This window comes from Pseudomonas sp. PGPR40 (assembly GCF_022014505.1).
Taxonomy (GTDB): Bacteria; Pseudomonadota; Gammaproteobacteria; order Pseudomonadales; family Pseudomonadaceae; genus Aquipseudomonas.
This window is the reverse complement of the sequence record NZ_JAKLSP010000002.1, coordinates 1-56,155: the sequence shown is the minus strand read 5'-3', so window position 1 is coordinate 56,155 and position 56,155 is coordinate 1. Positions and strand designations below refer to the sequence as shown.

The following is a 56,155-nucleotide window of genomic DNA, read 5'->3' as shown; positions in this document are numbered from 1 at the left end:
AAACCAAAAATGCAGATACAAGTACAAGCCCAGCCGCGAGCTTCAAAGAAACTAATTTAGGCTGCTCTTGCGATACAATGTCCATATTTGATCTTCCATTTATTCATTCAGTCAAAATACGAGCAATAGTATCGCTCGTGATGGCATTTTGACAAGACGGACAAATTTTCACTGATAAAAAATGTTCTATCGAGTCGCCCCGGAGTTCCTAGACACCTCCGAATGACTCCTTTTGGCTGTGTTGCTCTACACGAAGGGTAGCTATGGGTCGACTTCCGCCCGTCACGACCGGCAAAAAACGGCCAAAAGCGGCCTTCCGTGAGCGGCTACTTTCGGCCATGAGAGCATTGGTCGAAAAATGTTTGTAGCTGTCCAGACCACTGGGTTACAGCTTATGCCGCGCGGCATACAGGCAGATCATCTCCATCGCCAACGCGGCCCCGGAAAGCGCAGTAATCTCCGCGTGGTCATAGGGCGGTGCTACCTCGACCACGTCCATGCCGATCAGGTTGATACCGCGCAGACCTCGCAGAATCGCCAAGGCCTGATGGCTCGATAGTCCACCGCAGACCGGCGTCCCCGTGCCTGGGGCAAATGCCGGGTCGAGGCAGTCGATATCGAAGGTGAGATAGACTGGATGGTCGCCAACGCGCGCCCGGATAATCTCCGCCAGTTCCTTGATAGAGCGATCATGCACCTCGCTGGCATTCAGCACCTGAAAGCCCATGACGTCGTCATTGGTCGTGCGCTGGCCAATCTGGATGGACCGTGCAGGATCAACCAGCCCTTCGCGGACGGCGTGATAGAACATCGAACCGTGGTCGATGCGCTTGTCCTCGCCGTCGGACTCCAGGTCATGGTGCGCATCGAAATGGATCAAGGAAAGCGGACCATACTTGGCCGCGTGAGCTTGCAGCAGCGGATAGCTGATGAAGTGATCGCCGCCTAGGGTCAGCATCGCAGTACCCGCCGCCAGAATCCGCTCGGCATGGGCCCTGATCGCCGCTGGGGTCTGCTCCGGGGTACCGTAATCGAAATAGCAATCGCCATAATCGACACAAGCCAGTAGATCGAACGGGTCAAATTCCCAAGGCCAGTGACGCGCCCAGGCGGACTGTACCGATGCCTCGCGGATGGCCCTCGGTCCGAAGCGGCTGCCCGGTCGATTGCTGGTCGCGGTATCGAACGGGATGCCGCTGATGGCGATATCCACGCCACGCAAATCGCGGGTGTAGCGACGCCGCATAAAACTGGTGATACCGCCGTAGGTCGGTTCACCTTCGGTGCCATACAGGCTGTCACGCGTCATCGCCTGATCGATTATTGAATTGTCATTTAGCATGGGGTTCTCAATGCGGGTTACTGAATCTGCCCCAGACATGTGCACGCTCACGCAGTGCTTGCTGGGGTAAAGGTTGGTTTCTGTTGCTCGGGCTTGCCGTGAATGGGCAGGATTGGCGCTTTATCGCGCCAGACCCATTGCGGTTCTCAGCCGCCTGGCAAGGGTGGGGTTCGCACCGGGATCAAGCGCTTCGATCCGGTGGCCTCAAACGCCGACGCCAGGTGCAGCAGCGCTGAGTCGTCGTAGGCGCGACCAGCAAACGTCAGGCCGACGGGCATGCCGATGTCCGGCATCACGCCCATCGGCACGGTGACCGTTGGCACGCCGAGGTGACGGATGGCGAGATTGCCGTTAGCGACCCAGACGCCGTTGCTCCAGGCAATATCCGCCGATTGCGGATCGACATCGGCATTCGCCGGGCCCACGTCGGCGACCGCCGGGAAGATCACTGCGTCGAGCCCCAGTCGATCCATCCACTCCTCAAGATCGAAACGCCGGGTCTGCTCCAGCCCGCGCAAGCCATCGGGCAGTGTGGTGATCTGATCCCACGGGGTGATGCCACGCTCGGCCATGCGCACGTATTCGTCCATGCCAATGGCCGGGCCATCTTCGCGGTCAGGCAGAGCGCCTGGGTCATGCGGGAAAATCTGCGGGCCGTCGACGTCAGCCAGACGGTTCAGTCCGGGATCGTCATTGGCCTGCAGGAAGTCATCGAACGCCCAAGCGGTCAGGTCCCACAGTTCGTGATGGAGGAACTCCCTGGACACCAGGCCGCGGGTTAACACCGTCGGCGCCCCAAGTCGATCGCCCTCGCAATTGGATACCAGCGGGAAGTCCGTCTCGACCACTTCTGCGCCGGCCGCTTCCAGAGTCTTTCGCGCGTTTTCCCAGAGGGCGATCACCGAGGAACGGGTATTGATCCGCTGGCCTGTCGCCCACCCGATACCCGGCGCTTCGCTGGTGCCCGCGTCGGGGTCGGCGTTGATGTACATGCGCGGTACGCCCAAGCGCTTGCCGGCGAGTGCGGCGGGCCTGGCAAGCAGTTCCAGGTAGGAGGCGGGACGCACCGAAGCGACGCTGGGGATCGGCACCCAAGGCTGCAAGCGCCACAGGTCACCACGTTTGTCGACGTCTTCGGCCACCACCACGTCGAGCACTTCGAGCAGGTCGGCCATGGTCCTGGCATAGGGTACGACCACATCCATGGTTGGCGTCAGTGGCCAGTTGCCGCGCACCGAGATCACCCCGCGCGACGGTGTATAGGCGCACAGTCCATTGTTTGAGGCCGGCCCGCGACCGCTCGACCAGGTTTCCTCAGCAAGGCCGAAGGCGGCGAAACTGGTGGCGGTGGCCGTGCCTGCGCCGTTGGATGAACCCGACGCGAAGGGTGCAGTTAGGTAGTCCGCGTTGTACGGGCTCTCGGCACGGCCATACACGCCGCGCTGCATGCCGCCATTGGCCATGGGCGGCATATTGGTCTTGCCCAGGCAGATCGCACCGGCGCCGCGCAAGCGCTCGATGGTGAACGCATCGCGATAAGCGACCAGGTCCTTGAAGGCCGGGCTGCCGGACGCCGCGGTCAGGCCTTTGATCAGGTAGCTGTCCTTGGCTGTATAGGGAATACCATCGAGCGGGCCGAGGGTCTCGCCACGGGCACGACGGGCGTCGCAGGCCTGCGCTTCTTCAAGCGCATTCGGGTTGCGCACCACCACCGCGTTGAGGGCGGTGGGCGTGTTGGGGCCGTCGTAGGCATCGATCCGTGAGAGATAGGCCTGGACCAGCTCAACTGCCGTGGTTCGGCCAGCTTCGAGGGCTGCGCGCAGCTCGGCAATGGAAACTTCGGTTACTTCAATCATGCTGTTACCACTGGCTACTGGGTATGCAAGGTGACTTGATTGGCGCCGCGTGCCAGCGAAACCGCATTGGCCATGTGCCTGGTTCCGTTGGGTTTCACTGGCGCAGCGCAATTTACTGTCAGGTTCCCGACTTGAGCTTGGTCCATGCACGGGTGCGAGCGCGTTCTGCACTGGACGGCAGAGGCACCAGCGCGAATAGAGAAGTCTGGATGTCGGCGGCGGGGTAGAGATTGGGGTTGTTGCGGATTTCCGGGCTGACCAGGGCAGTGGCGTCCTTGTTCGGGTTGGGATAGCCGACGAAGTCGCTGATCGGGGCAATCACCTGCGGCTGTAGCAGGTAGTTGATAAAGGCATGGGCATCATCCGGGTTCTTCGCATCCTTGGGGATGGCCAGCACGTCAAACCAGACCGGTGCGCCTTCCTTGGGCAAGCGCATGTCCACCACCACGCCGTTGCCGGCCTCCTTGGCGCGATTGGCCGCTTGGGAGAAACTGCCGGAGTAACCCACGGCCACGCAGATGTCACCATTGGCGATATCGGTCATGTATTTTGAGGAGTGGAAGTAGGCGACGTTGGGGCGGATCTTTTTCAGCAGTTCTTCGGCCTTCTCGTAGTCCTTGGCCTGAGTGCTGTTGGGTGGCAGGCCCAGGTAGTGGAGGGCGATGGGGATCATATCCGTCGGCGAATCGAGAAGGGCCACGCCGCACTGCTTGAGCTTGGCAATGTTCTCTTCCTTGAAAATCAGATCCCAGCTGTCCACCGGCGCGTTCTCGCCGAGCGCAGCCTTGACCTTGGCCGGGTTGAAACCGATCAGCACGGTTCCGTATAAATAAGGCACGGCGAAACGGTTACCCGGATCATTGGCCTCGATCAGCTTCATCAGTTGCGGGTCCAGATGCTTCCAGTTGGGTAGCTTGCTGCGGTCAAGTGGCTGGAAAGCGTCGGCTTGAATCTGCTTGGCGAGGAAACTATCGGACGGCACCACCACGTCATAGCCGGAGTTGCCAGTGAGCAGTTTGGCCTCCAGGGTTTCGTTGCTGTCGAAGATGTCGTAGACCAGCTTTGCACCATTCTCTTTCTTGAAGTTGTCCAGGGTCTGCGGGGCGACGTAGTCGAACCAGTTGTAGACACGCAGGGTGCGCTCTTGCGCATTAGCGTTAGCGGTCAGCAGGCCGAGGCTGCAGATCGTAGCGAAGAGCGAACGGGGGAGTTGGTGCTTGATCCATTTCTCACAGCCTTGGGTGATGGTGCCCACTCGTTCGGCTGCCAGCGCCGGGCTAGAAAGCATCGTCAGAGCTTTCAGCAGGACGGCACGCAGGCTGCCGACTCCAACGCGGGCGGTGTGCCACGACACAGAGTCCGCTCCTTTATCGATTTTTTGCCACGGCTGTTGTTGCTTGTACTTCATAGAACCACCTTTTGAATTATTGTCTTTGGCCTAGCTCCAAATGAATTGTTGCGGTTGCTCGAATCACAATCAATCTATATAAACTATAAGCAATGCAAGCAGAAAAACTAAACGATAAGATCTCACGCCGATGTCTCCTACGCTTCGTGCAGGCGCTGACGGGATGCACCAGGCAGCGACATGCACAAACGCAGGCACGTCATCTTCTTGGAGTTGGGCAGTGATTCCCCGTAGCTACTGGACCAGCCGTGCTGGTCCAGCCCTGCGAGGGAAAGCACTCTGGCTATTGCTTACGCCTCATAGGGGCAATTCTTTTCAGCGCTAACCGACACCAGGAATGTGTTGGGTGATGCAATGCACACCACCGCCATTGTTGGCAAGGATGGTGCCATCGATACCCACGACTGGCCGTCCCGGAAAAATCTCACGGAAGAGATTCAAGGCAATCTCATCTGCAGGAGTGCTTGAAGTAGGAACCACGATGCCGACGTTGGATTTGTAGAAGTTGATGTAGCTGAAGTTCTCCACCGTCAGGCCTGACACCTTGAATGTTGGCTGAACGGGCATCTTGGTAATCTTGAAGGTGCGGCCCTTTGCATCGGTGCTTTGTTGCAGCACTGCCAGGTTTGCCGCCATCCTGGGCACGTTGGGGTTGTTTGGGTCCGACGGGTAATTCAATAGCAGATGGGCTGGCTCGATGTAGGCAGCAACCAGGTCGACATGCCCATCGGTAGCGGCAGCGCCGTCGTCGCCGTACACCCCATACGGCAGCCAGATCATTTTGGTCGCGTTATAGGCACGCAGCAGCGCGGTCTCGATCTGTGCCTTGGTCATGCTCGGATTACGATTGGGATTGAGCAGGCACTGTTCGGTGGTAATGAGCGTGCCCTGCCCATCGGTAATCACGGCACCACCTTCAAAGACCATATTGACTGTTGATTTAGGCACGTTAAGGGTGGCGCACACGCCAGTGGGCAATTGATCATCCAGGGTAGCCGACCACCTGTTACCCCAGCCGTTGAAAATGAAATCGCGTCCCAGCATGTCGCGTCCTGATGGGCTCAGCGCGAAAACTGGCGCGGTATCACGGGTCCAGCAATCGTTGTATGGATTCTCGATGACAGTAACGTTAGGGCCGCAGCGCTTGCGTACAACCTCGGTATAGCCGGTCATCGCCATCATCAAGACTGGCTCGAACTGCGCAATGGCATTCGCTACGTTGATGACAGAATCCTGCATGGGTTTCAGCTGGTCCTCGTAGCTCTTGTCATAGGGGTACGCCATCAAAACGCTCTGGTGTGGCTCCCACTCTGCGGGCACCCGATAGCCATTGGCGGCAGGGTTGGGCTCCGCCGCCCGGGCCAGGCGTCCAAGCCCTGATGTACCGATGGCAGTTGCAGTAACAGCCACCAAAGCGCCCATATTGAACCGGCGCCTTCCCGGATTCGCAGGCCCCTCCATCGCGACTTGATCTGCCATCAACGGCTCTGTTGCCAACTGAATGTCTTGTTCTTTATCCATGTAACGAGTCCCCCAGGTTATCCAGCCAGATATCTCTTTTACCAAGGCACACGAGCGAAACAGGTAGAGGTGCACCGAGCCCACCCCCTCAAAGCTTCCTTGCCACGCCTGTTGTTGCCTGTGCTTCGTAGGGCCAGCTATTGAATTGTTGTCTTTGGCCTCCCTCCGCTGAATCTTTGCGGTTGCTCAAGGCACAATCAACCTATATAAATTGCTGATAAAACAGGCAGAAAAACTAAATGGTAGACCCGCATGCCCTTACCTCCGCTCCATGCGTTTCGCGTATTTGAATGTGTCGCAAGGCTGGGCCATGTCGGTGCGGCCGCCGCTGAGCTGCATGTCACCGCCGGGGCTGTCAGCCAGCAGATAAGAGCGTTACAGGGCTCACTTGGCATCGATCTTTTCTACAAGCAGGGCCGCCACTTGGTGCTGACCGAACGAGGCCTGGCATTGCAACGCTCGGTAGCCCGCGGCATCGGCGAGATCACCGAAGGGGTGCGACAGATTTCCGAGGCGTACTTCCAGGAGCCGGCGACGAAAGTCCTGACCATTTCCACGGAACCGATTTTTGGCGCGGCCTGGCTGATGCCAAAGTTGTTCGCCTTTCGTGCAGAACATCCGCACATTCACCTGCGCGTCATTACTGCCGACGACATCAGCGAGGTGGACTGGCGCAGAGCCGATATCGCCGTGCTCTACGACGCTCCGACGTGGGAGGGTTTCTGGTGGCGGCCACTGCAAAGCCTGCATATGTTTCCCGTCTGCTGCCCACAATTGCTGCGCGGCCCGCGTGCGCTCAAGCAACCGTCCGACCTTGTTCACCATCGCCTCTTGCATGAGGATGACGGCGCTCAATGGCGGCGCTGGCTGCTTGAGGCGCGCTTGCCTTACCCAGGTGATGCCGATGTTCATCTGGAAGACTTCGGCATTGCCCTGCAGGCGGCGCGAGATGGCTATGGTGTTGCGCTCAGCGACGAGATCAATTCATTGCGCGATTTGGATGAGGGACGCCTAGTGCAGCCCTTTGCACTGAAGGTGCCGACGGGGATGGACTATTTCTGCATCTGCAACGAGGAGAGTCGCGATATCCCTGAGATAGCTTTGCTCATCGATTGGCTGATCGAGCAGGCAAAGATAGTCCCGGCCTACCCGTAAGTGTTGTTGGGGCGGTTTAACATTCACGTGGCTCAGCACAAAGCTGAATGACCTCTGGATTTTTAGGCGTCTTGAGCGGCTGCTTTTGGCCGATTTCTGCCGGTTATAGTTACAAAGCGTGTTGGCCAAATCCGATGCAATCGGTGGTCAGAGCGAATGCAAATGCCTGGTCAGGTCGAATGCAAACGGGTGGGCAAGGGGAGTGCAATTTCGCACAGACAGTCAGACCGAAAATACTGTCGCCTTTTGCGAGGCCTTTTTCCATTCATCATTGATGCAGATCATAGCTTCGGCCTTATTGATCTGGTTGCCTATACGATGAGGAAAGGTGGGCTCAGGAGGCTTGTGATACCTCAGTACAAGCCCCGAACGTCAAGTGCAAACTGCAATGGAATCATTCGGTATGCCCAGCAATTGAACCAGCCGAGGGAGGCCGTGTGGAACCGCATCTGAAGACTTCGAAGGCAGCTCGCTCCGACACCGCTCCACTTCGCCTCGACATAGTCTCGGGGTTCACGGCTGCCGCGGTCGTACTGCCCAAAGCAATGGCCTATGCGACTGTCGCGGGCCTACCTGTTGCCGTCGGTCTGTATACAGCCTTCGTCCCGATGTTGATCTACGCACTCCTGGGAACGTCGCGAGTACTCAGTGTCAGCTCCAGTGCCACGCTGGCGATTTTGGCCGGTGCGCAGATCGGCTTGGCCGTCCCGGACGGCGACCCAGGGAGGCTGATCACGGCAACTGCAACGCTAACCGCGTTGGTTGGCACGATGCTGCTTCTGGCGCGACTAATGCGCCTGGGATTTCTTGCGAACTTCATTTCCTCCCCTGTGTTGAGCGGCTTCAAAGCGGGGGTCGGTCTTGTCATCGTGTTGGACCAGTTGCCAAAACTCCTGGGCATCCACATCGCAAAAAAAAGTTTCTTTGTCGACTTCCTCAATATCGTGCATCACGTGCCGGAGAGTTCCCTGATTACGCTCGCGGTAGCGGCGGCGGCGTTCCTGATGCTCATCGCAATGGAGCACCTGTGGGCACATTCGCCTGCGCCATTGATTGTGGTCGGTGGCAGCATCGCCGTCTCATGGTACTTCGGCCTGCAGGCGCTGGGAGCTTCGACGGTTGGCGTGATTCCACAAGGGTTACCGTCATTTACGTTGCCTGATCTCGCGTTGATCAAGCAGATGGTTCCGGGTGCGCTCGGGATCGCGTTGATGAGTTTTACCGAAACGATTGCGGCGGGGCGCGCTTTTGTCCGGGCAGGCGATCCCCCCATCGATGCAAACCGCGAGTTGATCGCCACCGGTCTCGGTAACATTGGTGGTGCACTGCTCGGCGCAATGCCGGCCGGTGGCGGCACTTCACAGACAGCTGTTGTACGTGCCACCGGAGGGCAGTCTCAGAGAGTCTCGATTGTCACGGCGGGTGCGGCTTTTGCCACTATGTTGCTGCTCTCCGGGCTACTCGGGTTTCTTCCTCACGCCACATTGGCCGCTATTGTCATCTACTACTCGGTCGGGCTGATTCAGCCGCGAGAGTTCCTGGCTATTCGCAAGGTGCGTCCAATGGAGTTCCACTGGGCGCTCGTAGCCACGGTGGGTGTCCTTTTGTTTGGCACGCTTCAGGGGATCACTGTGGCGATCGTCGTATCGCTGGTCAGTCTGGCCTACCAGACTGCCCGTCCGCACGTGTATGTCCTTGGTCGCAAGTGTGGCACCGATGTGCTGCGCCCCTTGTCAGAGGAGCATCCAAATGACGAGACTTTTGAGGGGCTGCTGATCGTGCGACCGGAGGGACGCCTGTTTTTTCTCAACGCTGACTATGTGAAGGAACAGATCATCGCGTTGGAGAAACAGCATCAGCCGCGTGTGGTTGTCTGGGACATGAGTGCGGTGCCCGATATCGAATACTCGGCACTGCAGGCGTTGATAGAAGGCGAGAAAAACCTGACCGAACTGGGTACCAGTCTCTGGCTTGCGGGGTTGAATCCCGGTGTACTTGAGATGGTGCGACGTGCCGGGTTTGACGAGAAACTTGGGCGTGAACGTATGCTGTTCAACGCCCATGCAGCAATCGAGCGCTATCAGGCACAGAAGACAACCCTATTGGGCGCCGCGCAGTAGCTCATTCGCAATGCTGAACAACGTCATCAGGACTGGTGGTCATCGTCGTTTTTCGTGTGGATGAACTGATAAATATGATTGACCACAGCGAAGAAGACACCCGTGGATAACCCGCACATGAGGATGCCGGTCAAGCCCTCCATCAATCCGAACAGACGCCAGGGTTTCCCCAGCAGCACGTCACCGTAACCAATCGTCGCATAGGTCACTCCAGAAAAATAAAACGCCGTTTCGAAATCGGGCAGACACTCCTGCCACACATAGAATGTCCCCCAGATCGAGATCGCCAGCAAATGCAGCAGAACCATATAGCAGGCAACCCACACCAACCGCATGCTAATGGCCCCTAGTTGCCTCATGAGAACATTTCCCCTGTGATCCAGAAACCTGAGCATCAAGGCCAGACCGACCGCATGCACGACCACGGTAATGGCCGCCAGCCCCCATGCGAAGAAGATGCTTGAATACATAAGTGCTCCTTCAGGACGTCATGCCGACAGGCCGAGATCCTTCTTACGGTTGTATGTGCCGCACGCGGCCGCTGCGCAAAACAGATTTCACCGGGCACAACGATGGCGTAAAGCCGGTGATTCGCCGGTCAGCCCAGCTATACATCATTCTGATTTACTACGCATGGAGAGGGGGCGTGGCAAAAGGCAGCACCGACAACATGTTCGACGTCCCATCAGGACGAGAGGGAGACCGGCCTTGGCGCTGCAACGCCTGAGGCTCTTGAAATACAGGTTAATCTCGGTTCCCGCGCTAAACGCAAAAACGCCGCTCATTGAGCGGTGTTTTGGTTTTTGCCCCCGGTGTCGGGGTAGTTGTCGTAAGAGATCGCCAAGGTGCGCTAATTGATCTGCACAATGACTGGACCTTCCGTGATGACCGGCGGATTCGTGTGGATCTGCGAGGCGTTTTTCTCAATCCAGTCACGAGCGACTTGCATGCTCTCATCGGTGCCGGCCTTGTCCGCGCAAACAGTCACCGACATACCGCCATCATCCAGAGGTAGCAGTGTGTAGTTTGCGAGGCCAGTCACTTTCCGCAGGGCAGCTTCGACGTCGGCTTTTTGCTTTTCCAAAAGATCGAAAAGCTGCTTTGCGCCAGGACCCGAGTAGGTTCTTATAACCGCATACATGGTCGTCTCCTTTGTGAGTTACCTTTTGGATACCCAATCCGGATCCGCGATGGGGGCTTTCACTTGGGTTTCAGTTCGTACCGATTTGTTCAGCTTAGTCATACGCCGGTGACAAGCGAAATGCGACGACCACCGGCAGCTTCTGGCCGTTCTCAGCCCATCATGGTTACAACGCGTGCTGATCAAACCCGATGCAATCGGGCGGTCAGAACGAATGCAAATGAATGGTCAGGTCGAATGAAAACGAGTGGATAAGCGTGCCGAACATACTACTTGCGGCGAATCTGGCAGGTATCGGGCTTGTGGTCTTGAATCCATGGACCGCACCCAGGCCCATCGACCGAGGAACCCCCATGTTTGATGAACATCTGGACGTACTGATCATCGGTGCCGGCCTGTCCGGCGTCGGTGCTGCCTATCACTTGATGCAGCAGTGCCCCGGCAAGAGCTTCGCCGTCCTCGAAGGGCGTTCCGCCCTCGGCGGCACCTGGGACCTGTTCCGCTACCCGGGCATCCGCTCCGACTCGGACATGTACACCCTCGGCTACAACTTCAAGCCTTGGAGCGACCCGCAGGCCATCGCCGACGGCCCGTCGATCCGCAGCTATATTGAGCAAACGGCGCGGGAAAACGGCATCGACCGCAAAATCCGTTACCAGCACAAAGTACTCAAGGCCGACTGGTGCACCGATAGCGCGACCTGGACCCTGGAAGTGCAGCGTGGCGACGAGCCAGAGCCGCTGCGGCTCAGCTGCCAGCACCTGCTGATGTGTACCGGCTACTACCGCTACGAAGCCGGCTACACTCCCGAATTCCCCGGCCGCGAACAGTTCAAGGGCGAACTGATCCATCCCCAGCTGTGGCCCGAGAATTTCGATTACACCGGAAAAAAAGTGGTGGTGATCGGCAGCGGCGCCACCGCCGTCACCCTAGTGCCAGCGATGACGGACAAGGCCAGGCACGTCACTATGCTGCAACGCTCGCCCTCCTACGTGATCAACCTGCCCAAGGAAGACGTGCTCTCCAACGTCCTGCGGCGCTTCCTGCCGGAAAAATGGGTTTACCGCTTGGCGCGCGGGCGCAACGTGGCCCTGCAGATGGTCTTTTTCTACCTAGCCAAAGCCTTCCCCGACCAGGTACGCAAGGCGCTGCTGGGCAAGGCCCGGCGCCAACTCGGCCAGGGTTTCGACATGCGCCATTTCAGCCCGAGCTATAAACCGTGGGACGAACGCGTCTGCGCGGTGCCCGACGGCGACCTGTTCAAGGTACTGCGCCAAGGCAAGGCTTCGGTTGTTACCGACCATATTGACACCTTTACCGAAACCGGCATCCGCTTGAAGTCCGGCCAAATGCTCGAAGCCGACGTCATCATCACTGCCACCGGCCTGGACCTGATGTTGTTCGGCGGTATGCAAGTGGCGGTGGACGGCAAACCCTTCGACGCCGCGCAGAGCATGGGCTACCGCGGCATCATGCTGCGCGACCTACCCAACGCCGCAGTGGTGCTCGGCTACACCAACGCCAGCTGGACGCTCAAGGCCGACCTCTCCAGCGAATACTTCTGCCGCCTGATCAACCACATGGACGCCATCAGCATGCGCCAGTGCACGCCGTGCAACACCACCGGCGAGGTCAAGACAGCCCCCTTCCTCAACCTGAACTCCGGCTACATCCAGCGCGTAGCGGACAAGCTGCCCAGCCAAGGCGACCGCGCACCGTGGAAGCTGTACCAGAACTACGCCCTCGACCTCGTCCTGTTGCGTTTCGGCAAAGTCGAGGATGGCTACCTGGTATTTTCCTCGCCAAAGGGGCAGCCATAACCGCGAGCTGCGCTGATGGTTCCCACGCTCCGCGTGGTAACCCAGCGTTCTACGGCTATTACCCCATGTCTGCCTCAGGCTGCAGTTCTGCGACGGTATCTGCATCCTCACCTACTGCCTCATCCATAGGTTCACCTCTCCGCCCTGTCCCTGATCAGGCTTATCCATGCGTATTGCCAGAAGGTTGTAGCCTTCCGGGATGGGCATGCCTGTCCGGGCTTATGGCTCCAGTGCCATACATAGATATCCCCCAGTATGGCTGCGGGTAAGCGACCGGACTTTGTGCCGGCCGGGCAAGCCCGCCAAAAGACAGGGCTTGCCACGCTGATCGTGGGGAACAGATAGACGGGGAGGGCAAACATTTCATTTGACGACAACGCTTTTCACTTCATCCATGACCTTTGATCCAGGATTGTGCATAGCGTTGCTTAAGTGCGTAATTGCATAGCACTTATTGCCAAGCCATGATCTATGACTTGGAAGCTCCAATGAAACCTAGGTAGAGTCCGCGAGTTTCTCGCCCTGTCGTGATTTGAATACTCATTCATCTTCCTGCTCGTCGAAACATTGGATGAGGGCCATGTAATCTAGATGAGAGGTGTCCTGATCTAGCGTGAAGAACTGCCCCCCTTTAGCATCGTTGATCGGGCTTTCATGCGTGGCGCTGACGAGGCGCATGCCTATCACCACGGCGTCTAGGCTGGCAGCGAATTGTTTTACATGCATTTTTTGTTCTCCTCAGGACTGAAGACCATGGGTCGATAGTGCACCGTCGAATAATGGGGTTTGCTTGGAAAGTATTTTATTGACCGGTAGCTCTGAACCTTTCATTTGGCGACGCTTTTTCATTTCGTGACAATCCATTACCGTTGATCCGGTCCATTGGACATTGCAATAATTAATCCACTTTTAGCGTGATCCTCGCCCCTTACAGACATATGTGGATTTGGGGCTGAGGTTTGAAGGTGCAAAGAATGCGGCTTTCTTCCGTTCTCCTGCACCTGCACGGCAAATCCGGATGGATCGTTGATGATCAAAGTGTTTGATCCGTCGTCCGGACAGGTTGAATTGTTGGTTACTGCCATCACGACGGAGAAGCTGACATCCAGCCGAGCGATAGCGGAACTCATCGGTGAATTACGCCGTGAGATGGCCGTCAGACGCACGAAGTTTGCCTAGGGGACGCTTAGGCGCAACTCCCGAGAGCCAAGATGACTATTGAAAAATTCGAAGAAGACTTGGCTCTGGCTCGTATGGAACTGGCTGCCGCGACTGAAGACGTTATGGCTTTCGTGAGAGCGGGGAGGGCCTTCGGGGACCAGTGGGAGGCCGCCGTTGAGCGAGAGCGCGAGGCACTGAGCCGATTACTGTGACTGACCGGAATCGGCTGTAACTTCTTAAGAAGGCTGTATTTTTTATACATGCTTTAAAGGAATGAGGTTGTGGTTTCGCTAGAAATTGACCTTTATCCTTGGGTGTCATTTTCTAGGAGAAATTTTCGATGCAAGGAATGCTGAAAGTAAAACTGGTCTCGTTCTTTATCATTCCATTGATAGGGGCGTGCACGACACCTCAGTCAATAGACGTTTTGGGTCGATCCCAGCAAATCCAACCGGCACTGCCTTCAGCCGTCGATAACTGCTCAGTCGGATGTCCATCAGGCGGCAGTGCCTTGACGCTCAATCGTCAGGCTTACACCCTGAATAACAACGGCTCAACGAAATTCGCAAACTGGGTCGCCTACAAAATCACAAAGGAAACACCAGCCAGCGGACGCCCCCGAAACTGGAAAACCGATCCCGACGTGCCTGCAGGAGAAACACTAAATCCGGTCGATTACAATGGAGCCAGCATCGCCCTGAAAATAGACAGGGGTCATCAGGCAAACCTCGCCTCTATGGGCGGTGTAACTGATTGGCAGACGCTGAACTACCTTACCAACATCACACCACAGAAAACTGACCTGAACCAAGGCGCATGGGCTCGTCTAGAGGACCAGGAGCGCAGCCTAAGCAAGGCGCCAGATGTCGATGCAGTTTATGTGGTCACGGGCCCATTGTACGAAAAGAACATTGGTTCGCTCCCAGGCACAAATAAAGTCCATACGATTCCAAGCGGCTATTGGAAGGTCATCTTCACCGGCAGTACGCCAGCCAACGGGCTTTACGCTGCCTTCATCATGGAGCAAAGCACCCCGCGCTCAGCCAATTTTTGCGATCTTCAAGTGACTGTGAATGAGATTGAAAAACGCTCGAGGTTGATACTGTGGAGCGGTCTGCCCGAGGATGTTCAAGCCGATCTGAAATCTAAGCGCGGACAGCTGCCCCAGAAAATTGGATGCGCTTCAAACTCAGTTGCGGGTAACTAACAGGCATGAAAAAACCACCTGTCGTAGGACAGGTGGTTCTGGTTTAATTCAGCGTTTGCAGAATTTTAGTGAATAAATTTCATGGCAGCAATCAAAATGCCGACTGCCGCAGACAGCATCACTCCCATGCGAACAGTCAGTTTCACATCAAGATGTGCGATCTCAGAACGTACTTTAGCAATTTCAGCTGTTAGACGGTGTTCAAGAGTGATGAGATCACTCTTGGTTGCGAGAAGGGTTTGCATGTCTGACTCCATCGCTTCGATGACTGCATGGGCTTTCAGCTCGGGAACGTTAATTGAAGTTAACGCCGTATACAGAGCCAGTTCCATTTTCATAAGGCCTCCAAAAAAATTATAAAGGCCCACCCACAACGGGAAGGCCCGTCGTGGGTTAGAAAAAGTGTGCTTCCATCGACTCAGTCGACTGACCGCGCTACCGGAAGCTATGCGGTCATTGGATGGATCCTGCGGGATCCGCAGTACCGTCTCGAAGATCCTGACGGCTTGGCATGTAGCTGAGCATGTCAGCAAAACATGCATCTAAATTGCTTTCTTACCCGCTCCCTGTCAACCAACAATCCGGTTACCGAGTGTTACCTAAAGTACGTGGCCGCTTCTCAGTCGGCGTTATTATTCTCAGGTAGGGATTGTTGAGTGCCAATTCGTTCATGAGCCCACCGGGTGATTTAAGCAGGTAGCCGTTTAGACGCCGGGTCTTGCGTGGTCCGGTGACGTCGCAGGCCCAGATGTTGAGGCCATTGGGTTGCTTGCGATGTAACTTCATCTGCTCGAAGCGTTGCTGTATCCACTCCCAATCGGACAGGCTTTCCTGTTGTGCGATTCGAGCCAGGTGTGGGTGCTCCTGAGCGTAGCGCTGGAAGATCCCGGGTGTGACCAGGTAGAGCGTGTCTTTGACGCTATGAACGAGGGCTTTTGCGTCATTCATGATGATGCGGTGTGTTTGAATGCCTTGGGTAAACCACTGCATAAAATGGTCTCCAGAGGGAACTGTTGTCATCGATGATGACGGTATATCTACGGTGGGCAGCCCAACGTAATCGGTGTCAGCAGGTTGCTCCAGGTGGGGGGGCGAACTGCCGAACAGGTCCATCAGCAAATCAACAGAGTCTGGGGGTGATGGTGGTGATGGTGGGGAAGTCATCGAACGAACTGGGCCTGTTTTGTTTCCAGCCGCTGAGGGTGCGACTGAGGCTGTATCGGTTTTTCCCAGGGGGGTGGTCGGCAGATCGGTATCGTCTACGATGACGCTGCCGCTAAATGCTATCGGTCGTGCTTCTGCCTCCCAGATCAGAGCAGGAGACACCTTGAGGAAGGTGAAGGTGTGCGTCCAGCCATTCTCGCTGGTGACGGTGGCTATCCAGATGGCTTTGCCATCGGAGCTGGGCTGAGCGATTCCGTGCTCTTGCAGAACATTGAAGACGGCGGTGTTTTTTTCTGGAATGCCGTCGATGCCTTGGGACAGCAAATGAGCGCGCAATTTATCCGAGACAGTCTTACTGACTAGCCATAGAGCGTCATGCGTGAGCCAGCCATCAGAGGCTTGAGGTTGGTTGAGCTTGAGTTCTTCGTTGAGAAGGTAACGTAAACCTTCGAGCAACTTACGCTGTAGCGCGTGTTTTGGCGCTGTCAGGGCTTTGCCCGGATCGCCACCGAGCGCTTGGGCTACTGATGCTTGGTCGGCTTGCATGACGAGCGAGCCTAGCTCTCCAGCGTGCTCGTACTGGCCCGCCATATTGTAGAGAAGTGAAGCCCACAGTTCAGGGAATGTGCAAAGCCAATCCAGGATGTCACGATTCAGAAGCTGGCAGATGAGCATGCCTGCCGCTGCACCGTGTAAACGATATTGTCTGTCCTTTCGATAGCGTAGGCGGTAGGGACGAGAGAGTGGGCCATGCCATGGATGCCAGACTGTGCTGTCTGCATATTCGATGTGAAGATCGACGCCGATTTTCCCTAAGTCGTGGGCGAGAGCGCCATAGGCGATCCCGGCAGTCCAGGCCTCGGCTTGAGCAATCTGTGTTTCCGGTTGGGCACCGGAGGGTAATAGGTGTGACTGACGAAGCTTTAGGGCATAGGCGACGACCTCAAGGCCGTGGTCCAGCATTCCTCCGGAATATGCGTGGTGGTGACTCTCCGAGGCTGGGAGAAGCTGGACCAGTTCCGCATAGCGCTTGATGGGATCGAGGTACAGTTTGTTGAACTGCGGACGGGAGAGGGCTGTTCGCTGCCAGATGTGCTCAAGCAGTTTTTGTCGGCGGGGTGCTGCCAGCAGCGCTTCGGCTGACTGCGGAGCAGTCAAACCTTGCGATGGAGATTGCTCCTTGGCAGAGTTTTCAGTTTGAGTTGATCGTTGCTTGCGATGAAACAGCGAGAACATGATTTGTCCTGTGGGCTTGATCGATTTGAGAGCCTTTTCTTCTTTTTGGGTAGGGCCTTTCCCCTTGTGCTCCATTCCCTTGGCCCATTCCCTTTTTTCCGTTTACCTTTTTGAGGCTGCGGCAATTTGCTGTGTGACCGCGAGGTTGAATGGGCGAGCAAGTCGTCCCCTTTTATAGACAGGGAAGCGTATGAGATGAAGAGGGTAAGATCTACGAAGGCGTCGCGATTTGGTCAATGGGCTGGAAGGCAATGGCGCAGATACGTACGCCGAGAATCTGAGGCGATCCTTTGGCTTAAAAGTAAAGGATTACTTGATTGTCTTGCCAACGTCTTAGCATGGTCGGTGCGGATCAGCATCCTGTTACTAACAGTGCCATTGGTTGTTTTGGTCACTGCGATTATCGCGATCGTGTATGTGCCATCAAAATGTCTTGGCAATTCAATTGGAGAACCAAAGAGGTGGACCGTCGGTGATCAAGACGATCATAAAAAAAGTGTTTTCTACGATCCCATAAACTACAACGACCCAGATGATCCCCGGTTTGACGATTGATGAGTTTGAAAAATTACTCGATTTACTTAAGCATTCGATAGCCGATACTGACCCCCTTGGAACCAGCGTCTCCGGCTTGTTTTGTACTGTCACTGAGTCCTTGCAGTACACCGCCTGCACGGACTCCCACCCAAGCCAAACTTGCTATCCAGAAGCCCGGTAGCACAATGAACATGGCCGCCATCACGAAGTTCAGTAGCATGTCGCCGAACGAGTTGTTCAGGCCCATGAGCACGTTGAAATTGCTGTGCGGTGAGTTCCAGCCGTAGAGGGCTTCGAGGATGGTGCTGTCGATCCAACGAGCCAGTTGAAACCAGAAGTCCACGAAGAAGAGTGCGAATTGCACGCAGCTGATGGTCACCAAGGCCTTGAGTTCGTAGGTGCCGATGACCAGGATCAGTGGGATGCAAATGGTCAGCGCCATCTTCAGGAATGACAGCACCATGGGCAAGGCTTGGCGGACGACATCCATCGCTGGGAAGAAACCCAGGGAGCCGGCTGTAAGGCCCAGGTCGGAGGTTGCGCGTGCAGTGATGTTGGATGCTGACATGTCGATCTGACCACCGTAACTGGAATAGACCTGACCTTGGTTCAGTGTCTGTTGACGAGGGGATACGACGGAGCGAATGACAGCGTCATCAGACTCGGTTTTGCTCAGGAAGCGCGCCCAGTTGCTGAGGCGGGTTAGCAGGCTAGGGTCGATCTGTTGCACAAGCCTTGTTCGCAAACCTACGCCGGCATCTGACCACCATTGCCGGCACGTTGGGTAACCACCGCCACCGGGAACCTGAGTTAACCCAGCATCTCGTGCGGTGTTGAAGGGCCAACGATTGCGAGGTGTTTTTGAGTGATACCTATCGTAGTAACCACTGACATTGAGCAACTGCTTTGACCCAATCCAGTTGATGTCGTCCATTTGTTCGTCGCTCAAGTTGGGACGGTTCATGAACATTCGGGCGCGTGCGGGGCCATAGCAGTCTTGACTGAAGTCAGCCACTTCCTGAGCCAATATCGGGTCGTCGATTCGTGTTGCATCAATGTCCATACGCATCTGCCGCAGATCTGTCCCACACGGAATTGCCGCAATGGACCCGCCGGTGATGGCTTTGGAGAGTGAGTGCATGAAGAACCACCACACCGGCACCTTGGCGCTTTGGTTGTTGAGGGTGGTGAAGGTATTGGACCATCGAGTGTCTTGCGGTGTGGCCACACTCACTTGGCATTGTGTGGAGCGAGTGCTGTCGAACTCGATCGTATTCAGGTTCACCTCGAAGAAGGGGATGCCCGCAAACATGATCACAATTATGGCGGCCCATACCCGGTTCTCGATGCGCAATGAGGACAGCACGCCCTTGTTGCCCTCATCGGCGCCTTCGCTTCGTGCCCTGAGCCACTCTTGAACAATGATGGCAAGGAAGGGCAAGGCGAACACGCCGCTGGCGACCAGCAGCTCCCAGATGCCGTTGTTGACGATCCACCCGACCAGGGTCAGGTAATACTCCAGATAATCGTTGGTATAGAGCGTCATGGGATAGTCCGTGGTCGTCAGTTTGGGCGGATGGTGTGCAGTTCGAGCAGGGCTATGGCCACCACGGCTGCGATTTCGGCATACATCAAACGTTGATGTTGCTGTGAGGAGAGTCCTTCTGAAGTCAGACGCCGATGCATCCGGTACCAGCCATAAGCGGTGGCGCCATACAGGGCCAGGCGCCAGATCAGCAGTGCGGTAGTTTGAGATTTCAGCCAGTTGCTCCATCCGTTCATATCGTTGGCCACTTCAATGCCCAGCAGGCCAATGACGACGACTATCAGGGTGATCAGTACCGCCCAAAGCATGAGCTGACTTTTGGGTATTCGATGGGTTTGGGGTTGTTTCATGGTTACTGATCCTTGGGTGTTGCTTGCTGGATCAGGTCCAGACGATTGCGTACGGGATCTCCCTGATAAACACCACGAGAGCCAGCTGCGCGGTTGTTTTGGCGCTGGATCAACATCATTGGGGAGTTACCTGCCAGCGTGCGGCGAAGCTCAAGTTCGGTTTTTAGGCTGTTTATTTCCTGAGTCAGGGCTTCGCTTTCGGTGTTGATGGCTTGCTGAGCCAGTTGATTGGCAGCGACGTTGGGTTCCTTGCGCCCGGTCATTAGGGTGCGCTGCAACAGGAGCGCTTTTTCCAGGACGCTGGAGAGCGCCACTTCGGAAGCGAGACGTCTTGCCAGCAAGTCCTGATCGGGTTCATCGCGCAGTGCTTCGATCACGCCGCGGGTAATGGGCAGCGATTGGCTGCTGGCCGCCATCAAGTGTTCAGCGGAGGTTGGCTTGCTGCCTTTCACGAGCGCTTCAAGGATCTGTAGCTTGGCGTCGTACTCTTCCTGGATTATTGGTGTGAGGCCTACGCCAGGTTTGGTTTGAGTTTTGGTGCAGTTGTCACACGTCTGGTGTTCGCGCTCGCCCAGCACCCGAGTTGCCCAAGCCTCGGCCTCTTGTGGAGTAGACCAGGTCTGGCAGCTCAGGCGGTTGCCGCAGCTGTCTTTAGGGATGGGGGAACGGTTGCCGACGTCGCGGCCATTTAGCAAATTGAAACCAGCGCGGGTGACATCAGAAACCACTTTGATTGAGGGTTGGCTTTTGCCTCCGGCCGATCTGCCGCCAACCCAGGGCACGCCGTTGTTACCTCGATGCTTCTCAGCCTGTTCGACGGCTGCCACGGCATCGTGGTTTTTGACGGTATTACTGAGTGCCATGCCTTCGGCCAACTCGCCCCAAGCAAGCTGACCGCCTGCGACATTCGCCATGCGTTCCGCAACGGCGCGACAAGTAGATTTGGAACGATCGAAATCGAGTCGGGCTTGCAAGATGCCATTGGTGAGCAGGTTGTACAGGCCGGGGTCGGCTCGCTGGATGATCAGTGCGGGAAGGGAGGCCACAGCGCTGGTGGCGTTCTGGATCACGTTGCCCATGATCGACTTGAAGCCGCTAGTGGCACCGTTCAGTTGGTTTTGCAGCGTAGTGTTCAGGCTCATGTCGCCGCAGATCAGATTGGTGTCCCAGCCAGCACCAACCGTAATGCTGTCCATGGCGGCAGCACCACTCATGGACACAGCGCGTCCCCCGCCGATGCTGTAGAGCACGTCGTCACCGATCACTGAACCATTGTGATTAATGCCGTCCTTGTTCAGTTGGGTTTGTGCTGCATGTGCGGTGGTGGTCGAGAGAAGCAGAGCGGTGATTAGGAGTTTGGTGTTTGTGAATCGACGCAAAGTAGAAACGTGCAGGTGGGCAGCTTTCATTCGTTTGCTCCTGCGAAATCTGTACTCCCAAGGAAGATTTGTCCCTTGCGTTTGCAGCAGCTATAGGGGCGCCAGAGAGCCCAGGCATAGTCGCCTCGTGGGGATTGAACGTGGGGAAGGTTGTTTGGAAATACGGCGCAGGTTTGAGATTGATTGGGAGTTAGTTCCTGCCATTTCCCAGTGCTTGGATTGCTTTCCTTAAGAGGGCCTGCTGGCCAGTACCCATCCTGTTTGGTGCCCAGTAGCGGTTGATAAACATGGATCTGGCCGCGGCGGGTGACGATGTCGCCGGCTCTTTGAGCAACAACCGCCGCGCTTTTGTAGTCGTCGACGCCATGAAGGAATCCACCGCGGGGATATACCGCTCCCCATAGATTCGCACTGGTGCGACTGCCAATTTCTCGCACACCTGGAGTGAGTGCTTCGGGGAATACCCGTTCGGGGATGTTGTGGCGCCAAGCGATGCTGTCTAGTGTGCTTAGAAAATACGGCATGAAGATCTTGCCGGTACCTGGGCAGGCATAACCGGACTGGCCAGCGAATTGGCTGAATGCCGCGCCACCGGGATGGCCGATGACATCGGCGTTTTTGAATTTAGCGAGGTCATTTTCGTGGCTGATGCCAGCGCTACCATCGCCTCCACCGCGAGCGGTAGTATTGGTCGAACTCATGGCGCGGACTTCAGACCAGGGATTTTCTCCGGTATTGCTGTAGCTCGACACTACTGCATCAGGTACATAGTGATGCACCTTCGGGGAGGTTTTGACTTTGCAACCAAAATTGGTGCAGTAAAGCCAGTAACAGATGCCGACCACGCGATGAGCGAGGCAGTCGGGGGATAGGCTGGAGGATGTGATCGTAGCTGTATTGAGGGCCGATGCCGACAACGGCATTCCCATCGCTGTGGCAATGGTAATGAGACAGATAGCCTTTGAATGACGGTGGTTCATTGGTTTAATCCTGCGCGAGGCGATGTGCGCAGTGAACCAGTAGAAGGGGGCGTCTTCCCGTCAAAAACAGATACGACGCGGCTCCCTATTGATTGGGATTCTCCTGTACAGAAAAAAAGCGCCTGGGAGGGCGCTTTGGAGTCGAGTGGTACCTGATAGCTTAAGGCACTGTTCAGATAAAACCGGCTTCTGCGAAAGAGTAGGGCTCACCTTCTCCGATGATGAAGTGGTCCAAAAGACGCACGTCTATCTTTGACAGCAAATCTTTCAGCACCGTCGTGATTTCTTTGTCGCATTGACTCGGATTTGAATCTCCAGAAGGATGATTGTGGGCGATGATGATCGCTGCACAGTGATACTCCAGAGCGCGTTGAAGGATCCGTCTCGGATAGACTTTCACCGAATCGATTGTGCCGTAGAACAGCGGTTCGTAGGCCACGACCCGATGACGAGAATCTAGGAATATTGCAGAAAATACTTCTAGGGTTTCACCGGCGAGTTGGAGTCGTAAGTATTGAAGAACATCTTGCGGTCTTTCGAGGTAAGGTCCACGTTTGAACATGCGTTGCTCCAGAACCGAGATGGCCTGCATGATCAGCAGATCATCGTGATGTTTGGGGCTGTTCTCTTTGGTTGGGGACGTATTCGTTGGGAAAACTATTGTCATGGGAATCTCCAGTGAAGAAAAACGGAGGTTCCCATCCCGAGGGAAGAAACCCCAAGGAGTGGTGATGCTGGTTGGCTCGAGCAGCGTCAGAAGAAAAGTGCATCCACCATCGAGTGAACGATGGCCATCCGCTGAATAGATGCTAAGCGAATGTGGCATTGATCATCGCAGCTAGGCTGCGCCGTAGTCTTCAAGATCTGGACTACCTGGGCATGTCGCTGACGGGATCAGCAAGCAACAAATTGCTATGCGGCTGATTGTCGAGCACACGCATGCCGGAGTCGATATTCAAACGGTAACGCGATATCCCCACTTTGTTGGATCAACCTTTGGCCTCGTCTGTAATAGACTTCAACCATTGCTCAACGGGTAGTACCGCTCAGCAAACTGTTAGCATCATTTGGAGGAACAGTTGATGGCCGCCTCATGGATTTCGGTACCGAGTCAAACACCCATTTACGGCTGATCGTGCCTTCTGACTTCTGTATGACTCTCGCGTGTTCAGATAAACAATCGTAGCTGCGCCAGTCGATTCAATTTGAGTGCATGAGCTCCTCATGCACCCAAATGGTGTGTCACAACGCGGCTAATCATTGTTCTCAAACCGCAACGGTTCTATTCCTCTAGCTCGGTCTATGTCTTCTGCCATACGAATTGCTGCATCCAGCTCACTGATGCTCAGTTCCTGCATGAGCTTGAATCGCGCTGCTTTTTCCTCCGGCTCGGTCATCGCCATGGCGAGGTAAAGACTTGGAGGTACAGCGCGAAACAGCGCTTCCATCGATTTTGAAAGCACGACCCCCTCGCAGTACTTCCCAGATTCCTTACGCGCCGACATCATCAGGGCCTTCTGAGCAGGACTGAGCTCCCGAAATCTTGCGATTTTCTCCACTTCGTCCGGCGGCATGCTCAGGCAGATCCACCACTCGATCATGTTCAACATCGGTTCGGCGGCTTTGGGCAGATCATCGAGGTTTTGGGTGGCCAGCCAGAACCAGGCTCCTAATTTTCGCCACATCTTGGTGATCTTGACCACATAGGGAGCGAGCAGTGGGTTCTTGGTGATGATGTGTCCTTCATCGGTGACGTTGATGATCGGACGTCCCAGAAACTGGTCACGTTCAGCGATATTGTTAACGGTGTTGAGCAGTGACAAGTAAGCGATCGAGAGTTGAGCGTTGTAGCCTTCACGAGCAAAGGTGGCCAGATCGACAATGGTGATGTCGGCTTCCGGCCACGGAGTACCCGGACGATTGAACAACTCTCCATCCAATCCCTGGCAGAACAGATCCATCGCCTCGGCCATTTCCAGAAGGCGCGTACGGCGACTTTCCGGTAGGCCGTTGTCCGTACCTCGTTCACGCAGCGCATCACGAATATCCTGTGTCAGGACCGTTCGATGTTCACTGGCACAGCGCTGTGCCGCATCCAGAATGCTCTGACGAATCAGACTGCGATCCGCTCGGGTAAGGCGTGCTTCTTCTTTGTCTTCGCCACCGGTGATCATCAGGCGCGCGGTGATCTCCAGTTCGCCCAGGACATCACGCTGTTCATCGCCCTCGACCTGCGCAGCGGACTCGTCGAGCCGATCGGCATCCAAGGTCTCGATCTCATCGGGTGTTTCCACCAAACGGCGAGCATCTGCGAAGGGAGCCAGGCTAACGCCGGCGCCCGGCGACAGCTTGACGTGGTGCACAGTCAGGCCCAGGCGTTTGGCAAACTCGGCAAACAGGCCGAAGGAGTTACCGGCCTCGACGATGATCAATCGCGGCCGGTAGATGGCAGTGATCTGGTTCAGGATGTTGTTGAGAGTTGCGGATTTTCCGGAGCCTGTCGGGCCGAACAAAAATAGGTGTGCATTCATCTGCCGATCGAGTCGGTTCAGTGGATCGAAGGAGAGAGTGCCACCCCCTCGGTTGAAGAAAGTGATGCCCGGGTGTCCCGTGCCCCGACAGCGCCCCCAGACCGGGGCCAGATTGGCTGCGTGTTGCGCGAACATGAGTTGGCTGTACCACTGACGTTTGTCCTTGGCAGGATCAAAGACACAAGGCAACCAGCGCAGGTAGCTATTGAGCGGTGCAACTTCATCCTCTTCACGTACCGGTTGCAAGCCTGCGTTGAGCATCACGTTGGCCAATTGCATGCCGCGTGCGTCTAGTTCCGCGATGTTTTTACCGCGCAGGTAGAAAGCCAGTGATCCACGGTAGAGCTTATGGGAGCTGCCAATAATTGATCGGGCTTGATGGACATCCTGGCGTGTTTGCTCTGAGGCCAGGGTTTCGCCAACAGACTTTTTACTCAGATGGTTGAGGTGGGCCTCCAGAACGTCCTGAGGCGTGGCAACCAGCGTCAGACACATCATGGTGTCTTCGGGCATCTGGTCAAAGTAGGTGTTGATCGCGTCCCCTTTGCGTGTTTCGCCGGTCAGGTGGCCGGTGTGAGGAACGTTGCGTAGCCGATCCATCAGCATGACCCGGTGGGGCATGCCGTCGAAGTACCAAGCACCTTGAGCTGCATCAGAGCGCGGTTGGCTGAAGAACAAACGTTGGGAAAAGTCGGTGCCGCTGGCCAGTTCAATTTCGCCTGCTTCAGTCTCTTCGGGGTAAGCAGTCAATCGGTAGAACCGCTCTCGATCAGCGGCTGTGGAACCGAATAGCGTCGGGTGTGGGTTGAACCAGCGCAGTAACCAGTCATGGATGTCACCTGCACCAAGTCGTTGAGTCTTGATACCGGCACTGGTCAATCCCGCGGTCAGTCTCTCGCATACAATCCCCAAGGCCTGTTCTGCGGACTGGCCTCGTCTTGACGAAGCAGAGTTAAGGGCACGTCTGTACACCACCATGCGCACACGTCGGTTCTGTCCTCGCCAGGGCAAGCGGGTGAGGGTAGTGTCTTCGAAAAGTCCGCCGGGCTTGGCAATGGCATTGAGGTGGTGAGCAAAGAATCGCAGATAGAATTCGCTGAAGGCGCTGCCACGAGCACGCGGCTGGAGGTACTGACCCAGCGTATGCAAGTAAGCATCCCAGTTGATTTCATCCTGGGCGTAGAGCTGCACTACCCATGGGTTGTCGTCGAGTTCGTCGAAGCTGTCCTGCAAAACGTTCTCCAAGGTGTCGCGGGCTTGTAGCAACCAAGCACTTTCTCGACCCTCTGTTCCCAGTGGTGTCAGCTCGAAGAAGGCTGCGACAGACACACCGTCTTCCAGCAGCATGCACTGAGACAGTGGTATGTATTCGACCCACGGCAGGCGATCCACAAAGGACGATGCGATGTCATAGAACGCATGGTCGTCGGCTTCGGTCGCCGGTTTGCTGTGTTGCATACAAGGCTCGGGGATACCATTTTTGGCAAGTCTGGCGATGTATCGATCCCAGGCGTCCTGTTCTGCGGGTTCCTGTGAGTGTTGCTTACATTTCCACTGAGAAAACCAAGCCATTAATAGTCCTCCAGACGTTCGCCCGGCATGGCGTATTGCACACGCTGATGCAGCGAAAAGACGGTGCTGTAGCCAGGCACGGGTACCGCTTCTGACCCAGCCCGATGAGGAAAGACGTACATCACCAAATCCGGGTTAGGCAGGCGATGAAATTGGCGCTGAATTTCGTTTTGAGCGGTGCGGGTGTAAGGCGTCTTCGACGATGGGACCAGCGATTCCGTCAGAGGTCGTCTCAGTGCTTGCCGTGCGTCGAGCAGTTGTAGAGCGGCTTGTCCATTCTGTGTGCCGCTAGTTTGTTGGTTCCAGACATCCATCATTGTGCTGCCGTCATGGCTGAGCAGTTCTTCGGTGTTCGTCGCACAGCCAGTCATTGCGGCCGCGATCAGCGCGACCGTTATCGTTTCAATCCAGATCCGTAGTGACATGGCGACCTCCAAGGGTGTGATCGACCTTGCGCCCCTTGGCGTCGTAGTCGAGGGTGAGGGGTTGTTCGATATGCACAGCAACTTGGGCACCGGGCTCGACGTAGACGGCGGCAAAGGCTTGACCATAGAGTTTGTTAACCCATTGCGAGATGTCTTGCACGCCACTGGCGAGTAATCGGTTCATGGCTTCACTTCCAGAGATGCCGACAGTGCCCAATGAACTTCCGTTGTTGCCGGCATAGACGGTGCTACCGTCGGACTTGATCAAAGAGGCCGCGCCGACGCCTGCGGCAGTGATTAATGCCTGGGAGCCGAGGTACTGCTGCGCATTGCTTCGGCGTTTGCCGGCGACGCAGGGAATGCCGTGCCGATCGCTGATCCAGCCCAGGCCTTCTTGAGTGGCACCGCTGTTCGATGAGTTTTGGGAGTCGCCGCGGGATTCGTTGCCACTGTCTCCCGGCAAGGTTCGGATGGTGCCGTCCTGAAAGACAAAGGTAACGGAGCGGATCTGCCCCCTGACGCAAGACAGTGTCCAGTCCCCTGATGCAGTGCCACTGATCACCGCGCCAGCAACCTCAGGCAGATCAATGCCATTGGCCGTCAGGTTGTCGGCCCCGATCAGGATTTTGAATGGATAAGGATCATTGACGGTGCCATCGATGGGCACTCGGCCGATGAGCGCTGTCATGGCCACTGACCCCATCAGCGTTGCATTTGGCGGTATGGTGTAAGTCGGTTTTACCGCTGAGACGCCCAAGTCCCGGGAGGCGGTGGTTGCCATGGATTCTGCAACATCGCCCAGTGTTTTTTGCGCAGGGCCAAAACGTGCCGGAAAGGTAAGCTCCTGTTCGGCAGACGATCCGGTAGTGTCTTTAGGTTTTGCATCATCTGGTTCAATCCAGCGCATACCGCCATGGAAACCTTGGCTATCACCTTCCTGTAGGCCCAAGCCCACTGGCAGATCCAGGCTATTGTCCTTTTGATTCAGGCTATCCAATTGCCGTTGAAGATCCTGCAACAGACTTTGGGCATTTAGGTCGTCGCGGCTAGAAGCGACACGCTCTTCCTGCAGGCGCTGACGTTCTTTCTCCAAGGCGTGCTGAATACGTTGTTCGAGCGCGTCTTCAAACTGGCGCAGCTGTTCCGATCCTGCACCACGCTGATCGGTTTCGTTGAGTGACTTCTTCAGTTCGCCACGCAATTGCCTAACCTGCGCCACCAAAGTGGCAACGGTGTCGCTCGGCGTATCGCCCTCAAGGCCAAGCGCTTTCATCTCTTCGACAGTGAGTTGGTTTTCATTGTCGACTGGACCGGATGGCGAGACGCTGTTGTTGGGCAGCAGTTTCACCAAAACCAGCAACAGCAGTAGCACCATCGGGATCATCAACCATTTGAGCAACCCATTACTTTTCATGGTTTTGCTCCACGGTTGTCTCCGGTTCGGCACGGGGCAGGTTGAGGGCTGCGTCGACAGGACTGATGGTCGGCAGCAAAGACTGCGCAAGACCGCGTCCTCGGGTTGTCAGGTAAAGCACTGTGGTATCTAGCGACGTGCCCTTGGGGCCCAAATGGTGATGTTGGAAGGTGGCTGTCGTAAAATCCCCCAGTAACAAACGAGGATCCAGATCGACAGTCGCAACGGTTTGATTGGTCAATTGGATGGCTGTCACCCAATGATCATCAAGGCGCCACGCTGCAAGAGCCCTGGCGGCAATCGGCAGGCTCGGAAGCAGCAGGTCGAGCGAAAAGTCGGGTGGTAGGCTGACCCGTCGAACACCTGGCAAAGGTTCGACCGTGCGCAGCGGCGCGTACAGATTTTGAGCGGCGTAGCGTGTCAGAACCACCGGCACGGGTGTTCGTTGCGACTGCTCTTTGGACTGCCCAGCAGATGTTGAACTATCTGCCACCTTGTGCTGTTGCCCAGTGGGTTGTTCAACGATTCTGATGGGTTCTAACTGCTGCTGTCCGTTGTGGGCAGGTTCGGCGACGATGTCCAGCAGAATCAGCTCGCCAGTGACGGCGTCTTGTAGTTGCAGGCGCGTAGGTTCAATCGGTTCATTGGCTCGTAGGTAAACCGTCCCCGCTGCACTTTGCACACGCAACCTGTCACCCAGCGAGGCTGGTACCCCGATACGTACATTACGTTCGACAAACACCACGCGCTCCTGGCCAACCAGCAAGGGAACAGCCAATGGCAGACGTTCCCAGCGCATGACTTCCACGGCTTGGCTTGTTGCACTACTGAGGTTGAGGGCGAGTCCTAGGAAAACAGAAATCTGCAACGGCTTCATGAGGCATCTCCCAATGGACGATCCTGATTCCGAGAGGCAGGTGAGGAGCTTGCCGGCATTACGATGCGTTGGGGGGCACCGTCGTAGCAGTCAAGTGCGAGGCCGAATGGATTGAGTTCTGGGTCGATGTCCAGACGTACCACCTTGATGGGGTAGCGAACGAGTGCGCGTTTGATCTGTTCGGCACCGTAGTATTCGTCTGCATTGACGTCCAGGGTGACAATCCAATCTCGATCCGAAACCACTTTCACCCGCGTTTCTGGATCATCCCCATAACCGCGGCCGGGGATTTCGTATAACCCCCGCACTCGTTTTCGCAGCTCGCCTGATCGACGCCGTTGGTCGTAGTCATGTTGGAAAAATGAGCGACATTCTGGAGTGAGATACGCCTTCAGTGATTGCAGGTTTCGGCTGTAGTCTTCCTCGCCATCGGTGGGCCAGCGGTTGAGTTGCTGGAATATGTAGAAGGTGAATGCGTAAACGGACTCAGGTGGTACTTCCCACCACTTGCGAGTACTGCCGGATCGCAAATCGGGTGGCACATGGATTGTCAGATCACGTGGTGCACTCCACCAGCCCGCACCCAGCCCCAGAACTATGATGAATAAGGCTGCGGAGACTAGTCGCAGCGTCTTCACGTGGGATTGCAGGTGCAGAACCTCGTTTTTGAACCGGCTCATGCGCCACCTCGCCGTGTCGACCAGTGCCCGGAGTGGGTGATCAGTTCATGCATGCCCAACTGAGAGGCCAATCGAGGGTAGTGATTGGCCAACCACCATTGGATCTGTCGATACAGCCACGTCCCAGGGCGACCACGTTTTTTTCGACGTAACAAGCCGCCACCAATGAACAGACCTGCGGCAATCGACAGCACGATGGAGGTGGGTATCACTGCGATACTGTTTGCCAGCCAAGCCGCAGGAATCCCCAGTACGAGTCCTGCGCTTGCTGACAATCCGGTACATATCCAGAGTTCATCAGCGGTCAGTCCTCGAACGACGATGGGCTGTCGGTTCAGGCGATGGGGAAGGAAGGTGACGGTGCCCTCAGGCGTACTCTGATAAATGGATTCCATGATGTCGTCCTCACAGAATTCCGGTGGCTTTGGTCAGCAACCAAATACCGACCACCAACATGACAGCGCCTACAGCAATGCTCAGACCGAACTGCCCCCAAGTAGAACGCCCCGTATGAATTTCCGAGTATCGGGTGTAAGCGTGGTAACAGACGCCAATAAACATGGAGGCAACTACCAGCAAGGCCACCAGCATGACGATGTCGTATCCATAGTTTTGCATCGTCTCCATGATGCCTTTGCCGGCACCGCGGGAAGGGTCCTCCATGGTTGGCAACTTGCCTTTGGCCAAGGCGAGGGAGGGGAGCGTTGTACCGTAGGTCGCAATGGCTATGGCGGGTCGTTTGAAGTGCGGGGAATACCAGTTCATGGGAGGGAATTCCATTGGCTCATGAAAGGAGGACAAATGTCAGTACCAGGTACATCGCGGTGAAGCGGATCACCACGCCCAGGAACTGTCGTTGGTTCAGGCGTTGCTCAGCCCAGCCCGAATAAGCCGTGCGTATTGCCCAGGTGCCCCAGAGCAACATCGTGGCAAAGACAGCGCAGGTCAGCGCGGAAGCTGTGATCGAAGGGGTAAAACCACCGTTTGCCTGGAAAGCTGCAATCTGTGCGGCAGTCATCGGGTAGGCCCCGTTTCATCGAGGTAGCTACCATGCAGGGGAATTGAGTCGCGAGGCGTTGCGCGTTGGGGGGCCAGATAGTGTTGGATTCCGGTGCTAACGCGGTGGATGTCGGCGCGCAAGCGGGCATAGTTGAAGCGATAGCGTGATCCTTGATCACTCAGGATATCGCCTGGGATGGCAAGACGATCAATTGCGTTCAGCTCACGCAGCAGCGTTGCTAACCGGATGTGTTCGTCAGATACCTCGTTAGCTGCCGCTGTGGTTTCACCCAGAAGAGCGAAGAGCAATAAAGCAGTCTGTAAGGTTCTTGGGTATTGGCTGTTGATCATGGTTGAGCTCGTTCTGTCCAATCAGACGGCCCAATACTGCAAGCGGGTGAAATTCCACACTGCAATCAATCGGATTTTGGTAGATCCCGTATTGCGAAATTGCTCAGGGGGCTAGAAGGTACGACAATGCGCCATCATTGATGAGTGCAAGATGATTTGAAGATGGGACGATCGTTACCGATGGCTATAGATATTTCTTAAAGCTACCTGCTGTGATCGCAAGGGCTAGTCCCAAAAAAATCGCACTGGGGAGCAGGATCAGAACAGCATTCACGCTCATCGGTAATGCCAAATATAAAACCCAAGGCCATGTGATCAATGGCATCACGCAAGCTTTGGCTCGATGGTAGATGTAGCCCGACTCACGGCCTGCACCAAAACGACGAATGTCCCTGCGCACTAGTCCGTCCACCAGTCCGATGAAGGCTGCTATCACGAACAGTGGCAGCGTCAGAAACAGCACCAGCAGTCGAACAAAGAACACCAGCACGGTGTAAGCCGCAGCGATCAGGCCGTTCTCCAAATGTGTATAGAGCGTCCCGACGTAATATCGGGCGGTTCGCGCACTGTCATTTTGAGCTGCACGAGCATTCTGCGATGTGTTCTGCACCCACTTGGCGATACCGGTTTTGACCAACACCCCGTCATGCGCCATCTGGACGAGTGCTTGGGTGGTACGACCGGGTTCCTGCACCAGCGCGCTTCGGCTGAAGTCCTTGGACAGCTGGGCCAGTTCAAACTCGAACATTTGTTGTGAATGCCGCCAGCCTTCCTCGGGCCAGAAGAAGTACATACCTGCACACTCAATCACAATGCTCAGCATCAGCGATCCAAATAGCAGGCCCACAAACCGAAAGGGCAGCGTCAGCAGGCCAATCAATAGTCCTTGTTGTCGCTGCTGCTGACGTTGAGCCGTGGCCGCTGAATCACTCATTCATCTCTCGGTTCATGCTGTGTGATTTCTTCGAGAAGATCCGCGGGCAGTGGCGCATCTTGATCTTGATTCACTGTCGGACTCCACCAGTCATTCGCCGGGACATAGCGTTTGCGCATGTACCCGGCCATCGTTTGCAAATCCTTGGGCATGACTTCATCAGGATCCGGCGCAGGCAAGGGCATACGGATTTTCCAAAGCTGACCTCCCTCGATCAGCCCAAAGGCCTGTCCTTTGGGCAGGGCCACTACGTGCGCTGGTTCAATCATCGGAACGCTGGTCGTGGTGACCCGATCTTGAGTGTTGGAGGTGAAAGCGGTGTTGCCCTGCGGGTCTGAGCTGTCAGTGGCTGCGCTCATCACCGACGTCGTGTAGACCTCGACCTTGGGTAATTGCTTGGTAAGCAGTTCAGCTGTTGCGGTTTCACGTACTCGTAGCATGAACAGGTTGTTGAAGTTGCCGATGACTTGGCCAGCCTTGGCACGATTGCCGATCCGCGCCTCGATGTCGCTCAGGGTCTGAGTGTAGGCTGTCACCTGGATGCCAGCGCCGCCACCTTTGTTGATCATCGGGATGAACTCGTCGCCCATCAGTTCGTTGAATTCATCGGCATGGACATTGATGGGGATTTTCTTGTCCGCAGAGGCCCCGGGTAGTCCATCATCAACTCCAAACTTGTAGATGTGGCCTGCAACAGACACCAGATCCGAGAACATCGAATTGCCGACGGCAGACGCGACTTCAGAATCGGACAGCGCATCGAGGCCGACGTAAACCACAGCCCGTTTACGGATGACCTGCATCCAGTCAAAGATCGGCCGCGGATCCTCCAGATCCATGTAGTCCGGTGCCAACAGTTGCGCAATGTCGCCGGTGGTAAGTTTTTCCAACAGCGGCAGGAGCGAGGCTACGATCTTGTCGAAGTAGGTACGGTCATAGCGCACGGCTGAGCGCAGTCCATCGAGAACAGGATCATACAGCCGCGCCTGGGACAGGTATTGCTCGATCGCCACAACGCGTTTCTCGCGCCCCATCATGTTCCGTGGAATATTTTTCTCGTTGAGTTTGGCCTCGATCTGCACGATGACATCCCAAGCCTTGGGCTCATGTTCGGCGAAAAAATACGCGGCATATTCGATAAATAGGGCATCAATGTTGATGACGTGACGCTGGATCAGTAGGTAATCCGGTCGCTGCCCCAGTTCTACCAATGCCCGGGCAATGATGTTGACAAAGCGCCAGGCAAATTCCCTGAACGCTGCAGAGTTGCCTTCGCCTGACAGTTGTCCGGCAATTCGGGAGGCCACTTCGGTGATTCGCCCGAACCGGCCGATCGCGTTGTAGCGGGCCGAGATCGAAGGTTGCCCTAGGTGAAATACATAGAACTCACCGTCACGGCCCGCACGCTTGGCTTCGACGTACATGCGTTTGAGTAGCTCGGCATCGCCCTTGGGGTCAAAAACGACGCAGACCTCGCCACGGCGAATGTCCTGGGTAATAAATAGTTCGGCCAGTCGGGTCTTGCCGACACGTGTCGTGCCCAGCACCAGGGTATGGCCAACGCGTTCACCCAAGGGCAGGGTGACATCGACCTCTTGGGACTCAACAGCATGGAGCCTGGGCAATCCACCCACTGGCGGTAATGGTCTGACAGGGTTCAGCGGGTGATCCATGCCAGTGAGCCGAAGCAGTTGGCTCAGGGGGTGAGGTGCGAACTCCAGCCGTGCTTCTAACCGACGCGCCAACTGGTACAGCACAGAGGGCTCAACGTACTTTCGGAACTCAGGTCGGTAGGTCTGCATCAGCCTATGGGTGTGACGTTGATCCCAACGAAAACCCTTGCCGACAAACAAGCGTTGATGACTGACAGGGATCTCACGGCTGGTCATCACATAGCGCGGCAGGCGCCTCATTTGCCGGCGATAGCGCAAGACAGTGCAAGCCTGTTTCAGGCGAACCGCACCAAGGGCGGTGCAAGCGAGCGCGGCGCCCGTCCCAATGGATGGGGTGAGCGCCAGTGACCAAGGGGCTGCGAGGCATAAAGCAGCCGCTGAACCGCACACGGCAACGCTGTACAGTTCAACGGCCGGTCGCAGTAGCGTTTCAACGGCATGGGACTGCGTCATCCCTACTGCTCAATGCTGCTGGCTGTGATCAGCACAGGATAGTGCCGAAGATTCAAGCGCTGGGCCAGGTCATCTGCTGATACTGGGGAGAGCGTCAGTCCCGGGGCGGCCTGACGAAGGTCCAAAAGTGCCGCCTTGGACTCGATGTTGACCACTAGCCCTACAGCTTTCAATTTCCTCAGCAGCGGTAGTCGCTGCTTCAACCACGTCCGTGAGGATGCGTCCTCGCCGATCAGGAAAAACGCTGGTAACCCCGCGGCGTCCAATACGCGGCGTTGAACAGTGCCAGGTGACAAAGCCTTCGAACGGACCGGCAACATGTCGTCTTCACTGTAGCGTGCTTCCGCGTGCTTGGGTGTCATCACTTCAGCAACGCACCAGTTGCAGCTCATTGCCCAAAAAGCACATACCCATGCATAACGTATTTTCATGGCCGGTAGCTCCCTGTCCAAACCAACTGACTCAGATGCTTGCTGACACTGCGTCGATAACGCGCTGCCAAAGGGCCGCCAGCAGGTCGGTGGTAGCGACCCGCAGCAGCCAGCCAGTCTTCACCGTTACGGTATTGTTCGCGCAAAATGAGTGCTGCAATTGCAAGGTTTCTATGAGGATGTAGCAGTTCACACGGGTGTCGGTAGAACCGCCTCTGATGGCCCAGGTTGATTTGGGTCAGGCCGGCGTCAATCCGTGTAGCTGGGTGGTGTTTCAAGGCCTGCTGCAACGCTCTGCACGCGTCAGCCTGTTTTTCGAAATAGAGAGCGGTTCCTGAAATATTCAGTGTCCAAGGCCAAGGCAGGCGCCGACCTCGCAACGCAACGCCGCTCTCTTGCAACGCCACGGCAAACAGCACAGCCGAAGGAACCCCGGCTTGTCTGGCCGCAACACCATAGGCCGGTGGAGGAACCAAAACAGATTGGGCGATAGACTCGGGAGCAATGTCCAGCAGAGTGGCACAACTTAAAAGGCGCAGCAGTGTGCTGCGCGGGTTTATTGACGCAGCCATTGGCCATTCACCTCGTGCATCACCGCCGGCAACTCGCCTTGAGCGCCGATAGATACCCAACGCCCATTGTCGTGATTGATTGTGATGGATCCGTCACGGATTTTGATGGGCTTGATGCCGACTTTCTGGGCCCATTGGCGGATGCGTTTGTCGTTTGGTTGACTGCCAACAACGTAGAGATCGAACGCTGAGCCTGAGGCCTGCAACTGTTTGACCCGATGTTCACATTCAGGACAGTCGTATCGGACGAAAACCGCTTTTCTCTCGGGCGCCTTGATCGTCAAGGGACTTTCATGGGAGGAAGGTTGACCAGTGCCATCCCCGGGTACCGATCTTTCCAAGCCTGATCATAGGCTCGCTGGTAGGACAATAATTTCTCAACGCGCGCTGCTTCAGCGTCCACTTGAAGCAGTGCATAACGCTGGCGCTCAATATCCGTACGTGCCTCAATTCCTAACGCGCTCAAAGGATCCAGGTTTGGGGAGTAGGTGCCCAATGGGCCCTGCATCAGGGTTCGAAAGCGATCGAGCTCTTCTTCCCGCAAACCCCACTGCTGAGCCAGCAACGCTTTATCAATCGGCAAAGCATCAGATGAGTGGTGTTTGCTGTTGGTTTCTACCAAGATTTTTGTACTGGGTTCCTGCGCATGAGCACCGAATAGCAGCGACAGGAACATTGGAGGCAATAATAGAAAACGGGACATGATCACTCCTATCGAATATTCAGGCGATGTGTCACGCCATCGGCAACAAACACTGCGCACTGTTCGTCAAAGCCCTCAAGCCTCCAACCCGCGTAGGATTCCCCAATCCGCATGAGCCGACTTTGATCCAGTGCCTGGGTTCCCATCGGGACAATGGACAGGAAACGTTCACCGCCACGCAGCTCCCAACCGAGAATCTGGAAAGATGGCTCAGCAGGCTTTTTCGGTTTGCGGGGAAGGGAGGCGGGTTTATTTGGGGCCGGAAAGTGCATCAGTTGTTTCTGACCAGACTCGAGCTGCAGTACGCGCTGTAGCAGCGCTTGAAAGTCCGTTTGAGGCTGGTGGGTGACCGCCATTGCCTTCTCTATGTCGGTGATGCGTCCGTTGAGGGCTGCAGACAGATCGGTCATTTCTGTACGAGTCACAGCATTTGGAGACTGCTGTGCATTCAAGATGGACAGCTCCAGTCCCATGACTCGATCTTCAAGGTGTTGAAGGTCTGTCGAGTCAGCTTGCTCTACAAGACGCTGCGTTAGTTCCGATAGCGATATCTGATGAGAGATGAGCATGCAGCAGGCCACCGACAGCAGTAGGGGAGGCGTCCAGCGTAGAAACCGTGTGCGAAGTGTTGTGTTGGAGATGGTGGAGTAAATCATAGGGTTGCCTCCGGAGGGACAGAAGCGATCGCAGATATCCCGGCAGCTGCGCTGCCAGCCGACGGGATGAAACAGATCTGGCGAAGACGTTCGTTAGTCTGTAACGACCAAGCAGGGCCGGCGAGCATCTGCAAAGCATCGCGCAGTTCCATTGGGCCGAGCTTCAGGTGAGCTGCCGGAAGGGGGAGTGCGAACAGCATCGCGTTTTCAGGCGTGCTGTCACAGAGTCGATATCCCGATCGCAACAGGACATAGCTCAGAGCGTCACCGACCGAGATGAACCAGGTAGAGGGAAGATCGATATCGATGACTTGCAGCAGAAGGTTCTGCTGCGCGGCTTCTGGTGCCAGCTCAACCAGGGTGTAGCGACCGTAGCGTTGGACGGGAATGTAATGCTCTGAAGGTCGTGGTGCAGCCTTCTCCACCTCCGGCGCAGTGGGTAGTAATTCAATGGTTTGACAGCCCGCAAGCGTCAGACTGTTCAGCAAAATGAGTGGGATAAGGCGAGCATTTGGCAATGGCATACGCTGGGTTCCTGGATGTGATCCGAGGAACATCTCAAACGGGCGTCTCGGTGGCAGCGAACAATCTGGAATGAGAAGTCACCCGATTCAATGTCACATAAAAAAACGGCCCCCGAGGAGGCCGTTGAGATCAATACTTGAAGTTCTACTAATGCCTGACCGCAGGCTTCAGTATTCTTCAGGCAGAAGAATGGTGGTCACGCTGCGATCTGCTTCGGTGATGATCCACAGCTTCAGCCCAGGTTCGACGTCATAGACGGACATCAGTCGATAATCTGATATCAGCGCCTCTTCGTTGAGCTGACGATCTTCGTCGCAGATGTCCCCCCAGTCGCCTAGCATGTGACGGCCGAAGTAGTGAAACGGATCTAATCGCTTCGATCTCATCAGTGCGTCGACACCCGGTGTTATAACCAAAGCGCCGAGCTCGGACATGGGTTTGGCCGAATCACTAAACTTGAGAATAATCATGGTCTGTTGCCTTCTCAAAAATGAGCCATGACCCCCCTCGGGAGTCATGGGCTCACGAGGGTGGGTAGAAAGACTGAACGTCTTCTATGAGTTACTACATTGAGGAAAAACCAAGAACCGTTACCGGATCTGAAATCAAACTGCGGGTTGCGCTTCGGCCACTGGCTCAGGCAGGGAGTCCGCTATGTGCGTTGAATCTTCAGTGGCGGATTCACGTTTGTGCACCATAACGCCATCGATCTTGATCCAGTTCAACAGGAGTAGCCGGGCCTTGAAACTGACACCCAATTGCCCCTTGTTGATGCCTTTGGAGTAAGTGAAGGTATCCACCCAGGGATCTCCGAGGCGAAAACCGACCAGGACTTTGCGCTCTAGCTCAACGGCTTTGGCGCAACGCCGAATCAGATCTTGTGCTTCTTCGCCTGTGACACGTACATCGAAGCGCCGATACTCCGGACCGTCGGTTGGACCATTGAGTGCTGCGATGTCGCAAGCTAGAAACGATTCGCCTTTCTTGAGTTTCACCTCGCGTATGCGATTGAGATAACCCAGTCCAGTAATATGAAGATCGAAGTAAGTCACTTCGGAAAACGGTTTGTTCATGACGTGCCTCCAGGCTAGAGAAAGCAGGTGGAGGCTCGTCGCCCCAAGGGGACTGTTGCCCCCGTTAGGTGAGTGGATCAAATGCCCAAAGGGAAAACTTATGGTTTATCCCCATGAGTGAATGGCTGGGTTACCAACCGTGATAGTGCATGACCAAGGAAGCGATAACGTCGCGTCGCTCAAGGTCTAGAAGTCCCAAGTCAGCTAAACCTCTGATTCCCACCCTTTTGAGCAGAACGCTACGTTCATCGGTGTCGTAGAAGCTGACCAGAGCTACAAGGAATATCCGCTCATTGGTGCTCAGTACATCAATGGCGTTATTGATCATCAGCAGATTGGGACGTAGATCCCACCTGCATTTGCTCTTGTCGAAACCGGTTTTAGTTCCGTCACCAAAGTAGGTGGGACCGGCTAATGAAACACCTTGTTTCCAGGCAAAGAAAAAAGCTGCCGCTGTGCTGTCGAAATTGATGGGCGGCTGAATGATGGGCGTGTGCTGAGACAGTGAGGAAAGCTGAGAAATGGTTAAATTTTTCATGAGAGTAACTCCTAATGATCTGAGTAGCGCGAGTTCCAAAGGGATTTGCACGATGGATGACAGGCATCAACGCCTTTTAGGGCGCACGTCCGCAGAAACGATGCTGGGCGGACTGGCATGGTCAACGTGAGAGGATTCACGCCGCAGCCCTGAAGACCTCGGCTGCCTGGGCAGGTACTGATACGTGATCAGCGATGCGTAACGAAAGAATGTTCCTCGTGTGCTTACCTGTCAGCGATCAATACCTTCATGCGCTTGCCCTGATTCCGATAGCGTTGCCAAGAGTCGTTTGCCAAGCCAGACAAGGCAGGGCACCGCCATGGTGTTGCCAATGGCCGTGTAACGAGGCCCGTCAGCAGCCATCAGCATCCAGCCGCTTTCCGTGATCTCCCACAAGTCAAGCGGGCGGCTGCGGCTTACGCGCCTGATCGCGTAATGGCGTCGAGGGATCCTGGTATAACCACTGGGCAGACCTTGCAAGCGTTCGCACTCATTGGGGAGCAGGCGTCGGGCTCTGTGACGGATCGGAATGATCCGCTCTATTTCATTGTCACTGGCCTCAACGCACTCAGTGCTCAAGCATTGGCCCTCATCCCCAGTCGCGCAGACGACTATGGCAACGTCGTGATTGCAAGTCAGGGTGGGGCAGCACTCCAATGCGGCTTCAGCACCTCCTTGGCCGTTCGCCATGCCATAAGCGTTGTTGAAAGCCTGGGCGCGCACTAGTCCATTGTCCGTTTGAGTGCCAGCTCCAGAAGGCGAGGTAATATTCGTTTCCTGCGTTCGGTGCGGCGCAATATCCCGGCGCGGGCTTTCGGACTCAAAAAGTACCGCGGCGGGATCAAACCCTGTTCGAGCACTTGCGACAAGGAACACACGACAGCGTCGTTGGGCCACGCCGAAATATTGGGCATCCAGTACGCGCCAAGCGATTGTTCTTTGGGGGCCAAACACAATACCCGCGTGCGACCACGTCTTCCTTGGCGGCTGAAGTTCCCTTTCTTCACCAGCCAATGCTGCGAGAAAGCAGCCAAAGGCATTGCCTTTGTCGCTGAGCACACCGGGGACGTTCTCCCAGACAATGATGGATTGCGGTTCGTTTCGACAGATTCGGACTTGGTCGATGGCATTGGCTAACTCCACGTATTTGAGGCTGAGGATGCCTCGGGGATCCGCCAACCCTGCACGAAAGCCGGCGATGCTGAAGGCCTGGCAGGGTGTGCCCCCGATCAGGATGGGCGGAGCAGGTACGCTCTCATTGAGCACCTGACTAACCAGTTGTGTCATATCCCCCAGGTTCGGAACCTCAGGGTAGTGATGGGCCAGTACTGCACAGGGAAAGGGTTCGATCTCGGCAAACCAGGCCGGTGTCAATCCAAGCGGTTGCCAAGCGACGCTGACCGCTTCGATGCCGCTACAGACACTGGCGTACTGCAGGTGGATGGAGGGTTGATTCATGGGCTATGTCCTTTTCAGTGCGCCTAATCACCAAGGCAATGCAGTGCCTGGCGCGATAGTTGGGGAAAGGGACAGAGGTGCCGAAGGTTGGACCTTCGGCTGAAAACAGAGAAGCCACCGGTGGGCTGCGCGGGCGTGTGGCGGTCGTCATTACCAGACGCCGTGACAGCGTTCATCCCCGATCCTTAACGTGGCGTGGATCGATATCGTGAGGCACACATCCGCGTACAAAAGGAACCCGTTATTTGACCGGCGGGCGCCGGCACTGATTACGTCCACCCTGAAGGGTCTCCTGATCGCCTTGACTGAAAGGCGCTCAGGGGATCCTTCAAAATGGATCTTTTCAAAGACAGTAATGGGCAGTAATTGCAGCAGTGACGAACCGTTCCTTCACGTCGCCGATCAGATGATCGGGTTAAACGCGCACATGTTTCAGAAGGCGATAGGTGCTTGGGCAGGGTCGCTCAGTAGCTTTTAGGCTTTGAACGACGTGGCTTTCTGTGGCTTGACGTAGAACCTGTTTGGGCGACGACAGGTAGTACGCCTTTACACTCTGGATACCTTGAGCATGACCAAAACGCGCCATGCTTGCCATGACGTTGACGCATTGATGCACCGCACAATGGACAGGTTGGGCCGCCAGGCGTATGGATCGACAGCGTCGTCGTCCGATAATGCTCGACCAACTGTGTGATCCAGGTCGTTTGCTTGGCGATGAAACTGTCCAGAGTCATTTGACCGGTCTCGATCATATCGAAGGCCTGTTCCCAGATCGCGGTGGTTGCCGGGTCTGCGATGGCGGAGGGAACTGCATCGATCAAGGTGAATGCTGCCTCAGAGGCCCGGACGGATTGCCCCTTCTTGTACAGGTAACCTCGGCTCAACAACCCGCTGATGATGTTGGCCCGCGTTGCTTCTGTGCCGATACCCGACGTGTCCTTGAGTGTCTGCTTCAGCCGTGGGTCAGTGACAAGTTTGGCCACTCCCTTCATGGCTTTGATCAGTTCGCCCTGGGTGAGTGCTTTCGGTGCCTGCGTCTTGAGCGCCCTCAACTCCACCTGTTGCACACTGCAACAGCTACCGGAGGTCAATGGGGGCAGAATCTGGCTTCGTTGTGCGGATTCATCCTCACTCGTTGCAGGATCACTTTCTAAGACCCGACGCCAGCCCGACTCCACGATATGTTTACCGTTGGCTTGCAGTGTGTGTCCACCACAGGTGAACTGCACACAGGTGCGGTCGTATTCGTGGTGGGGCAGAAACTGGGCCAGGTAATGGGCACGGATCAGTTCGTAAACAGCCTGTTCGTTCTCACTCAGGGCTTCCATCCTGAATGGCTCCAGCGTCGGGATAATGCCATGGTGCGCGCTGACCTTATTGTCGTTCCAGGCGCGCGAGCGCTGCTGTCGATCAACTGAACGGGTCAGTGCCTCCACGCTCGGGTCGCTAATAATCAACGAGTCCAAAACCGTCGCTGCCTCAGCCAACATGTTTTCGGGCAGATAACCTGAATCAGAGCGCGGATAGGTGGTGGCCTTGTGGGTTTCATACAACGATTGCGCAATATCCAGCGTCTCCTGCACACCGAATCCGAATCGCCGCGAGCAGACCTCCTGGAGCGTGCTCAGATCAAAGGGCAGTGGCGGTACCTCTCGAACGCGCTGCGTCTGCACTTCGATCACCTGCGCGTCCTGAGCTTGACGAAGGTTTTGAAGTGTCTGGTGCGCCACAGCCTGTCGAATGCAGCGACCAGCATCGTCGGTGGCATTTTGTGGTGCCTCCCATTGTGCCAAAAATGGCTGTCCCAGCTGCGACAGACGAATGTCGATGACCCAGTAGGGCACCGACACAAAACGTTCGATCTCCCGATCGCGGTCAACCACCAGCCGTAACGTTGGTGTTTGCACGCGTCCCACCGACAGCACCCCTGGGTGGCCACTTTGGCGTCCGAGCAGCGTGAACAATCGGCTCATGTTCATGCCGATCAGCCAGTCGGCCCGTGAACGGGCGAGGGCGGAGTAATACAGCCGCTCGGTTTCATCTGCCGGTCGCAAGCTGACGAGCGCTTTACGAATCGACGCTTCGTTGAGCGCCGACAGCCACAATCGCTGAATTGAACCTTGGTAACGGCACAGGTCCAGTATCTCGCGGGCAATCATTTCGCCCTCTCGATCAGCATCGGTTGCGATCACCAGCTCGCTCGCCTTAGCCAGCAACTGTTTGACGATCTTGTATTGGGCAGCAGTGTCCGCCTTGACGTCCATACGCCACTTGACCGGAATGATGGGCAGTTGATCCAGAGACCAGCGCTTGAAGCGTTCGTCGTAGGCTTCGGGAGGTGCTGCTTCAACCAGATGCCCGATGCACCACGTCACGCTGATGCCTGAGCCGTTGTAGCAGCCGTTACCACGCTGAAGGGCGCCCAGTACCCGGGCAATGTCTTTGCCCTGGGAGGGTTTTTCACAAAGAAAAAGTCGCATGTCATGACCTTGAACAGGAACTGAGATGCGCTTGACGATGACTTAGGGATTGTGGGGGGTGCGAGTTTCAAAGCGATTCAGTCTGTGGCCTATTGAGCATCCACAGATACGATGGAGGTAGTTGGCAGTCAGTAGTTTTTGCCACAGAAGATTCGTTTTGTGCCGCGAGGCTGGAACAGGATGGACGTCAGTGGACACGTTCTAGAGTGAAGCATCTGCACTGGCGCAATGGAGCGGCAGACTGTTGAGTCAGCCGCTCACTTGAGTGATGGTTACGAGTGATGCTCGTCGCTAGCCGTCGAGGGCGGTTTGCCGCCAAGCGTCACGGCGTCGATTCGGTAAGGCAGGATCCCTACCCGACGGGCTTCGATTTTGAACGTCACCCGGGTGTTTTCATCGGCATCCTCCCATTCGTCCTTCACGCAACGTCCCTCCACCAATACCCGCATGCCTTTCTGGTACAAGGTGCTCCAACGTTCGACATCGCGGTGCCAGATTTCGACAGGTGCCCAGAAACCTCCACGGTCTTCATAACCATCTTTGACCGGTATCGGATTGTCGAAATACACATTGAGCCGCAGCAAGCGCCGCGGTTCATCATTACGGCTCGCAAATTCCCGATACTCAGGTGCAGAGCCGATGTTGCCTTCACCAAAAAAATGGGTGCTCATGATGTGCTCTCTTGGTTAATGGCGCGTCGTGTGACGCAGCGTTTATAGACTGCTTCGGCCTGCGCCAGTTTGCTGGCGCAGTCATTGCTTTGGCGGGCCAGGGTATGGCTCAGGCTGATCTGCATGTTCAGTACTATTCGATGCTGCTCCAGGGCAAACAGGTCGTTGATCAGCAGGTTGGGTGTGGCGTCGCTTTCCATACACCGCTCCCAGAGTGCTACGCCCATGGACGAGCGATCGGGGTTGCGCCAGCGCAGAAAGGTCGTCCCTGTGCCAGTCGCTTGCGGGGCCAGTTGGGCTGGAAGCAAATTGAAGGGATAGCGGCGGGTCTGTGTGAGTATTCGCTCTTGTGCCAGGCTGATTAGCTCGTTGCGAAGCGCAACGCATTGGCTGGCACAGAGCTCCAGACACCCCTTACCTTTAAAAGGCTTTAAAAGGCCTTTTAGGTAGGCGGCGTGTACCAGCTGCTCAAAGTTGTTTTGATCCAGCGGAGTAAAATAATGCAGGCCCATCAGCGTTCCTCCTCTTCTGTCGGAGTGAATCCGGGAGAGGCATCGTCATCTTCTGCTGCATCATTGCTGTCGATAGCCGCACCGACGGCGGCGTTCTCATCTACTTGTGGATCCTGGATTGGTGATCGTCGCGTCATGGGCGGAGCGAAACGTGAGCGACGAGTACCCTCCAGTACATCTTGCGGTACGTCACCAAACCTTTCCCTGGCCTTAAGTGCCGCGGCGTTATTGGCTGTGTAATCATCGCGCTGCACCCCTGAGTACTTGTATTGCTGGGCCAGGCTGAACAGGCTACGAAGGGCATGAGCCCCTTCGTTGAGCCAGCGTTCGAGGGTGTTACGGTCGATCAGGGCGGTGTGATGGGCCAGGATCAGTCGCCGCGCCAGGTCGTCGTAATCTGCTAACAGGTACACCGCCATAAAGCCCAGCTGGGCGTTGACGAACAGTGGAAGATTGACGGGCTGGATGTTGAGGTTTTCGCCGAGACTCAAGGCGGCTGGAACTTCTGAGAGCACCAGATCGACCTGTTCGCGCAGGACTGTGAGTGTTCCCTTGGTCTCGTTCAGTTTGTCTTCGATCCGAAGCATCCATGCGTCGGAGTAAGGATCATCCTGTTCTGCACCGCGCTTCATTTTGTTCATGACAGAGATGAAGCCGTTCAGGCCGATAATCGTCGCCCGTCCTTGGGATGAGTCTCGACCATGCCAGATGCGAGAGGCATGATGGGTGTGCAAGGTCAGTTGTATGCTGCTGCGTAACGCACCCAGGTTCAGTTGTAGATCGTTCGACATAGTGGGGCACTCATGGGTAGTGGAATGAGTGCTCAGCTTTGAGGCATAGGGAAAGGCTGTCAGTGAACAAAGCGCAGGTGGAGTGGGCCTGATTCTGGAAAGGCTTGACTGCCTGGGCATCTATCCCCTGGGGATAGTAGGTTGGGTGATCGGCAGTCAGCGCGAACGTAATAACCCTTTCAGTTCATCAAGGTAGGCATGAGCAAGGCTCGGGTCTCGATCCGCTTTGTTTTCAGATTTTGGATCTTTCTGCGGGCTGTTTGATCCAGTCGCATTGTTCTTGGCTGCCCACGCGGTGAAATGACCTTGCAGCGCTTTCTGCACGATGCCGAACAGATAGCCGGCGGGATTACGCACATGGGTATCTCGACAGCGGGCCGACCACTCATCCAGCACGGCCTGTCGCAATTCGAAGTTCAGTTGCATCAATGCGACCTTGGCACCTGCTTGTTGAGCCGGCGTCAGCGAGCCGAATCGGGCTGGAAATGTCAGTTCGAAGACGTCGTGCAGGTGCGTTTCAGTACGTAGTTCTTTTAATGCTTTTGTACTTAACGTACTCGCTGCCTTCGGATGCCGAAGACCGTTGTCGCTAGAGGCTTTGAGACTTGATTCGAATTTCGAAGACAGGCATTTTCCGTTCCGAAGAGTGGGTGAATGGCGCTCTTCGGATAGAGGTACTGTTTTGTCACCGGTTTGCTGCTCGTGTAAACGCAGCGCCAGCACATGAAGGTGGCTGGGTAGCAACTGAGTCTGAACACTTGGGTCCTTGCTGATCTCTTCGAGCACAAACAATCCGACCCTTTGAATCCCTTTGTTAGGGTGCTTGAGAGTTTGACTGACCAGACTCATGTATTCCGGATCAATCTGCATGGCCTCAAAGGGAGTCAGAGGTCGGTCATGAAGGACGTATAGGTTGCCGAGCACTCGCCCGGTTCGGGAATCACGTCGTCGACGCGCCAGGCTCAGCCAGCGCGTCAGACGCAACAGGGTCAGGGTCTTTGCTACGGTTTCATGGGAGGCCACCGCACCGCATGGAACGGACGCAAGATAGTGGCGCAGTTGATCGTAGGTAGGAAAGGCGGTTACCCCATCATCGTTCAGCAAAAGTCGAAAGACTTGCCAGGCGTTACGTTCAAGCGGAGTCAGGCGGGTATCGAGCAATAAAGACCTTGGGACGGTTTCATGCCTGTTACCACTGAAAAGGAATCCATCGCCGTTCGAATGCTCGCTCTGGGCGTGCAGTTTCATCAATGCAGCATCCAGCACCGAGGAGAGGGAAGCAGGGCCTGAGCGGTTCACGACACTAGACCAACCCTTGATCGATCCAGTTGTGCAACGCAGCCCAAATGACTGAAACCGGAAATGTGAGCTCTTCGGCCAGATCAAGTGTCAACGCCAACATGGCCATGTCATCGTCCACTGCGATATCACGTGCCTTGAGTTGCGGGTACCAGCGTTCCCATAGCAAGGTGTCCTGTTCTTCACTGAGTGCCGGATGCCGCCCCTTGCGCTTGGGGAGCCCGAGTATGCCCCGGCGCAGAGCGACTTCCTCATGCGTGAGACCATAGAACTTGCTGACCATCTCGGTGCTGGCGCCCAGGCGAAGCATTCGGTCGACCATGGCGATTTCCTGCTCCGCGTCCTCCACCTGATGGAGAATTCTGCGTAGCACTTGGCGATTGATCTGGATGGTGCACCAAGGCACACGTGCATTGAGCAGTACGCTGATCAATGCCGGCTCCTTGAGGGCTGCCAGATCTTCATCAGCAAACCCCATGGTTTTGCAACGGCGAAGTTGACCATTACGCAGATCATGCAGTGCTTGCGCAATTACGGCCTGGTTTAGCGGATGAGGTGTCGTCATGAGGCTTCCTGTTATTGCATTACAGTGTCTAGGTCGACATCTGATTTGAGGTCAATCAGGCGCCGTGCCAAACGAATCAACCGGAACAGCTTTACCAGGCTGGCGTCACTTAATCGGTTGGCGTGGGAGCACGGCTCGGTAGAGCCCAGCAACAGGGCTCCAATTTCCATGGGGATGGCTGTTTTAGGTGTGCTCGTGGTCAATGTTTCCAGCAGGGCTAGCAAGGTAGAGGGTGGTTGATGGTCAGGTGCCGCTTCGAGGCTGCAACGGAACCCGATACCTTCGTCGACTTCAGTGATGAAATCAGCCTGAGAGGCATCCTGAGCAATCTCGCGAGCGAACTGACCAATGTGAATCCGCAGACGCTCAGGCTCGTCCAGGCCGGGATCAATGTTCCAGATGTCCGAGATCGGGAAGAGGCTTCCCTGTGAAAACGGCAGGACGTCTGATTGCAGTTTTGGCTCATCCCCGGCGTGTCTGGCCACGAGTTCCTGAATTGACTGTAGGCGATCATTGGCAAGCGACCCAGGAGCGTCCTTGTCTTTGTTTTTGGTGTCTGAGGTATTGTTCTCGCTACTGGACGTTTTACTGGCCGGTGCGCCAGGTAGATTGAGTGAAAGGGCTGGTGTTGGCGTCTTGAATTGATCTGGCGTTGGAGTGCTGTCGGGCTCTTTTGCCAGTGCCTGTTGACGTTTTTCCCCTTCATTCAAAGCCAAGGCCAGCGTGTCGTAGTCAACGTCGAGCCAAACGGCCATCTGACCAATAAGTTCATCCTGCACTCGCGTTATGGAGAATTCGGCGGCTGCGCTATCAAACATCATCAAAGCTTCATGAAACAGGGACGGGAAATCGATACCCGAAGCTGTGCTTTTGGCATGCTGCTCCCAGATTCTTTCACTGGATCGACGCATCACTGCCAGACGTTCAACCTGGTGTCGCCCCAATCCTCCATATAGCAAATTGGGAATCGCTGGCAGCAGGTATTGGACGGCATCATGCATGCGGCTGATATGTGACTGTGGGATCGGGTAACCATCGGAGGTCAGACGCCGTGATAACTCTGATTGAGACAGAGGAAAACCACACTCCAACTCGTAAAGCTCTCTGGCTTTCTCAACACCCAGTGCGCGTTCAATAAAGGTCAGACCACCGCGAAGTTCATTTTCAGCCAAGTGACCGGTCAATGCGATAATCTCGCCTCGTTTTGGCCAAGGGCGAAACACACACGTCAAGTGAAAATACTGCTCGTTCTTCGTTTCCGACCACAGCTCGCGCAGGATCGATAAACGTGTATTGCCTCCGTTACGAATGCGATAAAACGATTCGCCTGGACGTCGGGTGATTGGAGGGGGAGCGTCCAGCCCTCGACGGCGAATAGACTCTCTGATCTCGTCGTATCTCGGATTGCGTGTCACCCGCGGATCAAGGTCATAGGGCCTCAGACGATCCAAGGTGATGATCATAGGCGTGTCAACCTCAGGATCGCTCAATAACGCTGATCCCGGCTCCGTCCGTTCAGTGTCCGAAGCGATTGGGTTAGCCTCATTTTGAAGGGGAAAAGTTGTTACCACGCTCATATTCCTCCTCACCCGCGATCCTTTAAACGATCGGCAATCCATTGATCAACTTCCATAGCATCCCAGCCGACGGCTCGGACGCCGAGCCGCACGGATCTCGGAAATTTTCCCTGGCTCATCAGATTGTAAATATGGGCACGTTTAAGCCCCGTCTTTTGCTCGACATCCGAGCGTCGCAAAATGCGGTGCTCCTTGTTGGTTATCGGTAGATCAGCTTGTAAAGACATCATGGACACTCCTTGACGCTCGGTAGCGTTTGGTCGGAAGTGAGTATTGGAAGGGAGCAGGCGTGGCAAATCACTGCAGTTGCAGAATTTGTGTCTGCAACAGCATCGCTATGACTGAGCGCAGAGATGGCGTTTGGCTTCGGCGAATTTGGCCCACAGCGTGCGCTCGGTAATGCCGGGACGGCCGTTGTGATGCGCAATCAAGGCGCTAATAACTGACTCGAGCGTGTTGAAGGCCGAATAGCGCACCCCGCTGGGTGATTGACCCAGTAGTAACGTCAACAGAGCGCCGATGATGTTCAGGTAAGTGGTTTCGGCTCTGCTGCTGAGGTTTGGTTTGCTAGCGCAAGCCTTGATGGGCAGGGTTTCACTCTGAACCGTCAATGGGGCTTTCAGTGATTGGATTTGCAGCAGCAACGCTTGAATCGTCCCCAGATCAATTGCCATGAGCTGCTCCAGCTCATCGAACAAAAACGCAGGTTTTTGATTCGGGTAGGCTGTTGTCATCCAGCGCTTTAGATCCACATGTCGGATCGTCAATTGAGGTGAATTCAGCAAGGCTGGATCGTCTTGGGTGACGCCTTCCTTTCCGTACGGCAGTTCTCGATGACACATCGCGTCGTACAGTCGCTCAATGTTCAGACCCAACAGCGGCCAATGCGCGAGCGCATCGGCTGTTGGACCTGACATCGGTGCTGTCAAAGTGAGAATGCTCGATTGCTGCTCAAGCAAGTTACTCCAGCGAATCGCCGCCTCCATCGGACTGTAGTAAACCTTGGTGCCATTTAGTTGATGGTATTGATTCATAAGCCGTTCCGTGGATTGCAATGTCCGTCTATGGAACCGTCGGACAGAGGCCAGGGAAAGACTAAATGCGTCAGGTGTGATGCTCGTTTTTCCAGTGGACAGGATCAGACTTTTTGGGTCTCGATTCATTTGCAAGGATGGGTTGCTGACGGACGAGTCTTCAGGGCCATGCGGGCCTTCTCAGGATCGACCATGCACTAGCACAGATGTGTTGTAGGTCTGGCTCCAGACTGAGGAAGTCACGCTGTTTGGGCGTCATCACCTTTGATCAACAGTATCCATCTCGGTGACTCGAGTAATAAATCGCTGTAACTGCTCACTAGGGACGCTGGAGGAACAGAGCAGATAGCTGGTCAGCAAGATCGGATCACCCGCCAAGGGTCGAGTGATAATCTCGGTACTCTGACAAAGCGCCATTTGCGCTTCACAGACAAGCCCGACTCCGTAACCGGCCGCCACCAGAGAAAGCATAACTTCCTGGCTAGACACTCGTTCGGCCACAATTGCAGTCGCTGGTGTCTGACGCAGGAGGTTTTCAATCTGTTGGTAGAGCCCGGTGTGAGTTTTTGGATGAAACAGCACCAACGGATAGTTCAACGCTTCTACCAACGGGATCTGTTTGAGGGCCAAGAGAGGATGACGTGCAGGTACGGCGACCATCAAAGGTGTCCGCCACATGGCTTGAGCTGCCAAACCCTGACCTACGTTGTTTGAACGCGCGAACCCAACATCGAACAAGTTCTCGCGCAGCCCCTTTAACTGCTGAGAGAGTGAGACTTCGTACAGGCGTATTTCTACCTCAGGTTCTTCTTCTCGACTTTGTGCAAGGATCGCTGACAAACGCTGGGGTAAGACGCCATCTGACAGGGCTAGGCGTAATGAACCGCGGTAACCGGCGACGGCTGCCTGTACATTGCAGCGAGCTTGTTCCACGGCCTGAAAGATTTTTTGTACGTCGCTTGCAAGTACTTCCCCAGGCCACGTTAACCGGGTGCCTCGCGAGTTTCTGTCAAACAGCTGAGCACCGATTTCTGATTCCAGTTCCTTGATCGTCCTGGATAGCGGTGACTGCTCGATGTGTAAACGTTCCGCAGCTCGCGCGAAGTGAAGCTCTTCCGCAACAGCCATGAAGCCGCGTAGATGGCGAAGTTCCAATATGGTTCCTTAGCGACCACCTCGGCTGTAGAAGCACATAGAGGTAGTAGCGCAATTGATGACTTGTATATCGACGAGGTTGCTACGGTTTTTTACGATTGTGATTGAAGCTGTTCGAGCAGATCCAACCCATCTTGCAGTGGCAGGTAGGCAGACAGGATCAGTCGATAAAAATCGGCTTTGTCTGAGTGTTCGAATGACACTGAGGTCAACGCTTCTAATAAGCCTGTTCCTGCCCGGATCCGCAGAAGTGCGTTTTCCAACAGTTGTGAGGAGCCAGCATTGGTGTCGAGCAGCATCACCGAAATGGCGGTTGCATTGGTTTTGAAGGGGCGGTAACGATCCATGTTTCAACAGCTCCTGAGTAGATATCCGAAATCCGTATTAGGCGATTGGGTACTTGCTGAGTTGAGGTGGCGATGTGTCAGAAGAGGAGGGCGAAAAATCTTAGCTCTCAGCTGTGTAGTACTTTTCAGCCATGGTTGTAGTACCAAGTCGCCTCTTGATGAATGAGTAATAAGCGTGCTGTTTCGTAGGTAATATTTGGTCATTGTCCAATGCTGTGCAATTGGGCAAGTTGTTCGAAATTGGCGCAGGTTGCTGCTACCTTGGCGCCATCCAGCACCATCGCGAGCAAGACTGATTGAATGAGTTTTTTTCTTCCAATTTGAAGCACCTTTGCGGTCATTGCCGCTCGATTTCCGAGGTTTGTCGAAAAATAAAAATTCATCGCGGTCAGTTCAACAAATACTTGAGAGGAAGCAATTTTCCAACACCGTTCAATCTCAAGCGGATTTGTGATTTTTTTGGTGTAGAGCAGTACGAAATTGTGTTGCCGACAGAGCAATTCAAGCGCCTTATCAGTGACCGGGAACGTCCAACGACGCTGTCCCTGGTAACGGCCCCTCATAGAGCAATCGAACACCTGCGGCAGTGGTCTTCACCTCAGCTTCAATCTCTGGTGGGCTATTACCATGAGTATGGTTACTCGATGTCTGAGCCAGGACACATCCTGTGTGCACTGGTGAACATCCATGAAGCAGACGGCCACTTTGTATACGAGCGCAATGAACACTTAAAGACCAACATCCTGGTCCGCGAGGATGAGCTCTACCAATACAAGGGGATCGCCTACTATCTGGGCGATCGACTGTTCCTGATCGACTACGAGTCTTCGGCCTCCAGTGAGATCAACCAAACCATTCTGATTCCCAGCTTCAAGAGCCGAAACACTCGTCTCAATGGGCTGAAAATGGGAGTGACCGCGTGTGACCATCGAACGCCGGTGTGTTCGCGTGTGGTGTGGGATTTTCTGGGTAAGGATGTCTGTCGTCTCACTGCCTATCGACGGGTTCGTCTGTACGGTGCTGACGATCAGGAAATAGATGCCGACATAAAGACGCGGTTGTCCCAGACGCAAATTATTGATGGATTGTTCCAGATTGTCTGAGGACCCGTTCCCGAACCCCAAACGCGTTACAGCAACATTACCTTCGATCCGTATCGCACCGGATACCCTGGAGAACTCGTCGGGTTTCTGCGCTTTTATGACCATTTTTCATAAGTCGGCGAATTCGACAGGCTAGAAGGGCGGGGGCGAAAGCGCTTTTCCGCGGCTGGCTCGAAGTACTCGGGATATAGATGTTAGGGCGGAGAGTACTCGGCGTTCGCCCTGTCGGTCCTTGCGCTCGTCTACCAATGCCAATCAACTCCAGTTGCCCAGTGGTGAGTTTTTTAAGCGTGCTCTTGATCGATGCTTGGGGAAGAACACTCAGGGGCGTCGGTTTCTTTCCTCAACGGGCATTGCTCGCCCAAGGAGCACTGCTGATCATGGCCGGTGTCTTGGCGCTGATGTGAGTCAGTAGCTTGATCCTGTTAAAAAAGGTCCTGGGCAAGGCCAAAGCCAAGCCAAGATTTCGCGACATCTTGTCCAGGAGCCGAGCCATCAATCTTCTGTCAGCGACCCGGATGTTTCTGTTCGGCGCGCGATGTGTCCGGTGTACTTGAGCAGCGTTTTTGGCTGGGACTCGAAGGTCAGTGGGCTCTTGCGGCCTGGGTGATCGGCTACGGCATCGTGCAATCGTTCGAGTCGCGGAGCACCGGCAAGCAACGGGGCAAATCGCTTTGGGGTTAACTCCGGGTTATCACAGCAGGAGGGCTGTCAGGTGGATTGATAGTTTTTGGCGCGCTGTTCGCGGTGAACCCTTCACGGTACAGCAACCTGATCGTGTCCTAGCCAAGGAATACGGCATCTGGACAGTGGGCTTCTACTACATGTCCAACGGGCCGTCAGATCGGCAACTGTGCTCTCTGGCTGGATTTATCAGACTTTCGGGTTATGGAGATCCAGCGCATTTGTTATTTTCGCAGCGCTTTCTGTGGCTTTTACCCAGGCATGCCAGAACAATTTAAACTGCCCTGAAAGCCGCTGTTTCATGGGCTTTACATCAAGTAAGAAAGTGTAATTTCCAGTGTGCTTATTGTGCGGGTGCCATTTTTCAGGCGTCAAATAGTTGAAGTTTCTTATATGGATCGAAAAGTAATTGGTCTTAGCACAATTTATTCATACGCATTTATTAAAACTTCAGCCATAAATAACCAACCAAGCCGGGCTGCGAGGAAAACTACAAGAACCTGACAACTAAAAGATTCGCCACAATAAAAATCAAATCCTCCTAATAAGTCGGTGATCATCATGATTAAATTCATGACCTGCTTTTTTATAGGAGCTGTTCTTGCAGGATGCAACGGTATGGTAAAGCCCGACTTGTCGGGGCCTGCCAATGATTCATATTTTTCAGTCTTCTCGGGTTTTCCTTTGCCTTATCTGTACATGGCCTCGGCCGTGCAATGGAATGAAGACTATGCCGTCACCACTCGCCACACCCCCCTCATCCGCAACGTGGAATACAGCTGCAGCACCGGCTGTGACCTTGTCTTCATCCAGCACAAGGCCGACGGGCGCTACCCGTCATGGCGCGCACCGCGTGTGGGTGAACACATCACTGCCGTGGGGGCGAGCCCCTACATGACCACCGTCTCCGGGCAAGGCAAGGTGTATCCGGCGCCTTTCATCAATAGCAATGAAGGCAGTGGCGAACGCTATGCCATTCATGATGCCCCGATAATAAAGGGGATGTCCGGTGGCCCCGTCATCGCCAATGACGGCAGCATTATCGGTATCAATGTCGGGTTTTTCTCCACTTCTTTTAACGATGTGAGTTCTCACCCTGGGTTAAAGGGGGCTCAGAGAGTCAGCGTCTTTATCCCTTACTCGATCATTCAGCGTGAATGGGAGTTGATGCAGGTGAAACTTAACGATCCGCACGGCGCGAAGTACGCGAAGAAGTAACGTTACATTGTCGTCAATCAATTGACCGTCGGGATGGGTTCATCGTAGTAGGTACTATGAGCCCATTGTGGCTGGTTAGTTGAATCCAGGCGTATATTGATTATGTCGATCCAGATCATTAAGGCGATAGCAGATCGCTGACGGTGCGACAGGCGAAAAGCTGGGGGGCTAGCAGATATCCCAGAACGTTTGGAGGTGTGACATGAGCCAATATCAACGACTCCTTCTAATAGCCGGTCCTACCATGCGTCATACGCCGGCTCTGCAGCGGGCCGTCGCCATTGCCGAAGCCACCGGTGCAGCGCTGCATATCACGGTGGTTATCGAAAACTTCAACCTCTTGGGTTTGATCCACGCCAGTGCGCGGTTTCGTGAGGCTTGTCAGCAAGAGAACGAAAAATGGCTCGAGGATGAAGCCGATCTCATTCGCGGTCGTGGAATCAACTTGAGCACCGAGGTGCTTTTCACTCGCGACGCGCTGCAAGAGATCCTTCAGCACGTGACAACCCTGCAGCCGGATCTGGTGATCAAGGATGTGCAGCATGAGTCCGCGCTCAAACGCGTGTTCGTCACACCTCTGGATTGGCATCTGCTGCGCGAATGTCCGGTGCCCGTCCATCTGGTCAGCGAAGTCGGTTGCCCACTTCCGCGCGTGATTGTGGCGGCAGTCGATCCGTCGCACCCAGAGACTCAGATCACTGGAATCAACGACCTGATCATCCAGGCTGCGAATGAATTGGCAACACAATGCCATGCAGAAATGCATCTGTTGTACGCCTACGATCTGGCGCAGACGCATATGTCCGATGCGGGCGCGGGTGCAGTGACAATGCCTGGCTTCAGCAGCGATGTGCGCAAGTCTTTGCACAAGTCATTTATCGCATTGGCCGATCACTACAGCATACCTACCGAGCGGCAACACTTCGTTGCAGGGCCGCCTGGTAAAGCGCTGGCCGACTTTGCAGCGCATCACCGGGCCGACGTGATCGTCATGGGAAATGCGCATCGCAAGGGGCTGGACTTGTGGGTGGGCAGTACCACAGAGCATGTTCTCTATCGAGTGCCCTGCAACATTCTCGCCGTCACCGGCCAAGCGGATCAATGAATGGACCCGTTAAATGATCTGGAAAGAGGATCTCGGCGGCCGGCTCGGGTTTTTTTCGGGGCGCGCGCCGAGATATCCCGATAGGTGTCACTGTCGGTCGCCGCGAGCAGCTTTGCACCGTCCTTCATGGTGGCCATAAAGGTGACCTCGGTGTTTTTGCCAGCAAGCAGATAGCCGGCGATAGCTCCGACGGGACCGAGTAGCAGGGCGCCCGCGAGACCCAAGCCTATGGCGGTCTTTATATTCTTGTTGGATTCGGTGTTCTGAACGATTAGCTCTTTAAACTCCGAGACCGGGAAGCTTGCTCCAAGCCTGGGTTTGAGGGACGTCTTGAGAGTGAGGGTTCCAAGGTGATATTCCCCGTCTCCCTGCGGGAAGTCACCGGCGAGTACTATGATCTTTGCCATATGGAGGGTTCTCTTGGGCGATCATTTTTGGGTAGAACATTGCGCGCGCCCGGAGCCGAAACGTCAACGACCCGACGATGAGTGGCATCCATGAATTCGCGATATACAAGTGCCAGTTCTGCAAAAGAATTTCATTACCAAGTGCTCCTCAGAGCGCAGCCTATTTGCAGGCAATCGGCCCCGGCGCTCCGACATGGACGTTTTATAACGTTTAGCTAAAGCGGGCAGAGAGTGCGCTTTAATCCTCCGCTGGTCCGACAGGTTTAATCGTGATCAGGATCAAATGTTCGGCATCATTAGCAGACCTTTCAGCCGAGAGGGTTTAACGGGGGATTAATGGATTTCTGGACCACCACACAGGTATCGATTCTAGGGTTGGTTGAAGGGCTCACAGAGTTTTTGCCCATCTCCAGCACGGGGCATCAGATCATTGCCGCGGATTTGCTCGACTTCGGCGGTGAGCGAGCGATGGCGTTCAATATCATCATTCAATTGGGGGCTATTCTGGCGGTCGTCTGGGAGTTTCGTCGTAAGATTCTGGAGATCACAACCGGCTTGACGACCCAGCGTAATGCGCAGCGCTTCACGCTAAATTTATTGATCGGTTTCTTGCCGGCCGTTGTTCTGGGTGTGATGTTCGCCGACAAGATCCATGAGTATCTTTTCAACCCGATCACCGTGGCCGTGGCGCTGGTGATTGGCGGAGTCATCATGTTGTGGGCCGAACAACGCGAGCATGTGGTAGTGATCGATCACGTTGACGAGATGCGCTGGACCGATGCCTTGAAAGTCGGTTGCGCACAGTGCCTGGCGATGATCCCCGGCACTTCGCGCTCGGGATCGACGATTATCGGCGGCTTGCTGTTTGGCCTGTCACGCAAGACGGCAACCGAGTTTTCGTTTTTCCTGGCAATGCCGACGATGGTGGGCGCCGCGGTGTACTCGGGCTATAAGTACCGCGACCTGTTCCAGTCCGCAGACTTGCCGGTGTTTGCCTTGGGGTTTGTCGCTGCATTTGTCTTTGCGATGATTGCCGTGCGCGGTTTGCTCAAGTTCATCGCCAACCACAGTTATGCAGTGTTTGCCTGGTACCGCATCGCGTTCGGTTTGCTGATTCTGGCGACATGGTTTTTGGGCTGGGTCGACTGGAATCATCTCTCGGAAGGGGCATAGGTTTGTAGGAGCGGGCTCGCCCGCGATAGGCATGGGGATCTACACATCTTCCTGACTTTGACGGGGGTGTACATATCCGTTTTTGCGGTCACGGCCACTGGCGGTTTCGCTTTTACAGCCAGCCCTTTCAAGGTGTTTTCCCTTTATGGGCCTTAAGCACCCGGTCGGTCGACACATGAGCATTGGCAGCCTTTCCCTCCAGCCATTCCTTGGGCTTGGCGATTTTGGGGCCGCGGATGCTTTTGG

The 56,155-nt window shown here is 55.3% G+C and carries 56 protein-coding genes and 3 pseudogenes (1 of these 59 cut by a window edge); 11 read left to right on the top strand and 48 right to left on the bottom strand.

The features are described from left to right. The 5 genes from MEB48_RS02120 to MEB48_RS02100 all read right to left on the bottom strand — a co-directional run. Positions 1 to 85: the 5' portion of a hypothetical protein gene (locus MEB48_RS02120; protein ID WP_237881427.1), read on the bottom strand. The gene continues 242 nt to the left of window position 1, outside the view; the window shows 85 of its 327 coding nt (coding positions 1-85); the start codon lies at positions 83 to 85; the stop codon falls past the left edge of the window. Positions 86 to 385: 300 nt separating this feature from the next. Then, positions 386 to 1,342, bottom strand: coding sequence for an agmatinase (gene speB, locus MEB48_RS02115; RefSeq protein WP_237881425.1), 957 nt, complete (start codon positions 1,340 to 1,342; stop codon positions 386 to 388). A 146-nt stretch (positions 1,343 to 1,488) separates the two neighbouring features. Next, a complete protein-coding gene (locus tag MEB48_RS02110) occupies positions 1,489 to 3,198 on the bottom strand; it encodes an amidase (protein WP_237881423.1) in 1,710 nt (569 codons plus the stop codon). 118 nt (positions 3,199 to 3,316) lie between these two features. Further along, positions 3,317 to 4,606: a polyamine ABC transporter substrate-binding protein gene (locus MEB48_RS02105; protein WP_237881421.1), complete on the bottom strand. Its 1,290-nt coding sequence runs from the start codon at positions 4,604 to 4,606 to the stop codon at positions 3,317 to 3,319. Positions 4,607 to 4,927: 321 nt separating this feature from the next. Then, complete coding sequence (locus MEB48_RS02100; protein WP_237881419.1) at positions 4,928 to 6,127, bottom strand: agmatine deiminase family protein; 1,200 nt, start codon at positions 6,125 to 6,127, stop codon at positions 4,928 to 4,930. A 252-nt stretch (positions 6,128 to 6,379) separates the two neighbouring features. Between MEB48_RS02100 and MEB48_RS02095 the strand changes: the two genes are divergently transcribed. After that, on the top strand, positions 6,380 to 7,282 hold the full coding sequence (locus MEB48_RS02095) for a LysR substrate-binding domain-containing protein (protein ID WP_237881417.1): 903 nt from the start codon (positions 6,380 to 6,382) through the stop codon (positions 7,280 to 7,282). Between the two features lie 437 nt (positions 7,283 to 7,719). Further along, on the top strand, positions 7,720 to 9,402 hold the full coding sequence (locus MEB48_RS02090) for a SulP family inorganic anion transporter (RefSeq protein WP_237881415.1): 1,683 nt from the start codon (positions 7,720 to 7,722) through the stop codon (positions 9,400 to 9,402). A 26-nt stretch (positions 9,403 to 9,428) separates the two neighbouring features. Here the strand turns inward: MEB48_RS02090 and MEB48_RS02085 are convergent, their stop codons facing one another. Continuing rightward, positions 9,429 to 9,872: a potassium channel family protein gene (locus MEB48_RS02085; protein WP_237881413.1), complete on the bottom strand. Its 444-nt coding sequence runs from the start codon at positions 9,870 to 9,872 to the stop codon at positions 9,429 to 9,431. A gap of 380 nt (positions 9,873 to 10,252) precedes the next feature. Next, a complete protein-coding gene (locus MEB48_RS02080; protein ID WP_237881412.1) occupies positions 10,253 to 10,543 on the bottom strand; it encodes a hypothetical protein in 291 nt (96 codons plus the stop codon). 353 nt (positions 10,544 to 10,896) lie between these two features. Between MEB48_RS02080 and MEB48_RS02075 the strand changes: the two genes are divergently transcribed. Next, a complete protein-coding gene (locus MEB48_RS02075) occupies positions 10,897 to 12,363 on the top strand; it encodes a flavin-containing monooxygenase (protein ID WP_237881409.1) in 1,467 nt (488 codons plus the stop codon). 540 nt (positions 12,364 to 12,903) lie between these two features. On the opposite strand, the gene MEB48_RS02070 is transcribed toward MEB48_RS02075, so the two are convergent. Beyond that, positions 12,904 to 13,089 carry a hypothetical protein gene (locus MEB48_RS02070; protein WP_237881407.1) on the bottom strand — a complete coding sequence of 62 codons (186 nt, stop codon included), beginning with the start codon at positions 13,087 to 13,089 and terminating at the stop codon, positions 12,904 to 12,906. 258 nt (positions 13,090 to 13,347) lie between these two features. Here MEB48_RS02070 and MEB48_RS02065 point away from each other — a divergent pair. Both MEB48_RS02065 and MEB48_RS02060 read left to right on the top strand, forming a co-directional pair. Continuing rightward, positions 13,348 to 13,542, top strand: a pseudogene (locus MEB48_RS02065) (DUF1652 domain-containing protein); the annotation flags it as partial. 322 nt (positions 13,543 to 13,864) lie between these two features. Continuing rightward, positions 13,865 to 14,731, top strand: coding sequence for a DNA/RNA non-specific endonuclease (locus MEB48_RS02060; protein ID WP_237881404.1), 867 nt, complete (start codon positions 13,865 to 13,867; stop codon positions 14,729 to 14,731). A 65-nt stretch (positions 14,732 to 14,796) separates the two neighbouring features. Here the strand turns inward: MEB48_RS02060 and MEB48_RS02055 are convergent, their stop codons facing one another. Continuing rightward, on the bottom strand, positions 14,797 to 15,069 hold the full coding sequence (locus MEB48_RS02055) for a hypothetical protein (protein WP_237881402.1): 273 nt from the start codon (positions 15,067 to 15,069) through the stop codon (positions 14,797 to 14,799). Between the two features lie 247 nt (positions 15,070 to 15,316). Next, positions 15,317 to 17,131: a MobH family relaxase gene (gene mobH / locus MEB48_RS02050; RefSeq protein ID WP_237881401.1), complete on the bottom strand. Its 1,815-nt coding sequence runs from the start codon at positions 17,129 to 17,131 to the stop codon at positions 15,317 to 15,319. A 195-nt stretch (positions 17,132 to 17,326) separates the two neighbouring features. On the opposite strand from mobH, the gene MEB48_RS29310 reads away from it, so the two are divergent. Continuing rightward, a complete protein-coding gene (locus MEB48_RS29310; RefSeq protein WP_442969050.1) occupies positions 17,327 to 17,686 on the top strand; it encodes a DUF3742 family protein in 360 nt (119 codons plus the stop codon). Between the two features lie 22 nt (positions 17,687 to 17,708). Here MEB48_RS29310 and MEB48_RS02045 read toward each other — a convergent pair whose 3' ends face one another. The 36 genes and pseudogenes from MEB48_RS02045 to MEB48_RS01870 all read right to left on the bottom strand — a co-directional run bounded on the left by MEB48_RS02045 (position 17,709) and on the right by MEB48_RS01870 (position 50,219). Beyond that, entirely contained in the window at positions 17,709 to 19,214 is a 1,506-nt protein-coding gene (locus MEB48_RS02045) for a conjugal transfer protein TraG N-terminal domain-containing protein (protein ID WP_237881399.1), read from the bottom strand. Between the two features lie 17 nt (positions 19,215 to 19,231). Then, the gene (locus MEB48_RS02040; RefSeq protein ID WP_237881396.1) at positions 19,232 to 19,564 is read right to left on the bottom strand and encodes a hypothetical protein; all 333 of its coding nucleotides are present in this window, start codon (positions 19,562 to 19,564) and stop codon (positions 19,232 to 19,234) included. A gap of 2 nt (positions 19,565 to 19,566) precedes the next feature. After that, positions 19,567 to 20,973, bottom strand: coding sequence for an integrating conjugative element protein (locus tag MEB48_RS02035; protein ID WP_237881394.1), 1,407 nt, complete (start codon positions 20,971 to 20,973; stop codon positions 19,567 to 19,569). Then, positions 20,970 to 21,872 (bottom strand): TIGR03756 family integrating conjugative element protein, encoded by a 903-nt coding sequence (locus MEB48_RS02030; RefSeq protein ID WP_237881983.1) that lies wholly within the window; start codon positions 21,870 to 21,872, stop codon positions 20,970 to 20,972. Before MEB48_RS02030 ends, MEB48_RS02035 begins: the two co-directional genes overlap by 4 nt. Positions 21,873 to 22,095: 223 nt before the next feature. After that, positions 22,096 to 22,590 (bottom strand): RadC family protein, encoded by a 495-nt coding sequence (radC, locus tag MEB48_RS02025; RefSeq protein ID WP_237881392.1) that lies wholly within the window; start codon positions 22,588 to 22,590, stop codon positions 22,096 to 22,098. 586 nt (positions 22,591 to 23,176) lie between these two features. Next, positions 23,177 to 26,026, bottom strand: a complete 2,850-nt coding sequence (locus MEB48_RS02020) for a conjugative transfer ATPase (protein ID WP_237881390.1) — start codon at positions 26,024 to 26,026, stop codon at positions 23,177 to 23,179. Then, positions 26,026 to 26,451 carry a TIGR03751 family conjugal transfer lipoprotein gene (locus MEB48_RS02015; RefSeq protein ID WP_237881388.1) on the bottom strand — a complete coding sequence of 142 codons (426 nt, stop codon included), beginning with the start codon at positions 26,449 to 26,451 and terminating at the stop codon, positions 26,026 to 26,028. Before MEB48_RS02015 ends, MEB48_RS02020 begins: the two co-directional genes overlap by 1 nt. Beyond that, positions 26,429 to 27,865: a TIGR03752 family integrating conjugative element protein gene (locus MEB48_RS02010; RefSeq protein WP_237881386.1), complete on the bottom strand. Its 1,437-nt coding sequence runs from the start codon at positions 27,863 to 27,865 to the stop codon at positions 26,429 to 26,431. The genes MEB48_RS02015 and MEB48_RS02010 overlap by 23 nt, the downstream gene beginning before the upstream one ends. Continuing rightward, positions 27,855 to 28,742: a TIGR03749 family integrating conjugative element protein gene (locus MEB48_RS02005; RefSeq protein ID WP_237881384.1), complete on the bottom strand. Its 888-nt coding sequence runs from the start codon at positions 28,740 to 28,742 to the stop codon at positions 27,855 to 27,857. The genes MEB48_RS02010 and MEB48_RS02005 overlap by 11 nt, the downstream gene beginning before the upstream one ends. After that, positions 28,739 to 29,422: a PFL_4703 family integrating conjugative element protein gene (locus tag MEB48_RS02000; protein WP_237881382.1), complete on the bottom strand. Its 684-nt coding sequence runs from the start codon at positions 29,420 to 29,422 to the stop codon at positions 28,739 to 28,741. Before MEB48_RS02000 ends, MEB48_RS02005 begins: the two co-directional genes overlap by 4 nt. Then, a complete protein-coding gene (locus tag MEB48_RS01995) occupies positions 29,419 to 29,817 on the bottom strand; it encodes a TIGR03750 family conjugal transfer protein (protein WP_237881380.1) in 399 nt (132 codons plus the stop codon). The genes MEB48_RS02000 and MEB48_RS01995 overlap by 4 nt, the downstream gene beginning before the upstream one ends. A gap of 10 nt (positions 29,818 to 29,827) precedes the next feature. Further along, positions 29,828 to 30,187 (bottom strand): TIGR03745 family integrating conjugative element membrane protein, encoded by a 360-nt coding sequence (locus tag MEB48_RS01990; RefSeq protein ID WP_237881378.1) that lies wholly within the window; start codon positions 30,185 to 30,187, stop codon positions 29,828 to 29,830. 19 nt (positions 30,188 to 30,206) lie between these two features. Next, positions 30,207 to 30,440, bottom strand: coding sequence for a TIGR03758 family integrating conjugative element protein (locus tag MEB48_RS01985; protein ID WP_030132238.1), 234 nt, complete (start codon positions 30,438 to 30,440; stop codon positions 30,207 to 30,209). Beyond that, positions 30,437 to 30,772, bottom strand: coding sequence for an integrative conjugative element protein, RAQPRD family (locus MEB48_RS01980; protein WP_237881376.1), 336 nt, complete (start codon positions 30,770 to 30,772; stop codon positions 30,437 to 30,439). The genes MEB48_RS01985 and MEB48_RS01980 overlap by 4 nt, the downstream gene beginning before the upstream one ends. 184 nt (positions 30,773 to 30,956) lie before the next feature. Next, the gene (locus tag MEB48_RS01975) at positions 30,957 to 31,706 is read right to left on the bottom strand and encodes a TIGR03747 family integrating conjugative element membrane protein (protein WP_237881374.1); all 750 of its coding nucleotides are present in this window, start codon (positions 31,704 to 31,706) and stop codon (positions 30,957 to 30,959) included. Further along, complete coding sequence (gene traD, locus MEB48_RS01970; protein ID WP_237881372.1) at positions 31,703 to 33,832, bottom strand: type IV conjugative transfer system coupling protein TraD; 2,130 nt, start codon at positions 33,830 to 33,832, stop codon at positions 31,703 to 31,705. Before traD ends, MEB48_RS01975 begins: the two co-directional genes overlap by 4 nt. Before the next feature lie 2 nt (positions 33,833 to 33,834). Further along, complete coding sequence (locus tag MEB48_RS01965; protein WP_442969049.1) at positions 33,835 to 34,263, bottom strand: integrating conjugative element protein; 429 nt, start codon at positions 34,261 to 34,263, stop codon at positions 33,835 to 33,837. Next, positions 34,260 to 34,835, bottom strand: coding sequence for a transglycosylase SLT domain-containing protein (locus MEB48_RS01960; RefSeq protein WP_237881370.1), 576 nt, complete (start codon positions 34,833 to 34,835; stop codon positions 34,260 to 34,262). The genes MEB48_RS01965 and MEB48_RS01960 overlap by 4 nt, the downstream gene beginning before the upstream one ends. After that, a pseudogene (locus MEB48_RS01955) lies at positions 34,820 to 35,538 on the bottom strand (TIGR03759 family integrating conjugative element protein). Before MEB48_RS01955 ends, MEB48_RS01960 begins: the two are co-directional and overlap by 16 nt. Positions 35,539 to 35,546: 8 nt before the next feature. Beyond that, positions 35,547 to 36,194: a hypothetical protein gene (locus MEB48_RS01950; RefSeq protein WP_237881368.1), complete on the bottom strand. Its 648-nt coding sequence runs from the start codon at positions 36,192 to 36,194 to the stop codon at positions 35,547 to 35,549. After that, the gene (gene pilL2, locus MEB48_RS01945) at positions 36,191 to 36,718 is read right to left on the bottom strand and encodes a PFGI-1 class ICE element type IV pilus protein PilL2 (protein ID WP_237881366.1); all 528 of its coding nucleotides are present in this window, start codon (positions 36,716 to 36,718) and stop codon (positions 36,191 to 36,193) included. Before pilL2 ends, MEB48_RS01950 begins: the two co-directional genes overlap by 4 nt. A 168-nt stretch (positions 36,719 to 36,886) precedes the next feature. After that, entirely contained in the window at positions 36,887 to 37,189 is a 303-nt protein-coding gene (locus MEB48_RS01940; protein ID WP_237881364.1) for a hypothetical protein, read from the bottom strand. 135 nt (positions 37,190 to 37,324) lie between these two features. After that, on the bottom strand, positions 37,325 to 37,792 hold the full coding sequence (locus tag MEB48_RS01935) for an STY4534 family ICE replication protein (RefSeq protein ID WP_237881361.1): 468 nt from the start codon (positions 37,790 to 37,792) through the stop codon (positions 37,325 to 37,327). A 130-nt stretch (positions 37,793 to 37,922) separates the two neighbouring features. Next, on the bottom strand, positions 37,923 to 38,330 hold the full coding sequence (locus tag MEB48_RS01930; protein ID WP_237881360.1) for a hypothetical protein: 408 nt from the start codon (positions 38,328 to 38,330) through the stop codon (positions 37,923 to 37,925). Between the two features lie 231 nt (positions 38,331 to 38,561). After that, positions 38,562 to 39,788, bottom strand: coding sequence for a DNA cytosine methyltransferase (locus MEB48_RS01925; RefSeq protein ID WP_237881358.1), 1,227 nt, complete (start codon positions 39,786 to 39,788; stop codon positions 38,562 to 38,564). Positions 39,789 to 40,252: 464 nt separating this feature from the next. Beyond that, positions 40,253 to 42,268, bottom strand: a complete 2,016-nt coding sequence (locus tag MEB48_RS01920; RefSeq protein ID WP_237881355.1) for a DNA topoisomerase III — start codon at positions 42,266 to 42,268, stop codon at positions 40,253 to 40,255. A 272-nt stretch (positions 42,269 to 42,540) separates the two neighbouring features. Then, positions 42,541 to 42,939 carry a single-stranded DNA-binding protein gene (locus MEB48_RS01915; protein ID WP_237881353.1) on the bottom strand — a complete coding sequence of 133 codons (399 nt, stop codon included), beginning with the start codon at positions 42,937 to 42,939 and terminating at the stop codon, positions 42,541 to 42,543. Further along, entirely contained in the window at positions 42,936 to 43,451 is a 516-nt protein-coding gene (locus MEB48_RS01910; RefSeq protein ID WP_237881351.1) for a DUF3158 family protein, read from the bottom strand. The genes MEB48_RS01915 and MEB48_RS01910 overlap by 4 nt, the downstream gene beginning before the upstream one ends. Further along, positions 43,451 to 44,242: a PFL_4669 family integrating conjugative element protein gene (locus tag MEB48_RS01905; protein ID WP_237881349.1), complete on the bottom strand. Its 792-nt coding sequence runs from the start codon at positions 44,240 to 44,242 to the stop codon at positions 43,451 to 43,453. The genes MEB48_RS01910 and MEB48_RS01905 overlap by 1 nt, the downstream gene beginning before the upstream one ends. Positions 44,243 to 44,398: 156 nt before the next feature. After that, positions 44,399 to 45,490, bottom strand: coding sequence for an STY4528 family pathogenicity island replication protein (locus MEB48_RS01900; protein WP_237881347.1), 1,092 nt, complete (start codon positions 45,488 to 45,490; stop codon positions 44,399 to 44,401). 55 nt (positions 45,491 to 45,545) lie between these two features. Then, a complete protein-coding gene (locus MEB48_RS01895) occupies positions 45,546 to 46,106 on the bottom strand; it encodes a DUF2857 domain-containing protein (protein WP_237881345.1) in 561 nt (186 codons plus the stop codon). An 11-nt stretch (positions 46,107 to 46,117) separates the two neighbouring features. Next, complete coding sequence (locus MEB48_RS01890; RefSeq protein WP_237881343.1) at positions 46,118 to 47,683, bottom strand: ParB family protein; 1,566 nt, start codon at positions 47,681 to 47,683, stop codon at positions 46,118 to 46,120. Positions 47,684 to 47,691: 8 nt separating this feature from the next. Continuing rightward, positions 47,692 to 47,910, bottom strand: coding sequence for an AlpA family transcriptional regulator (locus MEB48_RS01885; protein WP_237881979.1), 219 nt, complete (start codon positions 47,908 to 47,910; stop codon positions 47,692 to 47,694). Positions 47,911 to 48,018: 108 nt separating this feature from the next. Then, the gene (locus MEB48_RS01880) at positions 48,019 to 48,738 is read right to left on the bottom strand and encodes a hypothetical protein (protein ID WP_442969048.1); all 720 of its coding nucleotides are present in this window, start codon (positions 48,736 to 48,738) and stop codon (positions 48,019 to 48,021) included. Positions 48,739 to 48,975: 237 nt separating this feature from the next. Then, entirely contained in the window at positions 48,976 to 49,872 is an 897-nt protein-coding gene (locus MEB48_RS01875; protein WP_237881341.1) for a LysR family transcriptional regulator, read from the bottom strand. A 92-nt stretch (positions 49,873 to 49,964) separates the two neighbouring features. Further along, positions 49,965 to 50,219 (bottom strand): hypothetical protein, encoded by a 255-nt coding sequence (locus MEB48_RS01870; protein WP_237881339.1) that lies wholly within the window; start codon positions 50,217 to 50,219, stop codon positions 49,965 to 49,967. A gap of 296 nt (positions 50,220 to 50,515) precedes the next feature. On the opposite strand from MEB48_RS01870, the gene MEB48_RS01865 reads away from it, so the two are divergent. After that, positions 50,516 to 51,322: a helix-turn-helix domain-containing protein gene (locus MEB48_RS01865; protein ID WP_237881337.1), complete on the top strand. Its 807-nt coding sequence runs from the start codon at positions 50,516 to 50,518 to the stop codon at positions 51,320 to 51,322. A 320-nt stretch (positions 51,323 to 51,642) separates the two neighbouring features. Beyond that, positions 51,643 to 52,284 (top strand): annotated as a pseudogene (locus tag MEB48_RS01860) (organoarsenical effux MFS transporter ArsJ); the annotation flags it as partial. A gap of 147 nt (positions 52,285 to 52,431) precedes the next feature. On the opposite strand, the gene MEB48_RS01855 reads toward MEB48_RS01860, so the two are convergent. Then, positions 52,432 to 52,569, bottom strand: a complete 138-nt coding sequence (locus tag MEB48_RS01855; protein WP_237881335.1) for a hypothetical protein — start codon at positions 52,567 to 52,569, stop codon at positions 52,432 to 52,434. Between the two features lie 55 nt (positions 52,570 to 52,624). On the opposite strand from MEB48_RS01855, the gene MEB48_RS01850 reads away from it, so the two are divergent. Beyond that, the gene (locus MEB48_RS01850; RefSeq protein WP_237881976.1) at positions 52,625 to 53,224 is read left to right on the top strand and encodes a serine protease; all 600 of its coding nucleotides are present in this window, start codon (positions 52,625 to 52,627) and stop codon (positions 53,222 to 53,224) included. Between the two features lie 202 nt (positions 53,225 to 53,426). Then, positions 53,427 to 54,329 carry a universal stress protein gene (locus MEB48_RS01845; protein ID WP_237881333.1) on the top strand — a complete coding sequence of 301 codons (903 nt, stop codon included), beginning with the start codon at positions 53,427 to 53,429 and terminating at the stop codon, positions 54,327 to 54,329. Here MEB48_RS01845 and MEB48_RS01840 read toward each other — a convergent pair. Beyond that, the gene (locus MEB48_RS01840) at positions 54,323 to 54,736 is read right to left on the bottom strand and encodes a hypothetical protein (RefSeq protein WP_237881331.1); all 414 of its coding nucleotides are present in this window, start codon (positions 54,734 to 54,736) and stop codon (positions 54,323 to 54,325) included. The genes MEB48_RS01845 and MEB48_RS01840 overlap by 7 nt on opposite strands. A 336-nt stretch (positions 54,737 to 55,072) precedes the next feature. On the opposite strand from MEB48_RS01840, the gene MEB48_RS01835 reads away from it, so the two are divergent. Further along, complete coding sequence (locus MEB48_RS01835) at positions 55,073 to 55,909, top strand: undecaprenyl-diphosphate phosphatase (RefSeq protein WP_237881329.1); 837 nt, start codon at positions 55,073 to 55,075, stop codon at positions 55,907 to 55,909. Positions 55,910 to 56,155: the final 246 nt, after the last annotated feature.

Excerpts from the sequence above, each read along its gene's own strand:
- speB (WP_237881425.1), bottom strand. The coding sequence starts at position 1,342 with ATGCTAAATGACAATTCAATAATCGATCAGGCGATGACGCGTGACAGC.
- MEB48_RS02110 (WP_237881423.1), bottom strand. The coding sequence starts at position 3,198 with ATGATTGAAGTAACCGAAGTTTCCATTGCCGAGCTGCGCGCAGCCCTC.
- MEB48_RS02105 (WP_237881421.1), bottom strand. The coding sequence starts at position 4,606 with ATGAAGTACAAGCAACAACAGCCGTGGCAAAAAATCGATAAAGGAGCG.
- MEB48_RS02100 (WP_237881419.1), bottom strand. The coding sequence starts at position 6,127 with ATGGATAAAGAACAAGACATTCAGTTGGCAACAGAGCCGTTGATGGCA.
- MEB48_RS02095 (WP_237881417.1), top strand. The coding sequence starts at position 6,380 with ATGCCCTTACCTCCGCTCCATGCGTTTCGCGTATTTGAATGTGTCGCA.
- MEB48_RS02085 (WP_237881413.1), bottom strand. The coding sequence starts at position 9,872 with ATGTATTCAAGCATCTTCTTCGCATGGGGGCTGGCGGCCATTACCGTG.
- MEB48_RS02080 (WP_237881412.1), bottom strand. The coding sequence starts at position 10,543 with ATGTATGCGGTTATAAGAACCTACTCGGGTCCTGGCGCAAAGCAGCTT.
- MEB48_RS02075 (WP_237881409.1), top strand. The coding sequence starts at position 10,897 with ATGTTTGATGAACATCTGGACGTACTGATCATCGGTGCCGGCCTGTCC.
- MEB48_RS02070 (WP_237881407.1), bottom strand. The coding sequence starts at position 13,089 with ATGCATGTAAAACAATTCGCTGCCAGCCTAGACGCCGTGGTGATAGGC.
- MEB48_RS02060 (WP_237881404.1), top strand. The coding sequence starts at position 13,865 with ATGCAAGGAATGCTGAAAGTAAAACTGGTCTCGTTCTTTATCATTCCA.
- MEB48_RS02055 (WP_237881402.1), bottom strand. The coding sequence starts at position 15,069 with ATGAAAATGGAACTGGCTCTGTATACGGCGTTAACTTCAATTAACGTT.
- mobH (WP_237881401.1), bottom strand. The coding sequence starts at position 17,131 with ATGTTCTCGCTGTTTCATCGCAAGCAACGATCAACTCAAACTGAAAAC.
- MEB48_RS29310 (WP_442969050.1), top strand. The coding sequence starts at position 17,327 with ATGAAGAGGGTAAGATCTACGAAGGCGTCGCGATTTGGTCAATGGGCT.
- MEB48_RS02045 (WP_237881399.1), bottom strand. The coding sequence starts at position 19,214 with ATGACGCTCTATACCAACGATTATCTGGAGTATTACCTGACCCTGGTC.
- MEB48_RS02040 (WP_237881396.1), bottom strand. The coding sequence starts at position 19,564 with ATGAAACAACCCCAAACCCATCGAATACCCAAAAGTCAGCTCATGCTT.
- MEB48_RS02035 (WP_237881394.1), bottom strand. The coding sequence starts at position 20,973 with ATGAAAGCTGCCCACCTGCACGTTTCTACTTTGCGTCGATTCACAAAC.
- MEB48_RS02030 (WP_237881983.1), bottom strand. The coding sequence starts at position 21,872 with ATGGGAATGCCGTTGTCGGCATCGGCCCTCAATACAGCTACGATCACA.
- radC (WP_237881392.1), bottom strand. The coding sequence starts at position 22,590 with ATGACAATAGTTTTCCCAACGAATACGTCCCCAACCAAAGAGAACAGC.
- MEB48_RS02020 (WP_237881390.1), bottom strand. The coding sequence starts at position 26,026 with ATGGCTTGGTTTTCTCAGTGGAAATGTAAGCAACACTCACAGGAACCC.
- MEB48_RS02015 (WP_237881388.1), bottom strand. The coding sequence starts at position 26,451 with ATGTCACTACGGATCTGGATTGAAACGATAACGGTCGCGCTGATCGCG.
- MEB48_RS02010 (WP_237881386.1), bottom strand. The coding sequence starts at position 27,865 with ATGAAAAGTAATGGGTTGCTCAAATGGTTGATGATCCCGATGGTGCTA.
- MEB48_RS02005 (WP_237881384.1), bottom strand. The coding sequence starts at position 28,742 with ATGAAGCCGTTGCAGATTTCTGTTTTCCTAGGACTCGCCCTCAACCTC.
- MEB48_RS02000 (WP_237881382.1), bottom strand. The coding sequence starts at position 29,422 with ATGAGCCGGTTCAAAAACGAGGTTCTGCACCTGCAATCCCACGTGAAG.
- MEB48_RS01995 (WP_237881380.1), bottom strand. The coding sequence starts at position 29,817 with ATGGAATCCATTTATCAGAGTACGCCTGAGGGCACCGTCACCTTCCTT.
- MEB48_RS01990 (WP_237881378.1), bottom strand. The coding sequence starts at position 30,187 with ATGAACTGGTATTCCCCGCACTTCAAACGACCCGCCATAGCCATTGCG.
- MEB48_RS01985 (WP_030132238.1), bottom strand. The coding sequence starts at position 30,440 with ATGACTGCCGCACAGATTGCAGCTTTCCAGGCAAACGGTGGTTTTACC.
- MEB48_RS01980 (WP_237881376.1), bottom strand. The coding sequence starts at position 30,772 with ATGATCAACAGCCAATACCCAAGAACCTTACAGACTGCTTTATTGCTC.
- MEB48_RS01975 (WP_237881374.1), bottom strand. The coding sequence starts at position 31,706 with ATGAGTGATTCAGCGGCCACGGCTCAACGTCAGCAGCAGCGACAACAA.
- traD (WP_237881372.1), bottom strand. The coding sequence starts at position 33,832 with ATGACGCAGTCCCATGCCGTTGAAACGCTACTGCGACCGGCCGTTGAA.
- MEB48_RS01965 (WP_442969049.1), bottom strand. The coding sequence starts at position 34,263 with ATGAAAATACGTTATGCATGGGTATGTGCTTTTTGGGCAATGAGCTGC.
- MEB48_RS01960 (WP_237881370.1), bottom strand. The coding sequence starts at position 34,835 with ATGGCTGCGTCAATAAACCCGCGCAGCACACTGCTGCGCCTTTTAAGT.
- MEB48_RS01950 (WP_237881368.1), bottom strand. The coding sequence starts at position 36,194 with ATGATTTACTCCACCATCTCCAACACAACACTTCGCACACGGTTTCTA.
- pilL2 (WP_237881366.1), bottom strand. The coding sequence starts at position 36,718 with ATGCCATTGCCAAATGCTCGCCTTATCCCACTCATTTTGCTGAACAGT.
- MEB48_RS01940 (WP_237881364.1), bottom strand. The coding sequence starts at position 37,189 with ATGATTATTCTCAAGTTTAGTGATTCGGCCAAACCCATGTCCGAGCTC.
- MEB48_RS01935 (WP_237881361.1), bottom strand. The coding sequence starts at position 37,792 with ATGAACAAACCGTTTTCCGAAGTGACTTACTTCGATCTTCATATTACT.
- MEB48_RS01930 (WP_237881360.1), bottom strand. The coding sequence starts at position 38,330 with ATGAAAAATTTAACCATTTCTCAGCTTTCCTCACTGTCTCAGCACACG.
- MEB48_RS01925 (WP_237881358.1), bottom strand. The coding sequence starts at position 39,788 with ATGAATCAACCCTCCATCCACCTGCAGTACGCCAGTGTCTGTAGCGGC.
- MEB48_RS01920 (WP_237881355.1), bottom strand. The coding sequence starts at position 42,268 with ATGCGACTTTTTCTTTGTGAAAAACCCTCCCAGGGCAAAGACATTGCC.
- MEB48_RS01915 (WP_237881353.1), bottom strand. The coding sequence starts at position 42,939 with ATGAGCACCCATTTTTTTGGTGAAGGCAACATCGGCTCTGCACCTGAG.
- MEB48_RS01910 (WP_237881351.1), bottom strand. The coding sequence starts at position 43,451 with ATGGGCCTGCATTATTTTACTCCGCTGGATCAAAACAACTTTGAGCAG.
- MEB48_RS01905 (WP_237881349.1), bottom strand. The coding sequence starts at position 44,242 with ATGTCGAACGATCTACAACTGAACCTGGGTGCGTTACGCAGCAGCATA.
- MEB48_RS01900 (WP_237881347.1), bottom strand. The coding sequence starts at position 45,490 with ATGAAACTGCACGCCCAGAGCGAGCATTCGAACGGCGATGGATTCCTT.
- MEB48_RS01895 (WP_237881345.1), bottom strand. The coding sequence starts at position 46,106 with ATGACGACACCTCATCCGCTAAACCAGGCCGTAATTGCGCAAGCACTG.
- MEB48_RS01890 (WP_237881343.1), bottom strand. The coding sequence starts at position 47,683 with ATGAGCGTGGTAACAACTTTTCCCCTTCAAAATGAGGCTAACCCAATC.
- MEB48_RS01885 (WP_237881979.1), bottom strand. The coding sequence starts at position 47,910 with ATGTCTTTACAAGCTGATCTACCGATAACCAACAAGGAGCACCGCATT.
- MEB48_RS01870 (WP_237881339.1), bottom strand. The coding sequence starts at position 50,219 with ATGGATCGTTACCGCCCCTTCAAAACCAATGCAACCGCCATTTCGGTG.
- MEB48_RS01855 (WP_237881335.1), bottom strand. The coding sequence starts at position 52,569 with ATGATGATCACCGACTTATTAGGAGGATTTGATTTTTATTGTGGCGAA.
- MEB48_RS01850 (WP_237881976.1), top strand. The coding sequence starts at position 52,625 with ATGGTAAAGCCCGACTTGTCGGGGCCTGCCAATGATTCATATTTTTCA.
- MEB48_RS01845 (WP_237881333.1), top strand. The coding sequence starts at position 53,427 with ATGAGCCAATATCAACGACTCCTTCTAATAGCCGGTCCTACCATGCGT.
- MEB48_RS01840 (WP_237881331.1), bottom strand. The coding sequence starts at position 54,736 with ATGGCAAAGATCATAGTACTCGCCGGTGACTTCCCGCAGGGAGACGGG.
- MEB48_RS01835 (WP_237881329.1), top strand. The coding sequence starts at position 55,073 with ATGGATTTCTGGACCACCACACAGGTATCGATTCTAGGGTTGGTTGAA.